The sequence below is a fragment of the Bacillus sp. USDA818B3_A genome (assembly GCF_009928415.1).
Lineage (GTDB): Bacteria > Bacillota > Bacilli > Bacillales > Cytobacillaceae > Neobacillus.
In genome coordinates this window covers 466,086-523,756 of record NZ_JAABNN010000001.1, presented here as the reverse complement: position 1 = coordinate 523,756, position 57,671 = coordinate 466,086, and the positions used below count along the sequence as shown (strand labels likewise).

Annotated in this window: 43 protein-coding genes (1 of these 43 only partly in view); 29 read left to right on the top strand and 14 right to left on the bottom strand. The window is 39.0% G+C overall.

Translation table 11 applies throughout. The features are described 5' to 3' along the window. On the top strand, nt 1-773 hold the 3' portion of the coding sequence (locus GXK58_RS02405; RefSeq protein ID WP_237389532.1) for an MFS transporter. It extends 598 nt beyond the left edge of the window; only the last 773 of its 1,371 coding nucleotides appear in the window; the start codon falls outside the window, past its left edge; the stop codon is at nt 771-773. Between the two features lie 596 nt (nt 774-1,369). Here GXK58_RS02405 and GXK58_RS02400 read toward each other — a convergent pair. Then, a complete protein-coding gene (locus GXK58_RS02400) occupies nt 1,370-1,516 on the bottom strand; it encodes a BH0509 family protein (RefSeq protein WP_160719488.1) in 147 nt (48 codons plus the stop codon). 275 nt (nt 1,517-1,791) lie between these two features. Continuing rightward, nucleotides 1,792-3,798, bottom strand: coding sequence for a catalase (locus GXK58_RS02395; protein ID WP_160719486.1), 2,007 nt, complete (start codon nt 3,796-3,798; stop codon nt 1,792-1,794). Between the two features lie 502 nt (nt 3,799-4,300). On the opposite strand from GXK58_RS02395, the gene GXK58_RS02390 reads away from it, so the two are divergent. From GXK58_RS02390 to GXK58_RS02375, 4 genes are all read left to right on the top strand, one after another. Further along, nucleotides 4,301-5,899: a xylulokinase gene (locus GXK58_RS02390; protein WP_160719484.1), complete on the top strand. Its 1,599-nt coding sequence runs from the start codon at nt 4,301-4,303 to the stop codon at nt 5,897-5,899. A 132-nt stretch (nt 5,900-6,031) separates the two neighbouring features. Continuing rightward, on the top strand, nt 6,032-7,132 hold the full coding sequence (locus tag GXK58_RS02385) for an AI-2E family transporter (protein WP_160719482.1): 1,101 nt from the start codon (nt 6,032-6,034) through the stop codon (nt 7,130-7,132). 160 nt (nt 7,133-7,292) lie between these two features. Further along, nucleotides 7,293-8,543: an SGNH/GDSL hydrolase family protein gene (locus GXK58_RS02380; RefSeq protein WP_337248156.1), complete on the top strand. Its 1,251-nt coding sequence runs from the start codon at nt 7,293-7,295 to the stop codon at nt 8,541-8,543. A gap of 443 nt (nt 8,544-8,986) precedes the next feature. Further along, nucleotides 8,987-11,242, top strand: a complete 2,256-nt coding sequence (locus GXK58_RS02375; protein WP_160719478.1) for a rhamnogalacturonan lyase family protein — start codon at nt 8,987-8,989, stop codon at nt 11,240-11,242. Between the two features lie 81 nt (nt 11,243-11,323). Here GXK58_RS02375 and GXK58_RS02370 read toward each other — a convergent pair whose 3' ends face one another. After that, entirely contained in the window at nt 11,324-12,163 is an 840-nt protein-coding gene (locus GXK58_RS02370) for an AraC family transcriptional regulator (RefSeq protein WP_160719476.1), read from the bottom strand. A gap of 137 nt (nt 12,164-12,300) precedes the next feature. Between GXK58_RS02370 and GXK58_RS02365 the strand changes: the two genes are divergently transcribed. Beyond that, nucleotides 12,301-14,319, top strand: a complete 2,019-nt coding sequence (locus tag GXK58_RS02365) for a beta-galactosidase (RefSeq protein WP_160719474.1) — start codon at nt 12,301-12,303, stop codon at nt 14,317-14,319. Nucleotides 14,320-14,451: 132 nt separating this feature from the next. Here the strand turns inward: GXK58_RS02365 and GXK58_RS02360 are convergent, their stop codons facing one another. Further along, complete coding sequence (locus tag GXK58_RS02360; RefSeq protein ID WP_160719472.1) at nt 14,452-14,787, bottom strand: replicative helicase loader/inhibitor; 336 nt, start codon at nt 14,785-14,787, stop codon at nt 14,452-14,454. A gap of 133 nt (nt 14,788-14,920) precedes the next feature. On the opposite strand from GXK58_RS02360, the gene GXK58_RS02355 reads away from it, so the two are divergent. Both GXK58_RS02355 and GXK58_RS02350 read left to right on the top strand, forming a co-directional pair. Next, complete coding sequence (locus GXK58_RS02355) at nt 14,921-15,451, top strand: TetR/AcrR family transcriptional regulator (protein ID WP_160719471.1); 531 nt, start codon at nt 14,921-14,923, stop codon at nt 15,449-15,451. A 180-nt stretch (nt 15,452-15,631) separates the two neighbouring features. Further along, nucleotides 15,632-18,715 carry an MMPL family transporter gene (locus tag GXK58_RS02350; RefSeq protein WP_160719469.1) on the top strand — a complete coding sequence of 1,028 codons (3,084 nt, stop codon included), beginning with the start codon at nt 15,632-15,634 and terminating at the stop codon, nt 18,713-18,715. A 176-nt stretch (nt 18,716-18,891) separates the two neighbouring features. Here GXK58_RS02350 and GXK58_RS02345 read toward each other — a convergent pair whose 3' ends face one another. The 3 genes from GXK58_RS02345 to GXK58_RS02335 are packed head-to-tail and all read right to left on the bottom strand — an operon-like array spanning nt 18,892 to nt 21,942. After that, nucleotides 18,892-19,983, bottom strand: coding sequence for a Gfo/Idh/MocA family protein (locus GXK58_RS02345; RefSeq protein ID WP_160719468.1), 1,092 nt, complete (start codon nt 19,981-19,983; stop codon nt 18,892-18,894). 35 nt (nt 19,984-20,018) lie between these two features. Next, entirely contained in the window at nt 20,019-20,756 is a 738-nt protein-coding gene (locus tag GXK58_RS02340; protein ID WP_160719467.1) for a ThuA domain-containing protein, read from the bottom strand. 25 nt (nt 20,757-20,781) lie between these two features. Beyond that, nucleotides 20,782-21,942, bottom strand: coding sequence for a Gfo/Idh/MocA family protein (locus GXK58_RS02335; protein ID WP_160719465.1), 1,161 nt, complete (start codon nt 21,940-21,942; stop codon nt 20,782-20,784). Between the two features lie 190 nt (nt 21,943-22,132). On the opposite strand from GXK58_RS02335, the gene GXK58_RS02330 reads away from it, so the two are divergent. The 3 genes from GXK58_RS02330 to GXK58_RS02320 all read left to right on the top strand — a co-directional run bounded on the left by GXK58_RS02330 (nt 22,133) and on the right by GXK58_RS02320 (nt 25,840). Next, nucleotides 22,133-22,969, top strand: a complete 837-nt coding sequence (locus GXK58_RS02330; RefSeq protein WP_160719464.1) for a helix-turn-helix domain-containing protein — start codon at nt 22,133-22,135, stop codon at nt 22,967-22,969. A 159-nt stretch (nt 22,970-23,128) separates the two neighbouring features. Continuing rightward, nucleotides 23,129-24,796, top strand: a complete 1,668-nt coding sequence (locus GXK58_RS02325; protein ID WP_160719462.1) for a glycerol-3-phosphate dehydrogenase/oxidase — start codon at nt 23,129-23,131, stop codon at nt 24,794-24,796. Between the two features lie 264 nt (nt 24,797-25,060). Beyond that, nucleotides 25,061-25,840: a Cof-type HAD-IIB family hydrolase gene (locus GXK58_RS02320; RefSeq protein WP_160719461.1), complete on the top strand. Its 780-nt coding sequence runs from the start codon at nt 25,061-25,063 to the stop codon at nt 25,838-25,840. Nucleotides 25,841-25,927: 87 nt separating this feature from the next. Here the strand turns inward: GXK58_RS02320 and GXK58_RS02315 are convergent, their stop codons facing one another. Beyond that, entirely contained in the window at nt 25,928-26,704 is a 777-nt protein-coding gene (locus tag GXK58_RS02315) for a M15 family metallopeptidase (protein ID WP_237389531.1), read from the bottom strand. A gap of 362 nt (nt 26,705-27,066) precedes the next feature. Between GXK58_RS02315 and GXK58_RS02310 the strand changes: the two genes are divergently transcribed. The 3 genes from GXK58_RS02310 to hprK all read left to right on the top strand — a co-directional run bounded on the left by GXK58_RS02310 (nt 27,067) and on the right by hprK (nt 30,126). Continuing rightward, on the top strand, nt 27,067-27,900 hold the full coding sequence (locus GXK58_RS02310) for a C39 family peptidase (RefSeq protein WP_160719459.1): 834 nt from the start codon (nt 27,067-27,069) through the stop codon (nt 27,898-27,900). A 333-nt stretch (nt 27,901-28,233) separates the two neighbouring features. Next, on the top strand, nt 28,234-29,031 hold the full coding sequence (locus GXK58_RS02305; RefSeq protein WP_160719457.1) for a fumarylacetoacetate hydrolase family protein: 798 nt from the start codon (nt 28,234-28,236) through the stop codon (nt 29,029-29,031). Nucleotides 29,032-29,202: 171 nt separating this feature from the next. Beyond that, nucleotides 29,203-30,126 (top strand): HPr(Ser) kinase/phosphatase, encoded by a 924-nt coding sequence (gene hprK, locus GXK58_RS02300; RefSeq protein ID WP_160719455.1) that lies wholly within the window; start codon nt 29,203-29,205, stop codon nt 30,124-30,126. A 147-nt stretch (nt 30,127-30,273) separates the two neighbouring features. Here hprK and GXK58_RS02295 read toward each other — a convergent pair whose 3' ends face one another. Together GXK58_RS02295 and GXK58_RS02290 are read right to left on the bottom strand one after the other, a co-directional pair. After that, complete coding sequence (locus tag GXK58_RS02295) at nt 30,274-31,428, bottom strand: MFS transporter (protein ID WP_160719454.1); 1,155 nt, start codon at nt 31,426-31,428, stop codon at nt 30,274-30,276. A 140-nt stretch (nt 31,429-31,568) separates the two neighbouring features. Beyond that, nucleotides 31,569-32,210, bottom strand: a complete 642-nt coding sequence (locus GXK58_RS02290; RefSeq protein WP_160719453.1) for a GntR family transcriptional regulator — start codon at nt 32,208-32,210, stop codon at nt 31,569-31,571. 333 nt (nt 32,211-32,543) lie between these two features. Between GXK58_RS02290 and GXK58_RS02285 the strand changes: the two genes are divergently transcribed. The 9 genes from GXK58_RS02285 (at nt 32,544) to GXK58_RS02245 (ending at nt 42,509) form a co-directional block, all read left to right on the top strand. Next, the gene (locus GXK58_RS02285) at nt 32,544-33,899 is read left to right on the top strand and encodes an MFS transporter (protein WP_160719452.1); all 1,356 of its coding nucleotides are present in this window, start codon (nt 32,544-32,546) and stop codon (nt 33,897-33,899) included. A gap of 106 nt (nt 33,900-34,005) precedes the next feature. Beyond that, nucleotides 34,006-34,971 (top strand): catechol 2,3-dioxygenase, encoded by a 966-nt coding sequence (locus tag GXK58_RS02280; RefSeq protein WP_160719451.1) that lies wholly within the window; start codon nt 34,006-34,008, stop codon nt 34,969-34,971. A gap of 185 nt (nt 34,972-35,156) precedes the next feature. After that, nucleotides 35,157-35,888: a PIG-L deacetylase family protein gene (locus GXK58_RS02275; RefSeq protein WP_202171266.1), complete on the top strand. Its 732-nt coding sequence runs from the start codon at nt 35,157-35,159 to the stop codon at nt 35,886-35,888. Next, the gene (locus GXK58_RS02270; RefSeq protein ID WP_160719450.1) at nt 35,888-36,604 is read left to right on the top strand and encodes a 4-carboxy-4-hydroxy-2-oxoadipate aldolase/oxaloacetate decarboxylase; all 717 of its coding nucleotides are present in this window, start codon (nt 35,888-35,890) and stop codon (nt 36,602-36,604) included. Before GXK58_RS02275 ends, GXK58_RS02270 begins: the two co-directional genes overlap by 1 nt. Before the next feature lie 19 nt (nt 36,605-36,623). Next, a complete protein-coding gene (locus GXK58_RS02265) occupies nt 36,624-37,004 on the top strand; it encodes a RidA family protein (protein WP_160719449.1) in 381 nt (126 codons plus the stop codon). 364 nt (nt 37,005-37,368) lie between these two features. Continuing rightward, a complete protein-coding gene (locus GXK58_RS02260; RefSeq protein WP_160719448.1) occupies nt 37,369-37,782 on the top strand; it encodes a DUF1641 domain-containing protein in 414 nt (137 codons plus the stop codon). Nucleotides 37,783-37,817: 35 nt separating this feature from the next. Then, nucleotides 37,818-38,996: an NAD(P)/FAD-dependent oxidoreductase gene (locus GXK58_RS02255; protein WP_160719447.1), complete on the top strand. Its 1,179-nt coding sequence runs from the start codon at nt 37,818-37,820 to the stop codon at nt 38,994-38,996. Nucleotides 38,997-39,462: 466 nt separating this feature from the next. Further along, nucleotides 39,463-40,677 (top strand): MFS transporter, encoded by a 1,215-nt coding sequence (locus GXK58_RS02250; RefSeq protein ID WP_160719446.1) that lies wholly within the window; start codon nt 39,463-39,465, stop codon nt 40,675-40,677. Between the two features lie 254 nt (nt 40,678-40,931). Then, on the top strand, nt 40,932-42,509 hold the full coding sequence (locus GXK58_RS02245) for a bifunctional metallophosphatase/5'-nucleotidase (RefSeq protein WP_160719445.1): 1,578 nt from the start codon (nt 40,932-40,934) through the stop codon (nt 42,507-42,509). Nucleotides 42,510-42,635: 126 nt separating this feature from the next. On the opposite strand, the gene GXK58_RS02240 is transcribed toward GXK58_RS02245, so the two are convergent. Beyond that, the gene (locus tag GXK58_RS02240) at nt 42,636-43,331 is read right to left on the bottom strand and encodes a response regulator transcription factor (RefSeq protein WP_160719444.1); all 696 of its coding nucleotides are present in this window, start codon (nt 43,329-43,331) and stop codon (nt 42,636-42,638) included. Between the two features lie 276 nt (nt 43,332-43,607). Here GXK58_RS02240 and GXK58_RS02235 point away from each other — a divergent pair, with 276 nt between their 5' ends. Next, nucleotides 43,608-45,254 carry a flavin-containing monooxygenase gene (locus GXK58_RS02235; RefSeq protein WP_160719443.1) on the top strand — a complete coding sequence of 549 codons (1,647 nt, stop codon included), beginning with the start codon at nt 43,608-43,610 and terminating at the stop codon, nt 45,252-45,254. 49 nt (nt 45,255-45,303) lie between these two features. Further along, nucleotides 45,304-46,248, top strand: coding sequence for an alpha/beta hydrolase (locus GXK58_RS02230; RefSeq protein ID WP_202171265.1), 945 nt, complete (start codon nt 45,304-45,306; stop codon nt 46,246-46,248). A gap of 42 nt (nt 46,249-46,290) precedes the next feature. Here GXK58_RS02230 and ndk read toward each other — a convergent pair whose 3' ends face one another. After that, entirely contained in the window at nt 46,291-46,752 is a 462-nt protein-coding gene (gene ndk / locus GXK58_RS02225) for a nucleoside-diphosphate kinase (protein ID WP_160719442.1), read from the bottom strand. Nucleotides 46,753-46,945: 193 nt separating this feature from the next. On the opposite strand from ndk, the gene GXK58_RS02220 reads away from it, so the two are divergent. Genes GXK58_RS02220 through GXK58_RS02210 form a run of 3 tightly spaced genes read left to right on the top strand, consistent with a single transcriptional unit; the run spans nt 46,946 to nt 50,825 of the window. Further along, entirely contained in the window at nt 46,946-48,514 is a 1,569-nt protein-coding gene (locus tag GXK58_RS02220) for a spore germination protein (protein WP_160719441.1), read from the top strand. Further along, on the top strand, nt 48,511-49,716 hold the full coding sequence (locus tag GXK58_RS02215; protein ID WP_160719440.1) for a Ger(x)C family spore germination protein: 1,206 nt from the start codon (nt 48,511-48,513) through the stop codon (nt 49,714-49,716). The genes GXK58_RS02220 and GXK58_RS02215 overlap by 4 nt, the downstream gene beginning before the upstream one ends. Then, complete coding sequence (locus GXK58_RS02210; protein ID WP_160719439.1) at nt 49,713-50,825, top strand: GerAB/ArcD/ProY family transporter; 1,113 nt, start codon at nt 49,713-49,715, stop codon at nt 50,823-50,825. Before GXK58_RS02215 ends, GXK58_RS02210 begins: the two co-directional genes overlap by 4 nt. Nucleotides 50,826-50,863: 38 nt before the next feature. Here GXK58_RS02210 and GXK58_RS02205 read toward each other — a convergent pair whose 3' ends face one another. After that, entirely contained in the window at nt 50,864-51,265 is a 402-nt protein-coding gene (locus GXK58_RS02205; protein WP_160719762.1) for a DoxX family protein, read from the bottom strand. A 232-nt stretch (nt 51,266-51,497) separates the two neighbouring features. Continuing rightward, nucleotides 51,498-55,925: a pullulanase X25 domain-containing protein gene (locus tag GXK58_RS02200; RefSeq protein ID WP_160719438.1), complete on the bottom strand. Its 4,428-nt coding sequence runs from the start codon at nt 55,923-55,925 to the stop codon at nt 51,498-51,500. 299 nt (nt 55,926-56,224) lie between these two features. Here GXK58_RS02200 and GXK58_RS02195 point away from each other — a divergent pair, with 299 nt between their 5' ends. After that, nucleotides 56,225-57,262 carry a LacI family DNA-binding transcriptional regulator gene (locus GXK58_RS02195; protein ID WP_160719437.1) on the top strand — a complete coding sequence of 346 codons (1,038 nt, stop codon included), beginning with the start codon at nt 56,225-56,227 and terminating at the stop codon, nt 57,260-57,262. The last annotated feature ends 409 nt before the right edge of the window (nt 57,263-57,671 follow it).

Sequence of the window (57,671 nt, the reverse complement as noted above, 5' to 3'; positions counted from 1 at the left end):
TTACTGTAGGCATCTACGCCGTGATTGCGGTTGCCTTACTGCTGTTTGCTTTTGCTGGAACTAGAGAAATCAATACAAAAAGTATAAAATCGATTCCTATTAAACAAAGCTTGGGTGCAGTGAAGGGGAATTGGCCTTGGATTACTTTGGTTCTTGCTTTTATCTTCTATTGGTTAGGTAATACAGCTAGAACTTCAACCGTTATTTATTATTCAGAATATAATCTTGGTAATAAAAACTTAGCATCCATCTTAAACGGGCTTGTCGTTTTTCAGATGGTATCGATCACGATTCTCCCATTTATTGTTAAAAGATTCTTGAAAACGCATACCCAAATCATCGGATTTGCGATTGCAGCAATTGGACAAATCATCATTGCTTTTGCCGGAAGCAGTGCTTCAATGGTTATCTTTGGATGGGCAGTAGCATCGATCGGAACAGGTATTGCAGTCACATTACCATTTGCCATGTTATCTGATACGGTTGATTATGGGGAATGGAAAACAGGTATTCGTGCAAGCGGATTCTTAACTGCCATAGGAAGTTCTTTTTGTATCAAGTTGGGTTCTGGATTAGGCAGTTTTATTCCTTCTATCATTATGGAGAAAGCAGGCTATGTAGCCAATGCAACTCAATCGGCTGCCTCATTATCTGCAATTAAATTTTGCTTTACGTGGTTACCAGCCATCTTCTTTATTGTAGGTGCGATCATCATGCTGAATTACACCAAATATGAAAAGAATGAAGCAAATGTACGTAGTCAATTATCATAGGGAACGGTTCTCTATTCTTTTTGGAGCAGGGGACGGTTCCCTGTTCTTTTTTCCAGGAAGTATCAATACTTATGGGTACTTTAATATTCTGAACGAATTAACTAGTATACATAACAACTAGGTCTAATCTTAACCAAATAAAAGAATTGTTTTTCTTAATCAATAAGAAGTCTCTGTTTTCTATGAGTTTTTCAAAGCAACAAACGACGGAATTTAAGAGAAATGAAATTCGTGTGGCATTTGGAGTTATTGAAGATTAGAAATGAAGATATAAGGGTAGTCAGCGGGGCTATTGACGACCGAAGATTAAGAAAAAAAGTATAAAAGTAGCCAATGGGGCTTATTGACGACCGAAGACCAAGAAAAAAAGATAGAAGAGTAGCCAATGGGGCTTATTGACGACCGAAGACCAAGAAAAAAAGGTAGAAGAGTAGTCAATGGGGCTTATTGACGACTGAAATCCAAGAAAAAGGATATTAGGGGAGTCAATCAAAAATATTTAAAAAGAATAAAAAGATATCTTCATAAAGCAAAAACCCCCGTCAAAGGTATGTAAACAATACTTCGACAGAGGGTAATTTTAGTTTAAAAAATTTTTACATATAATCATACACTGAATCTTCGAAGTAGAGCCAGTGATAATATTCAATCTGGGAATCTGTCATCACGGCAATTTCTCTTTCATTGAACTTTTGCTTTTCTAATAAATCCTTCACTTTGTAATTTCTTTCAACTTGGCTCATCTTAAATCCTCCTTATATATAGGAAGTAGCAAAGTGGCTACAGTTTGAAAACGTTTTCCTCGTTTGTTGCTTTTATTATATATCTAAATATTAGATGAAACCAATATATATTTTAGATTGATTTTTGGAGATTTATATAACACTTTTTTTACTAGTTGTGTCAATTAAAACAGGAGAACTATTTGTATTTCCTTATAACTCATATAGAGACCGTAAATTACCTACCTTATAAAATGTCAGAAAGCCCTGAACATGTTTTGTTCAGGGCTTGGTGTTCATAATGGACGTTTCCAGAAACGGCCCTGTGCGATTCCTTTTATAAATTGCGAAAGGTCAACTCTTGATAAATCAAACACACCAGGCGCATCTAACCGGACTCGACACCGGTCTAAGGTGCTGTTATCATTAATGGCCACTGCCAAAGGTTTGAAGTGTTTGAAGGTAGTTTCAATAAATTCTAATATAGAAGGCTCGATTTCTGTACTCGAACTAATTAAAAATGCTGCATCAAAAAGACTCGAGTCTGCTGTATCAAATGTATCTGTTACTTTTAGAACCGGATTAATCCTATAAATCTTTTTGGCAATAATACTATAATTGATATTATATTGTGCCAGCGTTTTTATCCACTCTGTTATTTTTTCATCATCCGGTTGGCCGTTTAACAAGATGGCTGCACTTTTGGTAGCTGGCTGGCTGATGGTGTGTGCCATACTAAGGGCAGGGGACTTTTTATTTGATTTTACTTCAAGATTCTCCTCTGGCAGTTCTGCACCAATAGTACCAGCCACTTCTTGTGCCACCTGCCGATCAATCCGATTTAAAAGCGCCACTGCATTATTTTTAACCATATCCGATTTACATTTCCCAAGTTCAAAGCTAAATGCATCTTTCAGGTGCTGTTGTTCAAAGGGGGCAAGACTGTTGTAGAATAACTTCGCTTGAGAATAGAAGTCTAGAAAACTCTCACTTCGGCCTCTAATTTTTTGTCCCTCGATTTTTTCCTGATAAGACTCGTAGCCTCCTAATTCAACCGGTGCAGGTTCAGGCTGATTGGCATTTAAACCGTTTCGATGATAGCTTGTTTGTCCTTGGTGAATCGCCATTTGATGCATTCCATCCCGCTGATTATTATGAAATGGACAGACAGGTTGATTGATTGGAATCTGATGAAAGTTGGGACCCCCAAGGCGGGAAAGCTGTGTATCGGTATATGAAAATAAACGTCCTTGTAAAAGTGGGTCATTTGAAAAATCAATGCCTGGCACGACATGACCGGGATGAAAGGCAACTTGTTCTGTTTCGGCGAAAAAGTTGTTAACATTACGGTTCAAGGTCATTTTACCAACGATCTTTACGGGTACTTCTTCTTCTGGCCAAATTTTTGTAGGATCTAAAATGTCAAAGTCAAAATTGAATTCATCTTTTTCAGGAATGATCTGCAGCCCAAGCTCCCATTCAGGAAAATCGCCTTTCTCGATCGCTTCATACAAATCTTGACGGTGGAAGTCAGGATTTTTACCTGAAATCCTCTGGGCTTCATCCCAGACGAGTGAATGAACCCCAAGACTAGGCTTCCAATGGAATTTGATAAAATGTGCTTCGCCATCTGCATTGATCAGGCGGAACGTGTGCACACCGAAGCCCTCCATCATTCGCAAGCTCCGTGGAATGGCTCGGTCACTCATTGCCCACATGACCATATGGGCGGATTCATGATTTTGGCCAATGAAATCCCAAAACGTATCGTGAGCGCTCGCCCCTTGTGGAATTTCCGTATTTGGTTCTGGTTTAAGGGCATGCACAAAGTCAGGGAACTTAATAGCATCCTGAATAAAGAATACAGGCATATTATTACCGACCAAATCAAAGTTTCCCTCATCCGTATAAAATTTGACCGCAAAACCTCTTACGTCACGAACGGTATCACTTGACCCTCTTGAGCCTTGGACTGTTGAGAAACGGACGAAAACGGGTGTGGTTTTGGAGGTGTCAGTAAGAAAGTCGGCTTTCGTGTATTCTGCCAAAGATTCATAGAGCTGAAAGATTCCATGAGCCCCGACACCGCGTGCATGAACCACCCGCTCAGGAATCCGTTCATGGTCAAAGTGGGTCATCTTTTCTCGAAAATGAAAATCCTCCATCAATGTCGGTCCTCTTAATCCAGCCTTTAATGAAAACTCGTCTTCGGACATCTTTAGCCCTTGGTTGGTAGTCAAGGGAGCGGTTTCTTCATTATTGATTGTAAAGTTTTTTAATTGAACAGCCTTTTTATTTTCCATTGTATCCTCCTCGTAGATATGTAATTGAATCAGAAAGAGAGCTGGTAAAGAATTACCCAATTCTTTCGTACCCTTTCTAAAGAAGGGTAAAACGCCGCAAAAAATTGCCTTGTATAAACTTATACGTACAACCAAGGTGAAAAATGAGTTGAAACAAGTTTTTATAGATATTTACTTGAATCACGATCATTGTAATAATAATTGGGAAAAAGATGAGTCAGATGTATTTATGGGTCTCGATACCGCAATTAAAAGGATTCTGGTAACAATTTAGTAAACTATTAATTTTATTATAAAAATGCATTGAAAAATATTTAATAGATGGTAAAATTTAAATTGAGCTTATACGTACAAGTAATGCGTTTAGCTGAGTTGTAGGGATAACTATATTTTTTAAAAAAATATTGGAAACGTATTCTTTATTTCCTTGGAGATAAAGAAAAAAGGAACTAACTAGAATTGAAATCGTTTTATTTTATATAAAGAATCGGAGGAAAATAAGATGAGTCTTGAAGTAAGAAGTGCCATTGAAAATGGCAGAACCGCACTTGGTATTGAACTTGGGTCAACCCGAATTAAAGCTGTTTTAATTGGAGAAAATCATGCGCCAATCGCTTCTGGCAGCCATGACTGGGAAAATAGCTATGTAAATAATATCTGGACCTATAGTGAAGAAGATATTTGGAAGGGTGTACAAGACAGCTATCAAAAGATGGCTAACGATGTGAAACAAAAATATGGTGTCACCTTACAAAAAGTAGGTTCAATCGGTTTTAGTGCAATGATGCATGGATATATGGCTTTCAACAAAGAGGGAGAACTGCTTGTCCCTTTCCGCACTTGGCGTAACAATATGACCGAGCAGGCTTCAAAAACTCTGACAGAATTGTTTAACTACCAGATCCCTCAAAGATGGAGCATTGCTCATCTGTATCAAGCCATTTTGAATCAGGAACATCATGTGGCAGACATTAGCTTTCAGACTACTCTAGCTGGTTATGTCCATTGGAAACTGACAGGACAAAAGGTTCTCGGAGTTGGTGAAGCATCCGGTGTATTCCCGATTGATTTGAATACAAAAACCTTTAATCAAACAATGATTAATCAATTCAATGAATTAATTGCACCTAATCATCTTCCATGGAAATTGGAAGACATTTTTCCTGAAGTTTTGGTTGCAGGTGAAAGCGCTGGTGTCCTTACGGAAGAAGGGGCAAAGCTGCTGGATGTAACTGGAGAGCTTCAAGCCGGTATTCCACTTTGTCCTCCGGAAGGTGATGCAGGAACTGGTATGGTCGCAACAAACAGCGTTGCGAAGCGTACAGGAAATGTTTCCGCCGGAACTTCCGTATTTGCCATGGTGGTGCTCGAAAAGGAACTGTCAAAAGTTTATTCCGAGATTGACCTTGTAACTACACCGACTGGTAACCTGGTAGCAATGGCTCATTCCAACAACTGTTCTTCAGACTTGAATGCATGGGTTGGATTGTTTGACGAGTTTTCTAAAGTAATGGGTATGGACGTTGACATGAATAAATTGTATGGAACGCTCTATAATTTGGCTCTTCAAGGAGATCCAGATTGCGGCGGCTTGCTTTCATATGGCTACCTGTCCGGTGAACACATTACCCACTTTGAAGAAGGCCGTCCATTATTTGTCCGCTCATCCGATAGCAATTTCAACCTAGCGAACTTTATGCGTGTGCATTTATTTACAGCGTTAGGTGCGTTGAAATTGGGTATGGATATTCTTCTTAAAAAGGAAGAAGTGAAATTGGATGAAATCCTGGGACATGGCGGTCTATTTAAAACCAAAGGCGTTGGACAAAGCATTATGGCTGCTGCATTAAATGTCCCTGTTTCCGTAATGGAAACCGCAGGGGAAGGTGGAGCATGGGGAATCGCGCTTCTTGCCTCTTATATGATAAACAAAGCAGAAAATGAAACATTAGAAGATTATTTAAGCCACAGCGTATTTGCTGAAGAAGCGGGTATGACAGTGTCCCCTGAACCTAAGGATGTCGCAGGTTTTGAGAAATTTATGGAACGTTACACTAAGGGGCTTGCCATCGAAAGAGCAGCAATCGAAAATTTCAGATAAATAGATAGATTTTTTTTACAAGACAGGGATTCATTCTCCTGTCTTATTTTTTGAATGTATAGGATAATGCTGTATAAATTCCCATTAATTTGTTATACTTTATGCAAATATCAGAGGGAAGAGGTACATCGAGTGTCAAAATCAAAGGTACAATTCTGGCTCATTCAAATTTTGCTTATCTTAACAATCATATTCGTTTCGACAAAAATCTCATTTATGTTTGAACCTATAGGGGTCTTTTTCTCAACGGTTTTCTTCCCAATCCTGATAACCGGATTCCTTTATTTCCTATTAAGTCCACTGGTGGATTTTCTGGACCGTAAAAAGCTGCCTAGGATTGCAGCAATCCTAATCATTTATGTTGCTTTTGCCGGTCTTCTAGTTTTGGCAATAGGAAACTTGGTTCCAACTGTGTCGAAACAGGCAACGGATCTGGCTAATAATCTGCCAGTTTTTGCCCATGAAACTACAGATTTCTTTAATGATGTAGTCAAGTCATCAGAGTTTAAAAACTTAATGGATGAGCAAGCGGAGATCATTGATACGGTACAGCAGCGGTTAATGGAATATGCAAACACCTTGCCAAACAAATTGACGAACGGACTTAAAGGGTTCTTTGGCGTCGTCACCAATATTGCAATTATCTTAGTTACGGTCCCATTTTTACTATTTTATATGTTAAAAGATGGACATAAATTTCCAAAAGCGGTCTCAAAATTTTTTCCTGCAGGCTACAGAGATGAAGGCCTGAAGATTTTGAAAGAAACAGGGGAGACACTTTCCGCTTACATCCAGGGGCAGGTGATGGTGGCCCTTGCAGTCGGAACCTTGGCTTTTATTGGTTTTTTAATCATTGACTTGCCCTATGCATTAACAATGGCAATCATCATTGCTTTTACCAATATTATCCCATATGTGGGTCCAATCATAGGCGGTGCGCCCGCCGTACTGGTCGCCTTCTTTGATTCCCCAACAAAAGCCCTATTAGTTATAGTCGTCATCTTGGTTGCACAGCAAGTAGAAGGGAATTTCCTATCTCCATTAATTTTAGGTAAAACCTTGGATACGCATCCGGCAACTATTATCATTATTTTATTAGCTGCTGGCAATCTTGCAGGTGTACTTGGAATGGTTTTAGCCGTTCCGACGTATGCTGTTTCAAAAGTCATTGTATTGAACTTAGTACGTTTTTTAAAAGCAAGAAAAGCGGCAAACACAATCGAAGGAACTTGAGTTAGGCGCAAGTTCCTTTTTTTTTACCCAAATAATCACAGACGAGTAAATTAGAAGTCCAGGTAAAAAACCTCTCTATGAATTTGTTAACTAGAAAGTATGTTGTGATGTTATGAGAACATACTCTATTTCGCACAATTGTTTAAAAGGAGAGAATGGAATGTCAGAGATTAACGGTTTAATACAAGATGAATATCGAAATGCAGATTTAGAAGTCGAATCCCCGGTTGTATTTGGCACGGATGGGTATCAAGCAATGATTAGAAAATCTCTTTTAAGTAAAGGCAATAATCACCGATTGAAAAACGCCATTGAAAAAGCAGAACGGGGGGAGGATGTTACGATTGCATATATAGGGGGCTCCATCACCCAAGGTGCGGGGGCGAAGCCAATCCATACGAACTGTTATGCCTACCAATCATATATGAAGTTCAAAGATATGTTTGGTAAAAATGGTGGAGAGAATGTCCATTTTGTGAAAGCTGGGGTAGGTGGTACGCCATCAGAGCTCGGCATGATCCGCTATGAACGGGACGTTCTAAGGAATGGTACAGTCGAACCGGACATCGTTATTGTTGAGTTTGCGGTAAATGATGCCGGAGACGAAACAAACGGAGTATGTTATGAGAGTCTATGCTTAAAAATACTTTCTTCTAAAAACAAACCTGCAGTTATTTTATTATTTAGCGTATTTATAGATGACTGGAATTTACAGGAAAGGTTAGCGCCGGTGGGTGAGCATTATAATCTCCCAATGGTAAGTGTAAAAGATGCAGTGGTAGAGCAGTTCAGGCTTGCTAAGGAAGAAGGAAAAATCATCACGAAAAAGCAATTTTTTTACGACATCTATCATCCAACCTATGACGGACATACAGTAATGGCAGATTGTTTGTCCTATTTGTTTTCGGAAACAAAAAGATCAATTCAAGATACAGAGGATATTACTACAGAGAAACTACCGGTTATTGGTAATAGATTTAAGGATGTCCAGTTACTTGACAGGAAAGATAACAGGATTGCAGCAAGAATCGAAAAGGGAGGGTTTGGGGAAACAGATACAGACCTGCAGTTGGTAGAAATGGATGCTAATACTTACCTGACTCCTCAATTTCCAAATAACTGGTTCCATACAGCAGCATCAGATCGAGAAAGCTTCAAAATGACAATAAACTCAAGAAGTCTCATCCTCGTTTTTAAAGATTCAGGAAGCAGTGAGTTTGGGACAGCCGATATTTTTGTGGATGGCCATCATATAAAAAGTCTGGACCCTCATGAAATAAACTGGACTCATTGTAATGCGGTCATCTTGTATCAGGAGGATGTGTGCCGGGAGCATCAGGTAGAAATTAAGATGGCTTCAGGACATGAAGACAAGTGCTTTACGATCCTGGGATTTGGCTATACGTTATAAAAAAGCCGTTTCCTTTTCATAAACCTCTATCCAAGAAGGGTAGAGGTTTATTTAGGTTGTCTTAAAATAAAAGCGTATCAAGGACATGTTTATGACAGAAAGCATGTCTTTTTTGTGTACCAGTATGGTTCAGGCTTTAGGGGGAAAGTCCCGAATAGTGAAGGCAGTTATAACATATGTTCCTTTTTTTTATATCTCTTTCCATTATCTTATATTTAATGCGGTTTTGTAATTGATTACAATTTAATATATAGAATACAATCGGCCCAATATATAGACTCACATAGAAAAAAAGACAATCAACTAGTGTTAAGACTTTTCATTAGGCAAATTGTATTCTATAGCGATAGAGACTATGATAGGGGGTGATTTTCATAAGGTTTGATTAAAAAAAATTAGACATCATGTTTCGGCAAAAATACTATTTTTGTCAGGAGGAAATCATGTTGAAAAAATCAAAAACCCTACTTGCTTCCATGTTATCCCTATCCATGTTAACTGAATTTGTTCCATTGCCAGTTACTGTATTTGCTGACACTACAGTACATACTGACCTAGCAGCCCCAAGTCAAATTGAAATCCCATCTGTCACACAGAACTCTATTTCATTGAAATGGAAGTCTGTGGACGGCGCAGCGAGTTATAATATTTATAGAACTAAATTGGGGTATAAGGATTTTAAACTAATTGGTAATACACAAACTACGGACTTTATTGATAATAATGTTGAAAACGATTCCACTTATTTATATAAGATTTCAGCTTTAAACGCCTCTGGCGAAGGAAATCAATCTGCAGAGGTGTTAGGTATGACACAATGGTCCTTCCCCAACTTGATAAGTAAAATTGATATCAGTGCAGCGGGTACCGGAAACAGAATGCGTATCGGTGATATGAATGGAGACGGCCGATATGATATTTTAATGGTCCAGCCCGCCTATGTAAAAGATGATGCCCGTAATCCTCGCTATGTAGCTCATTTAGCAGCCTATGATATTGAAGGAAATTTATTATGGGAGCAAGGAAAAGTTGACCCGCGAGTAACAACAAGTGGAGCAGATGAGCCGGTTCAAATTTATGATATTGATGCCGATGGTGAAAATGAAGTACTAACCGTTATGCAGATGGGAGAAGACTCAGAAAAGTACTTTTACATCTTTAACGGAAAAACGGGTGAGATGAAGAAAAAGTTTAAACTTCCAAGTCAAAGAGCCCATGATGCTATTTTTATCGCCAATTTCTCAGGTAACAAAACTCCACAAGATATCTTATTGAAGGATCGATATTCAGACATCTGGGCTTTGGACAAGGATGGTAACCAGCTATGGCATTATGATGGAAAAACTGGACATGGCTTGCTGCCGTATGACTTTGACGGCGATGGAAAAGATGAATTAGTGAACAACTACTCCTTAATCTCTCATGATGGCAAGGAGCTATGGAGGAAAGAGTTACCTGATCATGTCGATACCCACTGGGTAGCAGATATCAATGATGACGGAAAGCAAGAAATCATTCTTGGTGGTTCTGACACTTATGCCTTTGACGTTAATGGAAACCAAATATTCAGAAATGGGGATACAGTAGAACCGCAGCAGATTTTAGTAGGCGATTACCGTATCGATTCTCCTGGATTGGAGCTGGCAGGATTGGATAGGGTAAACAGAGGTAATCCAGGCCAGGATGGAATGTTCCTTTTCACTTCAAAAGGTGAAACATTATACCACGAACAGCGTGCGATGGGAGATTGGGGAAGTATTGTACGTCCGCTTGATAACTGGACAGGAAGCTATGCACCACTTATTACTGCCTACAGAAGAGGGAAAGATGCCGACAATCCAAATGGAATCGTCCCAAAGCTTTACGATGGATATTTTAATCCTATTGTGACTTTCAATGGACATACGGATGCAAAAGAGCAAGTAATGGTGGCAGACATGGCTGGTGATTCTAGAGATGAGCTGATCGTATACAATCTCACAGGAGACCTGTCAGCATATATTTACTCAAATGGGACAAGCAATTTAAAAGAACATATTACAGGTGTAACCCGTATGTCAGATTACAGAAACTACAATTTCACTAGATATGACTCCCGTAGATATGATTTAACCATTAAAAACCTTGTTCCTGCAGGGATTAAGGCAGCGGTAAACAATAGTGCGGATATTAATGTAAGCTGGATTCCTGTATTAGGAATAGTAAAATATAATATTTACCGTTCTTCCTCTCAAAATGGTGAATATAAAAAGATTGGAACTTCTACAATCCCTGAGTTTACCGACAGTACCGCACCTTTAGGTACCTCTTATTATAAAGTAACGGCAGTAAACAACGAGGGCGAATCAAATTTACCAATTGTAGCGGCCAACGAAACGATTAATAGCAGTGGAATTCTTGCATCTGTTAAAACGGATGAATCGACTGCTTACAAAGCAGGCAGTACCCTTCCAATTAAGTTTCAGTTGATGACTCAAACGGGTCAATACCTAACTGAGGCAAATGCAAAAATTTATGTGGAAGGCACTAATGGAGCATCCACAAGTTCAGCAGTAAAAGATAATCAGTTCCGCTATGATTCTACTGCTAATCAATATATTTTCAACCTCAGCACTAAGTCTATGTCTGCAGGTAAATACAAAATAAAGATAGATGTGGGTAACCGTACGATTTACTCGTTCAATATTATACTAAAATAGATGGCTGTCAATCACAGAGATTACCAAAGATTGTATAGGTACCGAAGGAGCTGCTCAAACTATGGGCAGCTTTTTTTGCTATTAAAATACACCGTTTAGATGTCGATATTTTTCAGGAGGAATTCCGACCATTCTCCTGAATGTAGCCACAAAGTGGCTGGGAGAACGAAAACCCACCTGCTGGGCAATATCCACGATAGTTACAGTATTGTTTTCTAAAAGGAGCTTTTTAGATTGCTGGATTCGTAAATTCACAAAATAGGCATAGGGAGTAATATGGAAGTTTTTTTGAAACAATGAATTCAAATGGCGCTTTGATGTATGGATAAAGAGAGCCATTTCATCCAGTCCGACATCTGGGTTGGAAAGCTGGGACTTCATCCAGTCAATGAGTGAGTATAACGTTACTAAGTTACTTGTTTCTTTCAAGCTGTTTTTATGGGTTTTTCCGTACTTTTTTAAAAGCAAGAGAAATTCATAGACGTTGGAGGAGGCACTAATACTAAAGCTGTCTGTTGTCTCGTCACTTACCTTTAACGCTCTATTAATGTACGTTGAAATCGGTGCTTCTCGTTCCCAGTGAAAGAAAGCAGATTGATAGAGTCCTAGTGAAATTAGAATCTCTTTTACCATCGTGCCTCTGAATGTTACATAGAGTGTTTTCCATGGAGTGGTATCACCTTGTTCATTCATATAAGAATGTGCCGTTTGCGGAAGGAGAAGGACACCGTTATTAGGCGGGAGATTTATTTTTTGATTTTGAAACACGATAGATCCGAGTCCACTGACTGTTTGAATCCAATGGTAATAAGGATAACCTTTTGGACGTGCAATAGATTCTTGTGCTGGATTGTAACCAATCGTCTCAGCAAAAAGCGGCAGTTTGCTTTCATTTAAAGGGATTAAGAAATGTTTTTTCATCGTTTTGCTCCTTGATTGAAAAAGTTTTCTAAAAAAGTTCCATTTTCTTATATCGCTTTCCATTATATTATATTTAAAGTCACTTTGTAATCGCATACAATGGAAATATAATGATATAAAGGAAAAGGTGATTACATATGATTAACGATAAGATTCCTAAAATTTGGTATGGCGGAGATTATAATCCAGAGCAGTGGGAAAAAGAGGACTGGGATGAAGATGTCCGTATGTTTAAACTTGCAGGAATTGATGTGGCCACGTTAAATGTCTTTTCCTGGGCGTTAAATCAGCCGGATGAAGAGACCTACAATTTTTCATGGCTGGATGAACAAATTGACCGTTTATATCAAAATGGGATTTATACCTGTCTGGCTACTAGCACAGCGGCACATCCGGCTTGGATGGCTAAAAAATATCCTGACGTGTTACGGGTAGATTATCAAGGACGAAAACGGCAGTTTGGCGGCAGACACAATTCCTGTCCGAACAGCCCAACCTATCGAAAGTATTCAGAACGGATCGCAGACCGGTTAGGAGAAAGATATAAGGATCATCCTGGCGTGTTGATTTGGCATGTGTCCAATGAATATGGTGGCTACTGTTATTGTGACAATTGTGCTGAGAGTTTTAGAAAATGGCTTCTGGAAAGATACGGCAGTCTAGATTCTTTAAATAAATCATGGAATACTCGATTTTGGGGGCATACGTTCTATGATTGGGAGGAAATTGTCCCTCCAAATGCTTTAAGTGAAGAGTGGGGCGGGAATTCAACCAGCTTTCAAGGGATCTCCTTAGATTATCGTATTTTTCAGTCTGATAGTCTGCTAGAATGTTTTAAGCTTGAGAGGGATGTCTTAAAAAAGCATAATCCCAATATTCCTGTCACAACCAATTTAATGGGGACGTATAACGAGCTCGATTATTTTAAATGGGGCAAGGAAATGGATGTGGTTTCTTGGGATAACTATCCTGCTTATAACACTCCTGTAAGCTTCACCGCCTTGAGGCATGACCTGATGAGGGGCTTAAAAAGCGGTCAGCCGTTTATGTTAATGGAGCAGACACCGAGTCAGCAAAATTGGCAGCCGTATAATTCGTTAAAACGGCCGGGTGTAATGCGCTTATGGAGCTATCAGGCTGTTGCCCGTGGTGCCGATACGGTGATGTTTTTCCAATTAAGGAGATCGGTTGGAGCCTGTGAAAAATATCATGGTGCGGTTATCGAACATGTTGGTCATGAAAACACGAGAGTCTTCCGGGAAACAGCTGCATTGGGTAAGGAACTGGCACAGCTTTCAGATACCTTGCTCGATTCTCGTGTCCAAGCTAAAATCGCGATTGTGTTTGACTGGGAAAACCGCTGGGCAGTCGAATTATCAAGCGGCCCATCAAAGGCATTAGATTATGTAAATGAAGTTCATAAATATTATGCGGCCCTTTTTGGAGAAAATATCGCAGTTGACGTGATTGGTGTTGAGGAAGATTTAAGTAAGTATGAAATCGTCTTTGCACCAGTGTTATATATGGTGAAATCAGGGTATGCGAATAAAGTAAAAGCGTTTGTTCAAAATGGAGGAACGTTTGTGACCACCTTCTTTAGCGGTATCGTAAATGAACATGACCTTGTCACTCTTGGCGGTTATCCAGGCGAACTGCGTGATCTTCTTGGTATTTGGGTGGAGGAAATCGATTCCTTGCCTCCAGAAGTAAACAACCAAATTGTCGTGAAAAAAGAAGCGGGCAGCCTAACCGGCAGTTATGAGTGCAGTCTATTATTCGATATTATCCATTCAGAGGGGGCAGAAGTATTAGCGGAATATGGTTCTGATTTTTATGCGGGAACACCGGTAATCACGTGCAACTCATTTGGAAAAGGAAAAGCATATTACGTAGGAACATGCCCAGATAAAGCGTTTCTAACAGATTTCGTGAAAGCGGTCTGTGAAGAAAAGGGAGTAAAACCATTACTGCATGTCCCAGAAGGGGTGGAAGTAACAGAGAGAAGTAAGGATGGCCGCTCGTACTTATTTGTCATGAATCACAATGAATCCCCAGTTGAATTTGAAATAAGTAAAGGTACCGATTTACTTTCAGACAAGGAACTGAACGGTACAACTAAATTAAATGGATATGGAGTTATGATAATAGAGCAATAAAAATAAGTAGGATGTGCTATATTGAAGTGTAAAAAGGGAAAAACCTAGGGGAGTTAACCTCTAGGTTTTTCTCTGCCAATTGGATTTGACCAATTCCTTGATGAAGGGCTGAGCAGGAATAATGAAATAGCTTCAAACCGTTTTTCTTGAGGTATACTCGGCTGACCAGTGAGAAGGAATTGGGCTTGAATGGCCGCGCTCGCCTTTGATGCTCTCATGTCCTTTAAATACCAATTCCTGTAAGGCAGCCCAAGTATCAGTTTCTTCTAATGAGAATACAGCTATGTCAGCAATCACCGGAGGATAGGGGCTCTTTCTTATGTGGGCTTTCAGCTTCTCCAACACCTTTTCATTATCCATTTCAGAACAAAGCTGGAACCAAAGTAGAACCATCTCATCCTTAACTAAGAAGTGGGGATAAACGGATTCAATTAATGTTAATAGTTTTACTGCCTCTGTTTTAGTCACAGCATCTCACCTATACCACAATTTTTATGCGTCATTCATCATCATTATTATCCGTACATGATATACTCTAAACTGTCTATAATTAATCAATTTTGCAAAAGGTAATAATAAATGAAATATAAGGATGTTTATGATGAACTATACAACAGAACGTACAAGACGCCTAATCATACAAAGCTTTATTCATGTTCTTCAAACCAAACGTTTTTCTTCCATCACGATTCAGGATATATGTGATAACGCCTTAATTCATCGGACAACGTTTTATCGTTATTATGTAGATAAATATAGCCTGCTTAAAGATTTTATTTATCATTTATCTGAAGAGATTATTAAATTGAATAAGCAATCAAACACAGACACTTTTAAGTTACTTGTTGATTATGTCGAGGAAAATTTCGTCCTATTTGAAAATACGTTATTAGGGTCAGACGGGCATATTTTATTCAAAAGCATGGTTAAGATTGCAAGTGATATCTTACGGGAGCATTCAAAAACCGAGGATGATCCCATTTCTAAGAAAATCAATCAGTCCAAGTATCCTGATGTTATTTGTGAGTTATATGCCACATCATTTATGACTATCTTACAGAATTGGATTAGTAAGGAATATAATTATCAGAAAGACGAGCTGTTCGAAATCTTTAATCAGGTAATGAATTAATAATACAAATTGCTTTAAATGTATTATTTTAACACGCTCGTACTTTTTTGCACTTTGAACCCATCCCTTCACCTTGCTATAGTGACTATTGTGAAAAAGAATTTTTTGATGTTTTATGTTTTCTGAGAGAAACCAGCAGGGATTTAAACATTGAAAAACAGCAATGGGAGGAGCCGTAAGGTGAAAACAATCATAAAAGGCCGTTGGGCTATTTTTGCAATATGGTTGATTGCAACAATATTGCTTACAGTCATTCAACCAGACATCAATGCCATTCTTCGCGAGAAAGGGCAGCAAGGAACGAGTAATAACAGTCCTTCAGTCATAGCAGATAATATCCTTAAAAAGATGGATACTACTAAGGGCACGAATAACCTCATCGTTTTTTATGATAAGAATAAAATTTCAAATGATGAAATGAAACAAATAGGTGAGGCCGTTAAATCGATTAGTGGTAACAGCAATGAGCTGGGTATTACCGATATGATCGATCCCTTCAGTATGCCCGAAGCAAAAAGCTCACTAGTTTCTAAAGATGGCACAACGGTTATGGTGAGCTTTAAGCTTGATAAAAAAGGAAGAGAAGTAGACGACCTGCAAAAAGAGTTTGATAGCAAACTAAAGTCAGTACCTGTCCAATACTATCTGAGCGGGGAGGACTTTATTAATAACGATTATCTGAAGGCGTCATTAACAGGAGTTGAAAAAAGTGCTGCATTGACCGTTATCTTTATTTTAGTCGTACTGATCATTGCCTTTAGGTCAGTAGTTACGCCTTTAGTATCCTTAGTGACAGTGGCCTTTTCTTATCTAGTTTCCATGGGAATTGCTGCTCAATTAATAGATAAAGCCGGATTTCCAATCACAAGTCTTACTCAAATGCTTTTGGTACTAATCCTTTTTGGTATCGGTACTGACTACAACATCCTATTGTTTAATCGATTTAGGGAAGAACTTTCTCATGGTCACTCGATAGATGACGCAATCGTAAATACCTATAAAACGGCAGGAAAGACAATTGCTTATAGCATACTAACTGTATTTATTGCATTCCTAGCACTTGTTTTTGCTGAATCTCCAATATATAAATCGGGTGTGGTTGTGGCGATTGGTGTAACCATTCTGTTACTTGAAATGGTAACCTTAACACCTTTTATGATGAAAGTTTTAGGTAAAAAACTTTTCTGGCCTTCTAAGAATGCCGGTGGTCATAAGGAAAACAAGTTTTGGGGGGTGTCTTCATCCTTTGCAACCAAGCGTCCGATTATCTCAACAGTCATTATTCTTTTGGCATTAGTTCCAATGGTGTACTTTCATCAGGAAAAGCTGAACTTTGATACCATCGGGGAACTTGGTAATAAATATCCTTCTACCAAAGGATTTAATATAATAGCGGACCATTTTGGCAAAGGGCAAGCAATGCCTGCCACTGTTGTTATTGAAAATAGTGAAGCACTAAATACAAATGAATCACTGACAGTAATTGATGATTTAACAGAAAGTTTAAAAGCTATTGACGGAGTAAAGCAAGTTTCTTCGGTTACACAGCCACAGGGAAAACAAATTGAAGGGTTTTACGTTGACAGTCAAATGGAGTCTGTTACAGATGGAATTTCAAAAACACAAAGTGGTGTCGACCAAATAAATGAGGGATTAAAGCAGGCACAAGAAAAGCTTGCCTCGGCAGACTTCTCACAGGTTAGCCAAATGGTTGACGGGACTGCCGAGCTTCAAAATGGTATGGCAGCCTTAACCGATGGATTAAAGCAAATCCAAGCTGGTATTGATGGCGGGTCGAGTAATTCACAAACAATTAGTAACGGAATGGCTGTCATTCAAACGAATCTCACAAAGATGAGCGGCGGGGTAGCCGTATTAGCTGATAATTATGGAAAGATGCAGTCCGGTTATTCTGAGATGGGAACTCACTACCAAGCGGCAGCGCAGGCACTTCTGGGTGTAAAATCTGCACTCTCTCAAATGCAATTAATGGTGGCAGCTTTAGGCGACAGTTATTCAGATTCGAATAGCGATCCTAATTACCAAGGATTAAAGCAAACAATCAATCAGCTATCATCATCATTAAGTCAAATAACACCAGAAGGCATAAGCACGTTGAATAAAAATTATAATACGGTAACTGCCGGCTTTGCTGAAGCAAATAAAAATCTAGGAAGCATTAGCAGTGGTTTATCACAAATGGCGGATGGGCTGAAAAAACTTGAAGCTGGACTTGGAAAAGCCTCTTCCGGAATAGGTACAATCGTAACTAATATGAACCGAGTAACCGATGGGCTTGGTCAAATGAAAGCTGGTCAGCAGCAGCTGGCAGATGGTTTAAATGGTTTCAGTGTCTTTGGAGAAAAGCTTTCTGAGGTAAATGGCGGGTTAGAACAAATTTCTGATGGAATAGGACAGACCAATGGTTTCTTATCGCAATATAAAACGAATAAAACTTTCTTTATTCCTAAGGAAGCATTGACGGACAAGGACTTTAAAAAATCATTAGACACGTTTATGTCCGATGACAGAAAGATTACTAAGATGCTGATTGTTTTGGAAGATGATCCTTATTCGAAAGAGGCATTAAGTACAATCAATAAAATTAATGCGACTGCTTCTAGTGTCCTTAAAGGCACTGATCTTTCAGATGCGAAATCTGGTACATCAGGTCCAAGTGCAACTACAAATGATACAAATAAAATATTAAGCCGGGATTTGAACAGAACGACTACTATCGTTATTATCGGAGTATTGCTGGTACTGTTCTTTGTTATAAGATCTTTCTGGACACCAGTTGTCATAACGGCGTCCCTTGTTGGGGCATACTATGCAGCCATGTTCATTATCAATTATATTTTCATAGATATACAGGGGCTTGAAGGTATTTCTTCCTTCGTTCCATTCTTCTCTTTCATCATTATTGTAGCTCTGGGAGTGGACTATAGTATATTCCTAATGATGCGTTTTAAAGAATACGGCCATATGGCACCGCAAGATGCGATTGTGCTCGCTTCAAGGCATATAGGCGGGGTAATTATTTCAGCAGTCATTATACTTGGAGGCACGTTTGCCACGCTAATGCCTTCTGGACTAGTGCTTTTATCTGAATTAGCAATCGCTGTTATTGCAGGACTAATCTTGCTTTGCTTTGTTCTTCTGCCTATCTTTTTACCAGCTATGATTGCTTTGCCAGATGCGCTTGCCAATTTATCTTCTAAAAAAAGAAAAGATGAAATAGATTATGGGGAAAAAGCAATATAAGAACGAAGCAAGCTCAAATTAGATTTTTGAAACAAACTATTAAAAAAGCCGATTAACTTTCTATTTCGAAAGGCAATATCGGCTTTTTTGTTTGTACATTTGAGAATTGCTTATTCTATCTAATTAATACTAAAAAAGGCTCCCCAAAAATGAGGCAGCCTAGTAACAATCATAACTTATTTCTGCAATTCAAATGTAACCGATTCAGGGCGTTTACAGGTACTTTCCATTGTATAGTGAATACCACTATCAGAGGAATCATGGAATCCATGCATCGCTTCTAAAACATGGTACGCTAATTCGCCATTAGCTCGATAGTCCCCGCCTTCGAGAATCGCTTTGGCCATATCAGCCACACCAAGTCCTCTACTGTTTTGCGCGTGGCCGTATGCTAGAGGAACCTCTTTAAATTCATTTTCATCACGTTTCCTGATCTTAACAGGGCCGCCGAACGTATTTGGATCAGGAACAAGTAAGGTTCCTTCACTTCCATAAATTTCAATCGGAGGAAGGGATGTACCGCCAAACGCATCAAAGCTGGTCGTAATGTTTCCAATAACCCCTGATGCAAAATCAATTACACCTGAGATGTGGGTAGGGATGGACACATCAATTTTCGTCCCCGCTTTTGGCTGGCTAAGTATGGTTCTCTCAGGATAACTTATACGGGTCAAACCAGCAATTCGCTTAATTGGTCCTAATAGAGCCACTAATGCTGTTAAGTAATAAGGACCCATATCAAACATTGGCCCGCCGCCAAAATCATAATAGAAGGCAGGGTCTGGATGCCAATGTTCGTGTCCGCGGCAAATCATGAATGCAGATGCTCCGATAGGTACACCAATTTCACCTTGCTCTATCAAGTGAATAGCCGTTTGTACACCAGCACCTAAGAAAGTGTCAGGTGCACTGCCGACAAGAAGATTATGTTTCTTCGCCGTTTCTAAGATTTGTCTACCTTCCTCACGTGTTACAGCAAGTGGTTTTTCTGTATACACATGCTTGCCTGCTTCCAGTGCCTGAATGCAGACATCAGCGTGTGCTTTTGGAATGGTTAAATTGATCACAAGTTGGATCTCTGGGTCAGATAAAAGCTCCTCTACAGAGCAAGCTTTTGGAATATCGAACTTTTCAGCCTGAGATTGGGCCCGCTTTAAATCTAGATCAGCACAGGCAACAAGCTCAAGGTGGGGGAACTTCGGACAGTTTTCCATATAAATCGAACTAATATTTCCACAACCAATGATACCAATTTTAAGTTTTTTCATAAGTGCTCCTCCTAGTATAGAAATTAGTGACTTTCTTATTGGCTGTCTCCCATTCCAGTATAAGTACGAACATTACCATAAATAGAATCTGCATCGAATTTTTCGGCTCGTTTCTTTCCTTCAGCAGCCCACAAGAATCCACGCCGCATCATAAGAGATACTTCAGGCATGGCAACAATGTTCGCCTGATGGCCTAAAGAGTTATAGAACACATTTCCAAGACCCCAGCGTTTGGTCCAGACAACAGGCATATCGACTGCTTTGTTGGCAGAATGCGGACCATGGAACACTGGAAACCGAGTTGTAGCTAACACTTCAACAGCTGGATCAAAGTGAAGATAATATTGCTCGCTAGAAACTTTAAAATCAGAAATTCCTTCTAATAGGGGACTGGAGGACTGCTTGATGTTTACCGTGTATTCCACCCCATCATTACCAGGATGGGCAACCCAATTTCCACCCGTGATAAATTGCCAGTCTACATTGTTACGGAAAGAGTCACACATTCCACCATGGCATCCGGCTAAACCAACTCCTGCAGCAATTGCTTCAGAGATATTCAAAACATACTTTCTTTCAATTTCTCCCATCGTCCAATGTGGGATGATTAAATCCAAGGATTTCAACTTTTCTTTATCATCATATGAATCTAGTGAATTGGATACTTCTACTTGGAAGTTTTCTTCTTCAAGGATTCCTTTAAAAATGTCTGCTACCTGCTCGGGCTGATGTCCATCCCAGCCGCCCCAAACGATCAATGCGCTTTTTTTCATGTTAAAGCACTCCTTTATTTATAGATTAGACGTCAGAAATTCGAATCCATTGGCGTTTCTCAATCGATAAATCAACCGCTTCCAAAACCTCTTGACACTTTACGCCATCACGGAAGTTTGGAACAGGCTGACGATCTTCACGGAAAGACTCCATAAGTTCAACTACTTCGTGAATAAACGTGTGCTCGTAGCCGATCGTATGTCCAGGCGGCCACCAGTTTTCTGCGAAAGCGTGAGCTGGGTCAGTTGCTAAGACACGGCGGAAGCCTTGTACATCTTCTCTGTCATCAGTAAAATAAACTTGTAGTTCATTTAACCTCTCAAAGTCGAAGATGACACTTCCTTTACTGCCATTAATCTCAAAAGAATTCGTACAGCGATGGCCTGCAGCAAAACGTGTGGCTTCAAAGCTTCCTAAGGCTCCGTTTGCAAAACGAGCTAAGAAAAGGGTAGCGTCATCCACGGTTACTGGGCCTTTTTCACCGCTATCGCTGCCTTTTGCCGATAAACCAGTCATCTCGGAAGGAATTGGCCGTTCTTTAATAAATGTTTCGCTCATACCGATGACCTCTGTCATATCGCCAATTAGGTAGTGGGCCAAATCAATCAAATGGGCCCCAAGGTCGCCGTGAGAACCCGAACCTGCCACTTCTTTTTGAAGTCTCCATGCAAGCGGGAAGTTTGGATCTACGAGCCAGTCTTGTAAAAACCAGGCCCTGAAATGATAGATTTCACCTAATTTGCCTTCATCCAATAATTTTTTCGCCAGCATAACAGCAGGGGCAAAGCGATAGTTAAAACCAACCATATGTTTAACTCCAGCAGCCTCAACAACTTCAAGCATTTCTCTAGAGTCTTTTAATGTAAGCGCTAACGGTTTTTCGCAAAAAACATGCTTGCCTGCCTGTGCAGCAGCAATCGTTATTTCCTTATGTGCATCACTAGGAGCATTGATATCGATTAAATCAATGTCTGATCTTTCTAAGAGACTCTTCCAGTCGGTTGCATACTCGTCCCAGCCGAATTGCTTGGCGGCTTGAGCGACACCGTTTTCATCACGGCCGCAAATGACTTTCATTTCAGGATGAACAGTCTTCGGGAAAAATAGGGGAAGATCTTTGTAAGCATGACTGTGTGCCTTGCCCATAAATTTATAGCCAACCATGCCAATTCTAAGTTTATCCATCGTTATCTCCTTTTTTATTTAGTAGTTTTAAGGACAGGATCAATATAGAATAAGAAACAATACCTCTGTACTGCCAAATGGAAATCTTTGTTTCTATTATTGCAAATGTATCATTTCTCTGATTGACACTACAAGATAAAACTTATATAATCCTAGACAAAATTTATCTTTTTTGAGAGGGATATCTAAAATGTTATTATATGAACCCCACCATTTTGATTTAATATCAAATTTTGAAGTTATTAATTTGAATTTTCCAAGCCATCTCCACCGTTGCTTTGAATTAATATATATCGTTGATGGGGAAATGGAGATCGTGATAGAACAGCGAAGTTTTTATTTACATACTGGACAATACTTATTAATATTACCGAATGAGGTTCATTCGATTGTTACAAAATCACAATCTAGAGCAAAAATATGTATTTTTTCACCTGATTATGTGCCAACCTATCAAAGGATGATAGAAAATAGAACTCTAGAAAATCCCATTTTTGGCCTGTCTATGGAAGCTGAAATCCTTATTTCTAAAACACTCTTTAAAAATGATCTTAATCTATTAGAACAAAAAGCCAGTCTTTATTTATTATTATCTGAGCTAATGGCACAAACCATTCTCATTAAAACAGAGAAAAAAGACTCAGAATTGCTCCACACCTTGCTGACCTACATACAGGAACACTTTACTGAAGCGATCACTCTAAACAGTATCGCTGTTACGTTAGGATATAGTTATAATTATCTGTCCAAATATTTTAATGCGAGTGTGAAAACGTCTTTTACAGATTTTTTGAATGGAACTCGAATCAGTTATGCTTGTAATCTCCTAAGAACAACAGAAAAAAGCATTACGGAGATTGCGTATCTTTGTGGTTATGAAAACATACGTTCATTTAATCGGAATTTTATTAAGAAAACATTATGTACACCCAAAGAATACCGAGAAAAGATACCTTTAATGTATCTAGATCTCCATCCAGTCCATAGAATGACTACTTCCAATCATTCAAATTTTTCAATACGATAAGTTAAGTAATAAACTTTGGGTATTGAATATATATGTAATATAAATGAACTTCTAATGTAACGAGGTCAAAACAAAGTTGTAGCTCTTGCTATAATGCAGTTTTGACCTCTTTTTCTTCTCAAACACGAATTATGTACCTCACTATAGGAGGAAGCACAAATGGCAGAATTATTTTCAAGCTTAACAAGAGAAGACCGGCTGAAAATCATGTCAGAGGAAGAATATGATCTACTTGTTATTGGAGGGGGAATCACCGGGTCCGGAATTTCGTTGGATGCCTCCTTGCGTGGAATGAAAGTCGCTCTGGTGGAAATGCAGGACTTTGCAGCCGGTACCTCTAGTCGTTCAACAAAGCTTGTACATGGAGGGTTACGTTATTTAAAGCAATTTCAAGTTGGCCTGGTTGCAGAAGTAGGGAAAGAGCGGGCCATTGTCTATGAAAATGGCCCCCATGTCACCACACCAGAATGGATGCTCCTCCCACTCTATAAAGGAGGAACATTCGGTCCCTTGAGTACATCCATCGGTTTACGAGTTTATGATTTTTTGGCAGGGGTGAAAAAATCTGAACGTCGCAGCATGCTGTCTCGAACAGAAACAATCCAAAAAGAACCGCTTATTAAACAAGAGGGACTTATGGGCGGAGGGTATTATGTAGAATACCGCACGGATGATGCCCGCTTAACGATGGAAGTTCTTAAAGCAGCCTTTCAAAATAAAGCAAACCTTCTCAATTATGTAAAAGCAGAGGAGTTTATTTATGAAAATAATGTGATTATCGGGGTCAAAGCACGGGATGTCTTTACAAACCAAGTCATAACCATTCGGGCTAAAAAAGTGGTAAATGCAGGCGGACCCTGGGTAGATCACATTCGGAAAAAAGATTATGTTAGGAACAATAAACAGTTACGTTTAACAAAAGGTGTCCACTTAGTGATAGACCAGTCTGTTTTTCCGCTGCGGCAAGCTGTATATTTTGATACACCAGACGGCCGGATGGTTTTCGCGATCCCGCGTGATGGGAAAACCTATGTGGGAACAACGGATACGTTTTATGAGAGTGATCCATCACAACCTAAAATGCTGGCAGAAGACCGTGAATATATCTTAAACGCAATCCATTTCATGTTTCCTGAGGTAAGGGTTAAAAACGAAGACATTGAGTCGAGCTGGGCAGGGGTCCGTCCCTTAATATATGAAGAAGGGAAGGATGCCTCAGAAATATCCCGAAGAGATGAAATTTGGGAAGCGGAAAGCGGTCTAATCACCATTGCGGGTGGAAAGCTAACTGGGTATCGCCAGATGGCAGAATCGGCCATGGATCGGATTGTTAAGCGCCTTAGGGAGCAGGGAATCATATTTAAAAAGTCAGAAACCAAAAACTATCCTATTTCAGGTGGAAATGTTGGAGGTTCTAAGGGGTTTAAGCAGTATATGACTCTAAAAGAACAGGAAGCAACTGAATATGGTTTCACGAAAGAGGAAGGGTGTCAGTTAGTCCAAAGATATGGTTCGAATGTAGATAAGGTTTTCCTTTACGCAGAAACTTATAATGCAATGGAAAAGGTAAACTTATCACGGATGGTTTATGTACAACTAATGTACTCCATTGAACATGAAATGGCTGTCACTCCTTTAGATTTTTTTATCCGCCGTACTGGAGCTCTATTTTTCAATATTGAATGGGTCCATACTTGGAAGGAGGAGGTAATTACGTTCATGGGGGATCAATTTGGTTGGAGTAAAACCATAAGGGCTCAATATAAAGCGGAATTGGAAAAAGAGTTAAAAGATGCGGTCATTCCTGTGGATTTACAACATAACTAGGTCATCAAATAGATTCTAATACAAACTGAAAAGCTTACTAGATTGATTCTAATGTTTGATATGAAATCACACAAAAATTAGGTTGACTTGGATAGTTCGTTTGAAACGACTAATAGAGTCAGCCTCTTTTTCATCAAATATAATAATGAGAAAACCTGAATCATTCTCCCAAACATCAGTGAGAAATATTTGATTTGTCAGATGCCTCAAGATATAGTTTAAAGTACTGAACAAAAAAACATAGAAAGTTGGGATGGAACTCAAATGATTGATAAAAGCATTATATTTTTTGATATTGATGGAACCTTGCTAAACCATGATAAAAAATTGCCTCTTTCTACAAAAGAATCGATTTTTAAATTAAAGGAACTTGGACATGAAGTAGCGATTGCGACTGGACGAGCCCCTTTTATGTTTGAGGATTTGCGAGAAGAATTAGACATTCATACATATGTTAGTTATAACGGGCAATATGTGGTGCTAAAAGGGGAAGAATTATACCGAAATCCATTAAAAATCTCTTCTCTTGAAAAGCTAACAGAAACTGCACTGCAAAACAATCATCCAGTCGTCTTTATGGACCATGAGGATATGAGGGCGAATGTGCCAGAACATAGTTATATTAAAGAAAGTATTAGTACATTAAAAATAGGCCGTTTTCCAATTCATGATCCACATTATTATAAAGGGCGGGAGCTATTTCAAACGCTCCTGTTTTGTCCAGAAGGAGAAGAAAAACAATACGAACAGGAATTCAATGATTTTGATTTTGTCAGATGGCATCCTGTTTCTGTCGATGTACTTCCAAAGGGCGGATCTAAGGCTCAAGGAATTAAAAAAGTTGTGGAAAGCTTAGGGATACCTGAGGATCGCCAATACGCTTTTGGTGATGGGCTCAATGATATGGAAATGCTCACAGCAATCAGAAATAGTGTAGCAATGGGAAATGCCGAAGAAATAGTAAAGTCAGCCGCCAAATATGTAACAAAATCAGTTGAGGATGATGGAATTTTCCATGGTCTTCAGATGGTGGGGCTGTTATAATTTGATCCACATTTACTTAAAAACCGAAAGGATAGAGTTTTTTTAACTTTATTCTTTCGGTTTTTTTATTGAAAAAAATGATTCTCTTTAGTTAGTGATAGGAATGGCATTGTAGTACTCTTCCAGCGTTATTCCCTGACCCATAATTGTTTTGGCAAGGGAGGTACCTACGTAGCGGAGATGCCATGGTTCGTATTTGTAACCGGTTATCGGCTTTTTGTTGTCAGGATAGCGGATAATAAATCCATAGTCAGCGGCATGATCTTGGATCCATTTTGCCTCTTTTGTACCTGCAAAGCAATCTTCTGCCGCGCATTTCCCGCTGCCGCCAGTCACATCAATCGCTAGGCCCGTTTCATGTTCACTGGTACCAGGCAAAGCTGAATAGTTTAATGCATTTTGATAACCATCCTGGTTTTCGTAGTATTTAAATAATTCAGCTTGAGATTGGTAGGAACGATAAGCTGAAACCCCGAGAAGCGAAATTCCTTGTTCGCTTGCCCCTGTAAATAACTTTTCTATGGCGCTCGAGGCTTCACTCCTCATTTTTCGTTTTTCTATTTGGTTATCAATAAATGATATATTGGGCGTGACCAAATCACTTGGTTCATATCCGTCCGGCAATTTATTTTGCTTATTAATAAGTACAGTGATACTTTCCGGATTCTGAACGACCTCAACATCGTCAGAATCATTCGAGTAAGTAATCTTTGGAGTCGAACTAGCAGCTACCTGCGAAACAGAGACAGCCGTTTTATTGGTGGAATTCGTATTTTCTTCAACTGCCTGCTTATTTTGAAGGCAGCCAGTTATTGTAAATAAAATAGATACATTGCATATCAGGAAGAAGCTTTTTTTTATCACAGCTAATTACTACCTCTTTTCCAATATCCTTCCTTGAACTCTCGAAGAAAGAATTTTTCTAAAATAATTTAAAGGTTTGAATGTTCCTTTTGTTTAATGCTCGGAGTCTTCTATTAACCTAGGTCATTCTATGAAACCCTTCTTAATTTCTTCTTAATAATTAATCTTGTGGAAATAATCAGTATTCCAATATAGTTATAGTTTTTGTTCGGTTATAAACCTTGTAATGTTTTCAGACTTAAATATGTGTATACCCATAATTTTGAAAGGTAACTAAAAATTTTTAAGTTTAGATTAAGGTTGGGATGATAGGATTCTAGTTGTTGTAGTTTCCGCTTCAGAGTAAGAGAGGGGTAAATTCATTGAGGTTAAAAATTATTGCTGTTTTATATGCATTAGGGATACTTATTAGTGTTGGGTATGTGAAAGCAAAAAATATAGATTCTGCCACTACCAATACGACAACCGAAAATAGTAGTGAAACGACAGAAAGCAATCAAGCAGAACAAAAGGATACTAGTGAATCTGAGTCAACTTCTGATTCAACTCAGGAAAATAAGGATCAGAATGAAACAGAAACCCAAACAGAAATCCAGGCTCAGAATGGTAAAATTGTCATCAATAGTGTGCCGCTTATCCAACAGATGCCAGAATTACCGCGCGGATGTGAAGTGACTAGTTTAGCTATGCTTCTTAAGTCAGCAGGTGTTTCAGTTGATAAAATGACACTGGCTAGTGAAATAAATACCATTCCTTTTCGTGATGAAAATGGCATGAATGGAAATCCTAATGTAGGGTTTGTGGGTGATATCTATTCGTTCGATAATCCGGGATACGGGGTATATCATGGTCCGATTGCAGACTTAGCTGAGAGCTATTTGCCAGGAAGAATAATAGATTTAACCGGTCAAAGTATTGACTCTGTCTATAATATGATTAAACAAGGATCCCCTGTGTGGGTTATCACTAATTCAAGATTTGCATCACTTCCCGAAAGTGAATTTTCCGTTTGGAATACAGCGACCGGGAGTGTTCAAATTACTTATCGAGAACATAGTGTTTTAGTAGTTGGCTATGACGATAATTACGTCTATCTCAACGATCCTTTAGCGGACCAAGCATATAAGGCTGTTTCAAGAGATAGTTTTGAAGAATCATGGGTTCAAATGGGAAGTCAAGCGATAAGTTATCAATAAAATGCAAGCATCTTTATTAAGCCAGTAAACAAATTGAAAAAAAGACTATTAGGATTCTATCTTGATAGTCTTTTGGTTGTTCTCCAAACATTTGAAACTAATTTTTCTATGCCTATCTTTTTCTTTTTGGTTCATAATACATTGACATAAATGGAAACGTATTCTATAATATAATTGTTAAACAATAATGGTTAACAATTTGTTAATTTAGCAAGTAACATAGTTTGTGAGACAGGATTCCGATTAATAACCAATGCTCTTTTATGGATGGTACATCTTTTTTTTGAAGCGTCATAGCTGCGATAGTAATAGTTAAACGGGGGATTGTTTCTTATGGAAATAAAACTACTACAAAAAAAACAAACGATAGTTCGCTATGAAAATGGTAAGGTATTTTACGGAATTGTTGAGGATGACGAGATTCTTCAATTGACCAATAATTTTTCTGATATTGTAAACAATGAACTTACATTTGACGGTGCAAGAGTTAAATTGAGTGATGTGAAAATTTTAGAACCTGTAACACCCTCAAAAGTAATTAATTTTGGATGGACCTATGCAGGACACGCAAAAGAGACTGGAGGGATGGCTAATCTGAAGGAGCCGTTTTTATTTTTAAAACCTGCATCATCCCTTATTCCAAATAAGGGGGAAATCATCCTTCCTTCCAGCCATTTAACAAAGCAGGTCGAGATGGAAGGGGAAGTAGCACTCATCATAGGGAAGCGGGGCAAAAATATAAAAGAAGAAGACGCATTAGATTATATTTTTGGCTGTACCATATTTAATGATGTAACAGCAAGAGATCTCACAAAAGTCGACCCCCAATTTACACGCGGAAAAGGGTTTGACACTTTCGGGCCATTGGGTCCGTGGATTGTTAAAGGTTTGGACCCAACTAATTTACGCATAGTGACAACGTTAAACGGCAAAGTCGTCCAAGATGGAAATACGAAACAGATGTCTCTATCCATTCCCTACCTTATCAGTTGGGTATCACAAGTTATGACACTTGAACCGGGAGATGTTTTAGCCACTGGTTCACCTTCTGGCAGTTGTCCAATGAGTTCGGGTGACGTTGTATCAGTGGAAGTGGAGAAAATAGGAAAGCTATGTAATTACGTCGTATAGTAAGGGGATTTTTCTACAAATAAATGTCCATTCACTTTAAGGTTAATCACATTTCTGGTTGACCTTTTTTAGTGTTTAACTGCTGATTTTTTAAAAGACCTATATTTTCCTTTCGAAAGGATGATAAAATCATGTATAAGAAAGTGATTTAGGATGGAGTGTAGCATAACCGTGAAGATATTAACAATTGAAAATTTAGTCCGTAAATTTTCATTGAAAGTTTTGGCAGGAGAAAATCAATTACAACAAACCATTACACAATCCCGTTCGCATCGTCCGGGTTTAGAATTCGTAGGTCACTTTGATTTCTTTCCAACAGAACGTGTTCAAATTCTAGGTCGAAAAGAAATTACCTATTTGCATAAGTTGAGCATTGAGGAGCGGCAGATAAGAATCGGTAATATCGTTAAATACCATCCTCCTTGTTTTATTGTGACAGCAGGGCAGGAAGGTTTAACTTATTTAACTCAGTATTGTGTTGAAGAGGGGATCCCGTTGTTATGTACAAATGAGCCTCAATCAACTTCTGAATTTATTATGAAACTTGATGCGTATATGGTAAAAACATTAGCTCCAGAAATCGCTGTACACGGAGTTTGTATCAATGTGTATGGGATGGGCATTTTACTACGAGGAAAGTCAGGCATCGGAAAAAGTGAAATTGCTCATACCATGATTGGCAGAGGCCATAGATTAGTAGCTGATGATATCGTGGTGTTAAAAAAACTTAGTCCCCGAACCATTCTTGCCACGCATGACGGGAAAACGAGGGAATTTCTTGCTTTAAGAAGTGTAGGACTTTTGAATGTAGTCCGCTTATATGGAAGAAAAGCTTTTCAGGATGAAACGAGGATTGCCCTCGATATTGAACTGACTAAATGGGAAAAAAATTCCCTTCATAATGAATTGGATCACGAATCAAAATTCACGAAATATATGGATGTACGAATTCCTCATATTGAGATTCAACTCCAACCCGGACGGGATGTTGCGGGGTTAATTGAAGCTGCGGCAAATAACTGGCTTCTGAAGCAGGAAGGATATAGTGCTGCAGAAGAGTTTATGAGACGACTTGATTCTGAATTCAACAGTTAATACATTGCTGTGTTTAGCAAAAAGTAAAGTGACTGTTCCTTCCAAGAGTCAAACGCAAAGGGATAGACATTTTTATTACTAGAAAAGAAGGCTGAAAACGGGGTTGATTTTTCCTTTTTCAGCCTTGCTTTGTGCTCTCTGCTTTTCTTATAAATGGGTTGTCGCTGAATTGGTTTTCTTCTCATAAAGTGAATATCCGCTAACCAATAACAAGACAGCATTCGACCAGAATACAGGGAAAAAACCTAGAAGCGAGCCAACAGAACCAAATAAAATAGGAACAAGAAACTGAACCGTTTTGTTGACGGTCAAACGAATACCCAATACCTCTCCTGTACGTCCTTGAGGAGATCGATTATAAGCCATCACGATGGATAATGGCTGGCAGCAGCCCATTCCAAGACCCATAACGAATGAGATTACCATAAGGATCACTGCATGATCGAATATAGGGATGAAAAAGAAAGCAACGGCCGAGATGGTTAGGCAGCCCCCAAGAACAGTCTCTTCCTTAAATTTACGTAACATCCATTGCATTAGTAAGCGTGAAAGAATATAGGCAATTGCGTTACAGCTTACAATGACTCCTATGGTGGAAGCAGATAACCCAAGAGTTTTTCCGTAAATTGGGAAGTAGAATTCGTACAGTCCTACACCTGTTAAAATAATTCCACTGGTAATAAAGGTCTTGCGTAAAGATCGCTTTAGAAGCAGTTCAACAAAACTATTTTTCTGGTTTATTTCTTTTTTGATGGTCGTTGGAAAAGGAATGACCTTATGACAAAAGAATATTCCTGGAATGATGGAAATGATCCCTAATAACACGTATGTCACGGAGTATTGAAAATGGTCGATGGAGAATCCAGTAATTAAAGGGCCTAAAAAATTTGAGATGGAAACTCCAAGAGTGTATGCAGCAAAATATTTTGACCGGGTTTCTTCCGTACTTAGTGCTCCAATTAAATTTTGTAAGGTCACAATAGTGAATATTTGGCTTAACCCAAATAAAGATTGTGAGATGAGTAGAACAAATAATTGATTTTTAAAAAGATAAGGCAAGAAAAGTGCAACTCCTGTGCCAAACATGCCCAATATTATAGGCAAACGGAGACCGATTCGATCTGATAACCTTCCCGCATATGCAGCAAAAAGCATCGGAAACAAGGAACTCGATGAGACAATGAGGCCCAAGTAGGTCGAATCTGCGTGGAGGTTCATGGCATATAATGTTACTAAAATAGTATTCCCGCGTACACTTGTTTGATAGATAATTGACAATAAAACAACAATATATAGAATCATTCTCTCACGTCCAATTTACATGCTGTTAACTTCGAAAACTATATTGTTAAACAATTATGTCTCACAAATTAGTGTACTTCACTCTAAATTTTCTGTCAATAATGACTCCACAAAAAAAAGAGGGTCATTGCCCCCAATTGTTATACTAAAAAAGAGTAATTATCTACAATTGTTTTTCTTACGTTAGATACGTGAAACTTGACTGCATCTTCCGCCCATTTTCCATCTTTTGCTTTCATGGCGTTAAGTATTTTTTGATGTTCTTTGTAAGATTCTTGTGTCCTGCCTGGAACCAAGATAGTTTTGATCCGCAATCTTTGTAATTGTGTTTTTATTTTATTTACCATCTCTACAGCTTGCTTGTTTGTTGAAGCTTCGTAAATAATATTGTGGAAAAGAAGATTGCATTTAGAATATTCATCAAACCGATTGCTGTCTAAGTGTTCCTTCATGCTTTCAACTGTTTCTTCTAATTGCGTTATTTTTGTATCGCTAATATTTATGGCTGCTGTCTTCGCAATTAATCCTTCTAGTACTTCGCGAATCTCAAGGTAATTAATGATCTCATCCAGTGTAAATGACTTAATCGTTGCCCCCTTATTTTCTTCTAAAGTAACTAAATTCTCTTGCTCTAATTTCAATAAAGCCTTTTTGATCGTATTTCTACTAACACCAATTAATTCAGAGAGTTCACTTTCAACCAGTTTTTGTGAGGGCAAGAAAATTCCCTCCATTATTTTTTGTCTTATGAATTGATATGCAACTTCAGTTGGTCTGCTCATTCGATAACCTCATCTTTTATAAGAATTATTAAACAATATTTTTTGAGAAATTGTTCTTCTATTTATCTGTAATATACAGTTGAGACATTAATGGTGTCAATAAACAGAATTAATCTAGAGCCAAATACTGCAAACAAAAAGCTTTTTAATATTTATAGTTTTCAAAAAAATAAAATTGACACTACAAAACTGATAATTTATAATCAAGATTGTTAAACAAAATAGCTTAAAAAGATTTTATTAGGTTTAAATGAAGAATGAAGGGATGTTGTCATTTGTTAATTATCTAGCTCCAAAAAACGAACTAACTTTATTTTGAAAGGGGATTCAAAAATGTCAAGTAATTCTATTAAACATATTTTGGATGAAAGTAAATTTAACCGCTTTCATTTAGGTCTGCTGCTGTGGTGTCTATTTTTTGTATCATTTGAAGGCTACGATTTAGTTGTTTATGGCTCTGTTGTCCCATTCCTTACAAAAGAATGGGAGTTGTCACCTATACAAGCAGGTGTGATTGGAAGTTATGGCCTTTTCGGAATGATGTTTGGTTCTATTATTCTTAGTCTATTAGCCGATCGCTTTGGAAGAAAAAGCATCATTATTGTATCTGTTACTTTTTTTAGCATTTTTACTAGCATTTCTGGTTTTGCAACTGATGAGCAATTATTTTCTTGGTGCCGATTTTTAGCAGGAGTCGGATTCGGGGGTACGCTGCCAACCGTCATCTCTCTATTAACGGAATATATTCCTAAGTCTAGTAAAAACAAAGCAATCACCATTGCCTTGTGTGGAAATCAAGTGGGAGGTATCCTAGCACCATTAATTGGTGTGGCAGTATTTTCTTCGTTAGGCTGGCGTCCTGCGCTGTGGTTTTCAGTGATTCCGATTTTATTGCTTCCCTTAATCATTAAATACTTGCCGGAATCACCTCAATTTCTTATTCGTAAAGGAAAATTCGATTCTATAAAAGCAACGTTAGAGAAAATTGATCCGAACTATCAAGATCGTATGAAAGTTGAACAAACCACTATACTTGAGCCACCTGTTGAGCGCACTCCAATTATTGGTTTGTTTAAAAATAAGATGGGGTTAAGTACGGTACTATTCTGTATTGTTTATTTTATGGGATTATTAATGATTTATGGATTAAATACTTGGCTTCCTAAATTGATGCAAAGTGCAGGGTATCCATTAATCTCAAGTTTAGGCTTTGCCATTTTTCTAAATGGAGGAGCTTTAATTGGAACGATAATTATAGGAGTAATTGCAGACAAAAAGGGGTCAAAAAAGTTAATTACAGGATTATATGTAGTCGGTGCCATTTGTCTAGCTCTGCTAGGAATTAAGAGTAATATCTTCCTCCTTTACATGTTAATCGCGATTGCAGGGGTATGTACTATGGGGAATCAAAGCTTATTAAACGCTTTTGTTTCGCAATATTATCCAAATAATGTCCGCTCAACAGGTGTAGGACTAGCAAATGGAGTAGGAAGATTAGGCGGAATGTTAGGACCTACACTTGGAGGAGTCCTTTTATCTTTAAATGTACCAATTGGGTTATGCTTCTTAGTTTTTGCTTTGCCAGGGGTTTTCGCAGCAGTTTCTTTATTCTTAGTAAGAAAAAGCGGTCCACAGGTCGAGCCCGTCTCTTCAAAAAGCACGAAATTAAGTTCAACAAACCTTGGTTAATGGAAAGTCTAAAAGTCTATTAAATATTGACAGCACTTACAATATTCAAATATAATAGAAAATAATAAATTGTTAAACAATATTGATGAATATGAGAGGCGTTATTATGACCAATTATGACAAAGAACCAATTCGGGACATTGCCCATCTTGGGCATGTGGAGTTGTTGACTCCTAAGCTTGAAGACAGTCTTACATTTTTTAAAGATGTTCTTGGAATGCAAGAAGTAGCGCGAAAAGATCATTCTGTTTATTTACGTTGTTGGGGGGATTACGAACAATACTCCGTTAAATTAACAGAATCCGAGCAGCCTGGAGTGGGTCACACAGCGCTCCGAACGGTGAGCCCGCAAGCATTAGAAAGAAGAGCAGCTGAAATTGAAGCAATGGGTTTAGGGATTGGCTGGATTGAAGGCGATATTGGACATGGGAAAGCCTATCAATATCGAGGACTAGATGGCCACTTAATGGAACTTTATTATGACTCTTATGAATATCAGCCACCAGACCATCTGAGGCCAGCTCTCAAGAATCAGCCGCAAAGATTTACTGGTCATGGTGTAGCAGTAAAGCATTTAGACCATATTAATTTCTTGTCAGCGAATCCTGAAGGTGATGGTGATTTCGCGGAGAACGTTTTAGGAATGAGATTGACCGAACAGATTCTCCTAAACGATGGACGCCGTCCAGGTGTGTGGTACAGCCCAAATAGTAAATCCTATGAAATGGTTTATACGTTAGATGCGACAGGAACAAGCGGGCGTTTTCATCACATGGCTTTTTCAGTCGATACAAACGAAGGAATTTGGAGAGCAGCGGATATTTTCTTAGAACATGGTGTTTTTATTGAATTCGCTCCAAGCAAACACGCAATCAATCAAACTTATTTTGTATACGTTTACGAACCAGGCGGCAATCGGATTGAAATCTGTTCTGGCGGATATCATGTCTTTAGGCCTGATTGGAAACCGATTACATGGACAGAGGAAGAGCGGGCAAAAGGACAAGCATGGGGAAATAAGACGGTTGCTAGTTTTCATACTTATGGAACACCTATTGTTGATCCTAAATAAAATTTGCTTAAAGGTGAGGGAAACCTCACTTTTTTTTATAAAAATTATTCCTTTTTTCTGAATTCATTAAATTTGTTGACACATTTACAAAACAAAGTCTATAATAAAAATATAAACAATATTGTTGAACAATATTGACAGATGAAAAATCGAGTCATATAAAATAATAAATAGGAGGAAGTAATATGATCGATAATAATACAAATCTATTAGTTGTAAGCGCACACGCTGCAGATTTTGTTTGGAGAGGCGGCGGCACGATTGCAAAGTATGCAAAACATGGAGCTAATGTATCGCTTGTCATTTTAAGCTATGGTGCAAGAGGGGAATCAAACGACCTCTGGAATATTGAAGGACAAACGTTGGAAAATGTAAAAGCCCACCGCCAAGGGGAAATTGAAGCGGCTGCAAAGTGCCTTGGAATTGAGAATATCGAAATTTGGAATTATCAGGATTACCATATGCAAATCAATGAGGACAGAATGGACCGCTTGGTTCGCAAGATTAGAGAAGTAAGGCCGCATCATATCCTCACACACGGACCGAGAGATGCTTTTAACCCAGACCATGAAACAGTCTCCAAATTTGTTTTTGATGCAAGCGTTTTATCCACTTCTAATGGAGTAAGACTAGAAGGAACAAAAACAGCTAAACAAGCAAGTATCTTTGGTTTTGAGCCACATCAATCCGAAATTAGTGATTTCAAGCCGGAAGTCATTATTGATATCACTGAAACATATGAACAAAAACAAGCTGCGATGAATTGTTTCAAGGCGCAAAAACATTTAATAGATTACTATGGAGCGAAAGCGCAGCTTCGCGGCAACCATGCACGCAGATGTTCCGGAAACAATGAATATAAATATGCGGAAGCATTTAGCCGGTTCTTCCCATATGTTGGTGGTGAATTCATCTAATGGAAAAGTATGTGATTAAAAACATAACAAGACCTGACGAGCAGCTGATTGAAGAATTTAAGCAGCTAGATGTATCAACCGTTTATGAGGCTCAAGGGAAAATTGGGCTTATGAACTATAATTTGAAGCCAATCTTGGATAATACATTAATCTGTGGACCAGCCATAACAGCTGTTTGTCATGCAGGAGATAACTTAATGATTCACGCTGCCATTGAAGTATGTAAACCAGGTGATGTACTTGTCATTACAACCATCGGTGAGGGTGTCGCAGGGATGATAGGGGAATTGATTGTTACTGCACTAATCAAACGTGGTGTTCAAGGCGTCATCATTGACTCTGGTATAAGAGATGTAGCTCAGATCCGTGAATTAGGATTCCCGGTTTGGACCAAGGCTGTATTCTCACAGGGAACCACCAAGACAAAAGGTGGCTGGGTAAACGCACTAACAGTTTGTGGAGGTGAATCTGTCAATCCAGGTGACTTGATTATGGCCGATGATGATGGTGTAGTTGTAGTGAAAAAAGGGGATCTTCAGTTTGCATTGGAATCATCTAAGCAACGTCTTAAAAAAGAAGAAGGGACCAAAGAGAAGATTGCTAGAGGGGAAATCAGCTTAGATTTTTACAACCTAAGACCAACATTAGATAAAGAACAGGTTGTTTATTATGAAGACGAAGCGGAGTTTAATAAAAAAACGCCTAGATTTAATTAGAAAGGGAGTGGACAAAAGTATGGCAAAACGTGAAGTTTTACATGTGAAGGGATCTAACCACCAGAATCCAATCCCAACGGCAGTAAAGATCGGAAATATGGTATACACCTCTGCAATCATAGGATCGGATCCTGAAACTGGTGAAATGCCAGAAAAAGTGGAAGACGAGGTGGCTAATCTTTTTCATTATATGAGAGAGATCATGGAGCTTGCGGGAGGAAACGCAGATGACATCGCTCATTTAAGTGTTTCAGTAAACGACCGGGCGTATAAAAAAATTGTAAATGTAGAATGGCTAAAAATGTTTCCAAATGAAAATGATCGCCCTGCTAGACATACAAGTGTTAAAGATTTAAGGGAAGGTCTTAGAGTACAAATTGAAATGACAGCTGTTTTATAAAAATAAAGAGAAAACAACCGGTATCTTTTAAATACCGGTTGTTTTTTATAAAAAAGAGACTATCGAGATTTTATCGCTATTAATATATTAGTTTTTTCTTTCTAGGACATAGATTTTGTTTTAGGAATAATTATTAAAATTTAATGAAAGCAGCAATAAAGATTTGAAAAAAATGATGATTTGTTTTATCATTTTATTTTGTTAATAATCTTTTTATAGTGTTTATGTTGTTTAGAAACATTAGCTCCAGGAATTCTATATTTTAATAAAATGACCTGAAAACAAGGATACATAATAGGCCATTCTACTAAAAAGATATTACTGAGCACTATTTTTTAATAGCCGATCGAAAGGGGAATTAGATATGTTAGATGTTATGGACAAACCAAAGTCAGAGCAAACAAAAGCTGATGTGCTTGATCAGTTGTTAAAGCCGGAGGTTCAGGAATCTTTAACCACTTTAGTGGAACAGCTTCCAAAATTGACTGAACTTGTGAATATATTAACAAAGTCGTATGACTTTGCCCAGTCAGTCGCGACTGATGAAGTGTTAAAAAGTGATACAATCGGAGCCGTTACTGAGATTGTAGAGCCTGTAATAGAAACTGCGAAAAGCATTGCTGCTACAGTAATAGAAGCAAAAGACCGCGCTGAGGATAGTAAAGAAGTGATTGGTCTTTTTGGGATTTTAAAAATGCTTAAAGACCCTCAAGCACAGAAGCTTTTCCGCTTCATCAACGCTTACCTGGAAGTTTCAGAAGAACGTTCAGCTAAATAAATTTTACAGAACATTCATAAGGACGGAGAGATACTATGTCAAAAAAAGTTGTCATTTTAGGTGCGGGTTATGGCGGACTTTTAGCTGCTATTAATATCCGAAAATATTTAAATAAAGATCAAGCACAAGTGACTGTGGTGAATCAGTACCCTACACACCAAATTATCACAGAACTTCATCGTTTGGCAGCAGGAAGCGTGGCTGAACAAGCAGTTGCCATGCCATTAGCGAAGATTTTCAAGGGAAAAGATATTGATCTTAAAATCGCAAAAGTGGATTCATTCTCAGTAGATCAAAAAGAAGTTAAACTATCTGATGGCTCTACTTTAACCTATGATGCGCTTGTCGTAGCGTTAGGCAGTAAAACAGCTTACTTCGGTATTCCAGGGCTAGAAGAAAACAGCATGGTCTTAAAATCTGCTGAAGATGCTAAAAATATTCATCAACATATTGAAGAACGAATTGCCGAATACGCAAAAACAAAAAATGCAGCAGACGCCACTATTCTTATCGGCGGCGGTGGTTTAACCGGCGTTGAATTAGTTGGAGAAATTGCTGATATTATGCCTAAACTTGCTAGAAGTTATGGTGTGGATCCAAAAGAAGTAAAACTGCTCCTAGTAGAAGCAGGTCCTAAAATCCTTCCTGTTTTACCTCAACCATTGATTGAACGTGCAACTGCAAGTCTTGAAGCACGAGGTGTTCAATTCTTAACAGGCCTTCCTGTAACCAACGTCGAAGGGAATGTCATTGATTTAAAAGATGGCCAAAAAATTACTGCTAATACATTTGTATGGACTGGCGGTGTACAAGGAAATCCTCTTGTTGGTCAATCAGGACTTGATGTCGATCGTGGACGTGCAACAGTTAATGAGTATCTGCAATCGACTTCTCATAAAGAGGTATTTGTGGTGGGTGACAGTGCAGTTGTCTTTGGTCCAGATGGAAGACCTTTCCCACCTACAGCCCAAATTGCATGGCAAATGGGAGAGCAAACAGGTTACAATGTGTTTGCTTACTTGGAAAACAAATCATTTAAAGAGTTTACTCAAGTTAACTCTGGAACACTTGCTAGCTTGGGACGTAAAGATGCGGTAGCTACTATTGGTGCTAATTCTATCCCACTCAAAGGACTTCCAGCTTCATTAATGAAAGAAGCAAGTAATGTTCGATACCTATCTCACATTAAAGCATTATTTAGTTTAGCTTACTAATGATTCGGGTTAAAGTTATATTAATAAAGTAATTTTCTTGAAATCTGTTTTAAATAATTTTACTATAATACATTTGAGAATGGGCTTTCTTGAAGTTTAACCACAGTGTCTCGTAACACTGTGGTTTTTATATTATTAAAAATCCTTAGAAAATTTTGGGAGACAAATAGGATTAATATTCTATTAAAACGCAAGACCAACACAGTAAATGAATAGGTTTTCAAAATAATCTCTAAATTAAGTTTTATTAAAATAGTAAAATATATTGTCGAAAACATCATATCATGTTAATATTAGTTGAAATTAATTCCTTTAATTTGGTCCAGAGAGGCCAAAAAGGCAAAAGTAAAACTATACATATCATTTCTATGTATAAATTACCCTTTTGTCCTGTGGATAAAAGGGTTTTATTTTGCCGACATCTTTTAATCTAAGTCCTGTGAGGCTTGAAAGGAGAACGACAAAAATGGATTATCGTAAAAAAACAGTAGTAGCATCAGTCGCAGGTTTAACATTAGAGGGTATGGATATCATGTTTATATCCTTCGCTATGTCTATGATTATTGCACAGTTTCATATTGACATGGTTTCTGGGGGTCTCATTTCTTCTATTACAAACATAGGAATGCTTGTAGGGGGAACCATTTTTGGTATCTTAGCAGATAAATATGGGAGAGTTAAAATATTCACCTATACGATTCTATTATTCGCGATTGGAACAGCATTAACGGGATTAGCTACAAATATTGAGCAAGTTTATGTATTTCGGTTTATCGCAGGGTTAGGTGCAGGGGGAGAATACGGAATTGGTATGGCACTTGTAGCTGAAGCATGGCCAAAAAATAAACAAGGTCGAGCTTCATCGTATGTCAGTATCGGTGCGCAATATGGAGTCATTCTCGCAGCCCTTCTTAGTGCGATGATTCTACCGACTTGGGGATGGAGAGGTTTGTTCTTCATAGGATTGGCTCCCGTTATCTTTGCCTTTATCGTTCGTAAGAATTTAGGTGAATCACCTGTATGGGTCAAGTCTCAAAAAGGAAAACAACTCGTACCAAATCAAGGGAAACTACAACAATTATTTGCTACTCCAAGAACATCATTTACAACAATAGCTTTGGCGATCATGGCTACAGTGCAAATAGCTGGTTATAATGGTTTAATGATTTGGCTTCCATCCATGCTGCAACAAACCCAAGGATTATCTGTTTCAAACTCGGCACTTTGGACGATTAGTACGGCAGTGGGAATGATTGCAGGGATGTTAACATTTGGCCAATTTATCGATCGTTTTGGAATGAAACTCTCCTATGGGATTTTCTTAGCCGCATCAGCTGTGGCAGTCTTTTTATATGCCTATGCTTCAGGAAGTACCGCGGTTTTACTAGGCGGTGCGGTGGTTGGATTCTTTTCTAATGGTATGTTTGCCGGGTACGGCGCATTAATCAGTAATTATTATCCAGTAGAGATCCGCAGCACAGCAACCAATACCATTTTCAACTTTGGTAGAGCATTGGGCGGATTGTCTCCTATTTTTGTAGGCTATATCCTGCAGCATACAAATGTTACTGTCGCTATGGGGTATCTAGCAGTACTTTACTGTATTTCCTTTCTAGCGATGATCAGTTTGAAAAAAGGTGAAGGTAATCAAGGAAAATTCAAGATACTATCAAAAGTTTAATCCTATTAAAAAATTTGAAAAGATTCAACTGTATCTTAAAAAGTAGACATTCTAATAATTTATCGATCAGCAGTTAGTAAATGACTCCGGCATTGTGCCGGAGTCATTTTATTTATGCGCGATAAGGGTAACTGTGTTTATTGAAACTCATTTAAACCCTAACAATAAATGTAACAAAAACTTTACGTGCAGTTTAGACAGAAATAAAATTCTAGAGTTATTCTTAAGGTACATCATGAAGGAGGGATCGGAAGTTGTTAAAATTTCAGGTCATGTCTTCTTTGCTCATCATAGGCCTTATTTTGTTGGGAAGCAATATTTTCTCCGTATCTTCACACAAACAATCCACAACGACACATTCCACATCCAACCACTACGTTCAAGTACAATTGTTAGGTATTAATGATTTTCATGGTCAGCTAAACAAATATCGAAAGGTTTCAGGGGCTATAGCGGGAGGGGCTGAATACTTGGCAGCCTATTTAAAAAAATATAAAAATGAGAACCCGAATACCCTGCTTGTTCATGCTGGCGATATGGTTGGAGGAAGTCCTCCTATTTCTTCCCAATTTCAAGACGAACCTACAATTGATTTTTTAAACCTTCTGCATATTGATGTCGGTACACCTGGAAATCATGAATTGGACGAAGGAGTTCAAGAGATGAAACGTCTCATTAACGGAGGATATCATGAAAAAACAGGTTACTTTAAAGGTGCCAATCCCTCATACATTTCTGCTAATATCATCGATAAAGAAACGGGAACTCCCTTATTACCACCATATATCATTAAGAAAATCGACGGTATCAAAATCGGCTTTATTGGTGTGGTTACAACTGAAACCAACCTGTATGTATCCCGTGAAAATCGAAAAGAAGTAGAAATAACGGATGAAGTTTCAGCAATCAATCGGACAGTAAATCAGTTAAAGGAAAAAGGGATTAAAGCAATTGTTGTACTGGCGCATGTTTCAGCAAAATCGGATCAGTCTGGAACAAATCCGGAAGAAGCTTTAGTGGAAATGGTCCCAAAAATTGATGACGAAGTCGATGTCATTTTTGCTGGTCACAGCCATCATTATGCCAAAACCATTGTAAACGATAAACTGATTGTTCAAGCATATTCGTATGGGGAAGCCTTTTCTCAAGTAAACATTCAAATTGACCGCAATACCCAAGATATTATTGAGAAAGAAGCAAAGATTGTGGTAACTTCTCATGATCATATTGAACCAGACCAAGAAACCGTTACCTTTTTAAAGAATCTTAAGGAAAAAATGGGTAACCAATTTAATCAAATTATCGGTGTCATACCTGAAGAAATCAGCCGAAAGCAAGATGCGAACGGTGAATCTCCTTTTGCGAAAATGATTGCAGAGTCTGAACGGAAAGCCATGGGGACAGAAATTGCCTTTGTCCATCAAGGAGAAATGCGTGGAGGTTTAAAGCGAGGAAATATTACTTTAGAAGAACTTTATACACAAATGCCATTTGGCCATAGTGTCAGTAAATTAATCTTAACTGGTAACCAAATTAAACTTGCTTTAGAGCAGCAATGGAGCAAAGATCAGGAGAATAATATGTTACAAACTGTTGGTTTAACTTATAGGTGGGATCCTAATGCGCCCATTGGGAGCCGAATCGTCACGCTAAAGGACAGTAAGGGTCAAAACCTTCAACCTGAAAGGGAATATGAAGTAGCTGTTAGTAATTATTTAGCTTCGGGCGGTGATAATTTCTCTGCATTTGAGCAAGGTAGAATGGTAGAAAACGGCCCACAAGTTGTGACTGCTTTTTTGCACTATATCCAGCAAAAGTATCCCATGAAATAATTGTAAGGTCATCAATGGTGACAGGAAAGTCGAATAAAGATCCATTCGAATGGTTCCTGTCACCCAAACTTTTCTATCTCAAGGTGTACCACTGCTCTTAAGTTCACATGTGCATGAATAGGTAAATTAAGAAAGAATTCCCTTTCGAAATAACTCCGCAACCGCCTGTACCCGATTTTGTACACCTAATTTCTTAATGGCTGATTTTACATACTGATTGATGGTCACTTCACTGAGATCCATGGTATCAGCCATTTCCTTCGTGCTCTCTCCCCAAGAGATCCTTTTCATAACTTCAAGCTCTCGTCTGCTGAGTAATTGTGTATTTTCGGGTCCGTTAGTTTTTTCCATGATTCTGCCGACCTGTCGGCCAAATTGCGTAAATGATGTAAGGGTGTGTTCGTTTATAATGGCGTCATTTTTAAATTCATTGGTGCAGATGTATCCGATAGATACAGAGCCAAAACAGATGGGGACCACTAAGAAGGAGTTTACATTTGATGAGGTTATGTACTTGCTGTTTACTTGCCGCAGGTATTCGATGCCACTACAATACTTTGCTTTTCTTTCATAGAGTGCTGAATAAATGATTGGCAATGATCGAATGTCATCACGGATATCCCGGATGTGGACTAAACCATTCGGGTTGATTGAGATGATCCCTTCGCCAATAAAGCCAAAATGGGAGTATCTGAACAAGAAGGAGTTTTTAACCGGAAAAAGGTTCATATAGATTTCTAGTATTTTATAAAGTTTATCTTCATGTGATTGAGTTTCTTCTAAGTCCTGAATACTACTTAAAATGGTATAATTCAATGTCACATTATCACCTTCTTTTTGGGGATTAAATACATAGAAAATTAGGAATATTCAAATTATACTAAAGATAGTAAGCTTTAGATATACTTTCCTAGAGTATTTCTAGCAGAAAATTAAGATTAATAGAAATGGGAGTGATTTATATTAATTGTATTTTTTAAAAATGAAACCGTTTACAACTAACGATTATTTTAACTCGTAACGAATGAGTTAACATGTGCTAAAATACCTATGCCGAATGTAATCATTAAAGGATAAGAAAAAGAGGAGGTAGAGAGAATGTCATTAACTCAAAAATCAAATTCTTTCAAAGAACTGGATGCAGTGATTGTCGGGGCTGGATTTTCGGGATTGTATATGCTTTATCGCCTGAGGGAGGCTGGTTTCTCAACCTGTGTATTTGAAACAGGTGACAATGTCGGTGGTACATGGTATTGGAATCGCTATCCAGGGGCCCGCTGCGATGTTGAGAGCATTTATTACAATTATACTTTCTCTGATGAACTCCTCAAGGAATGGACTTGGTCCTCTAAATATGCTGAGCAGCCGGAAATCTTAAGTTATATTAATTTTGTTGCTGATAAGTTGGATTTGCGCCGGGATATCCAATTCAACACGCGTGTAGAATCTGCTCACTTTGATGAAGAAAAGAATAGGTGGGAAATCCACTTAAATAATGGTCAGGCGGTGTCGGCTCGTTACTTTATAACGGCAGTAGGCTGCTTATCGGCTTCAAATGTACCGAAATTTAAAGGGCTCGAGAACTTTAAGGGTGAATGGTATCATACCGGACGCTGGCCTCATGAAAAAGTGGAATTCGAAGGCAAACGGGTTGGGGTTATCGGAACAGGATCGAGCGGAATCCAATCCATCCCAGTTATTGCTAAAGAGGCCAAACACCTTACTGTTTTTCAGCGCACTCCTCAGTACAGTACACCAGCTAGAAATCAACCAAATGACCCAGAGTTTATCAAACAAGTGAGAGAAAATTACAGTGAAATCCGGAAGCAAATGCGCTCATCCCTTACAGGTATTCCAATGGTGCCAAGGGACCGTTCGACTTTTGACGATACTTCAGAAGAACGGCGGCGGACCTTTGAAGCAGCCTGGGAAAAAGGTGGACTTCTTACCATTTCTTATTCTTATAATGATTTAAGCATTACACCTGAGGCAAACGAGACCGTTGCGAGTTTTATTCGTTCTAAAATACGTGAAGTGGTAAAGGACCAAGAAGTAGCTGAGAAACTGCAGCCAAGCTTTTACTACGGCACGAAACGTCCGATCATCGATACGGACTACTTCGAAACGTATAACCGGGAAAATGTCAAACTTGTGGATGTCAAAAAGGCTCCAATTGAGGGAATTACATCTGCTGGTGTACGGACTTCAGATGCTGAATATGAGCTAGATATGATTGTCTTTGCCACTGGCTTTGATGCCATGACAGGTCCATTGTTTAAAATGGATATCCGAGGACGGGACGGGGTATCTCTAAAGGAAAAATGGGCAGGAGGATCTCAAACTAGGACATACCTCGGAATTGGGACCTCAGGTTTCCCTAATATGTTCATGCTTACGGGTCCTGAAAGTCCATCCGTATTAAGTAATATGATGGTTTCCATTGAACAGCATGTTGAATGGGTTTCCGATTGTATCAACTATCTGCGGGACAACAATAAGGGAGTCATTGAGGTGGATGTGGAAGCTGAAAATGCTTGGACAAAGCATTGTAGAGAGGTTGCCGAACCAACTCTTTATGTGAAGACCGACTCATGGTATATGGGGGCAAATATTGAAGGAAAGGCACGGGGATTCCAGATCTATCTAGGCGGAGTTGGGCCATACCGGCAAATTTGTGATGAAGTGGCTGAAAAAGGCTACGAAGGTTTCACATTAAAAGCTGCTGAAGAAACGATCGTGAACTAATCAACGTGTAAAATCAAATATTAAATAATCCTAAGGGGGAAATATACTGATGGCACTAGATCCGCAAGCAAAGTTCTTATTGGAACAAATGGAAGCGCTTGGAGCGCCGGCGATGCATACATTAACACCTGAAGAGGCAAGGCTGACGACAGATTTTAGTGCTTTGGCTGGAGAGCCTGAAGAGGTAGGGAAGGTGGAGGACAGAAAGATACCTGGCCCTGAAGGAGAAATTCCGGTCCGTATTTATACACCTAAAGGAGAAGGTCCTTTCCCTGCATTGGTTTATTACCATGGCGGCGGCTGGGTCATTGGCAATCTGGAAACAGTAGAGGTTCCATGCCGAATGCTTGCTAATCGAGCAAACTGTGTGGTAGTGTCAGTAGACTACAGGCTGGCTCCAGAACATAAATTCCCTGCAGCGGCTGATGATTCCTATGCAGCAGCCAAATGGGTCGTGGAGAATGCGGCCTCTATCAAGGTTAATCCACAACAAATTGCCGTTGGGGGTGACAGTGCAGGTGGAAATCTTGCGGCAGTTGTAGCGCTTATGGCAAGGGAGAAAAAAGAAATCTCGTTAGCTTACCAAATGCTGATTTATCCGGTTACCAACCATTCATATGCAACCGAATCTTATACCGAAAATGCTGATGGTTATTTATTAACCAAAGACAGTATGATCTGGTTCTGGAATCATTATTTACGAACTGAAGAGGACGGAAAGAATTCATATGCTTCCCCGCTGCAGGCAAAGGATCTTAGTGGATTGCCACCCGCATTAGTTCTAACAGGGGAGTTTGACCCGCTCCGTGATGAAGGTGAAGCCTATGCCCAGAGGCTAAAAGAGGCTGGGGTTCAAGTGGAAGCTGCACGTTATGACGGCATGATTCACGGCTACTTCTGGATGCCGGGAGCGCTTGAGCAAGGAAAAAAAGCAATTGAGCAGGCAGCGAATGCATTGTTGCAAGCTTTTCAAGGCAGTGTAGCCGCTAAATAATCAAAAAGGACACCTCCGTGGATGGAGGTGTCCTTCAATTGTTTACACGGTTTTCCGATCTTCGAAAGGAAAATCATCTTTAGAGATTCGTTTTTTCAAAAGCCCAAAGAAATTTTCAATTTCACGTTCTGCACTTAATAGGGAATCAGACCCATGTATGACATTCTCTTCTTTTGTAAATGCCAAATCTCCACGAATGGTACCCGGAGCGGCTTCCAATGGACTTGTCTTACCAATCATGAGACGAGAAACTTCTATTATATTTTCTCCTTCCCAAACCATGGCGAAGACTGGGCCGGAAGTGATAAAATCTACTAGCTCACCGAAAAAAGGCTTCTCTTTATGTTCCATATAATGATATTCAGCTTGGGAGCGGTCAACCGTCATTAGCTCAGCATTTAATAAAGTGAACCCTTTTTGCTCAAAGCGTCTGATGATTTCTCCAATTAAGCCTCTTTTTACTCCATCTGGTTTTACCATGATAAACGTACGCTGTAGCGTCACTACAATCACCTCTTGAAAAATAAATAGTTTAATGAGAACAACCGAAGTTTTCTATGTCTGGCTGCTTCTGCACATTATCCATTATGGAGTTTTATTACAAAGTTCAAACGTGATAAGAAAGGCAAAATATAAATATGTTCGGTATATTTCACCATTTTAGGAGGAAAATAGTTCTAAATGGGGGATATCGAAAATGAGATTTTTTCGAAAGTCAATTAAGGAAAAGTTAGATAAGTTTAATCCAACATCTTCCAAGGGAAACCTTCTAAACGCTAATGTTTCGACTAATGAACAAATGTTAAGAGATCAATTCGCTTTATGCAATGATGTTGAATTCCGTTCTATTCCTATTGATGAATATTCAAAAATTCTCTTAGTTTATATTGATGGCTTTTGTGATACAAAAGCGTTAGATGAATCTGTTTTAAAACCACTAATCTTTGAGGGGATTACCCGAAAGTTAGAACAAATAAAAACAATTAGTGAATTAATTAGATTACAGCTGCTTCCAGTTGCGAAAGTAAAGTTAGTTACAACCGTTTCAGAAGTGGTAGATGAAGTATTAATGGGAAACGTAGCCTTTCTAATTGATGGAGAAAGTATTGCCTTAATTGCCGAACTTCAAAGCCTTGAAAAAAGGGGGATCGAAGAGCCCTTATCTGAAACAGTTATCCGAGGACCAAGAGATGGCTTTACTGAAACATTAAGGGTAAACACGAGCTTAATTAGGCGGAGAATAAGATCACCAAAGCTTAAAATTGAATCGTTATCGATAGGTGAGTACACAAAAACTTCTGTGGAAATTTTATTTATTGAGGGCATAGCGAAGGACTCGATTGTTGAGGAAGTAAAGAAAAGAATTGGACAGATTAAAATTGATAGTGTATTAGGATCCGGTTATCTTGAGGACTTCATTGAAGACGTCCCGTTCTCTCCGTTTCCGCAAATCCAAAATACGGAGCGGCCGGATGTTGTTTGTGCCAGTTTATTAGAAGGGAAAGTAGCCATTGTGGTCGATAATACTCCTTTTGTTTTGATTGTACCGATGACTTTCTGGTCGGGATTGCAAGCGGCAGAGGATTATTATGAACGTTCTGTGTACATGACATTTATCCGCTGGATCCGTTTTACTTTATTAAATATAGCATTATTATTTCCATCCTTCTATGTAGCAATAACTACGTTCCATCAGCAGTTGATTCCTACTAATTTATTAATTAGTGTAGCAGCTGCTCGGGAGGGGGTCCCTTTCCCAGGCGTAATTGAAGCGTTAATGATGGAATTTATGTTTGAGGGCTTACGTGAAGCGGGGATACGGCTGCCCAAACCCATTGGTTCAGCGGTTAGTATTGTCGGGGCCCTAGTTATCGGTCAAGCAGCAGTGCAGGCAGGGATTATTTCAGCCCCAATGGTTATTGTCGTTGCCACAACTGGAATCGCCTCCTTTGGAATTCCGCGATATAATTTAGGATTTGCTTATAGATTACTTCGGTTCCCCATTCTTGTGCTAGCGGGTATGCTGGGGTTTTATGGCATTGTTATAGGAGTAGTGTCCATTCTTATTCACCTTATTAATTTGCGCTCTTTTGGAGTCCCTTATTTAAGCCCAGTTGCTCCATTAAGTAAAGGGGGCTTTAAAGATATTTTCATCCGTGCACCAAGATGGAGCATGAATGAAAGGCCAGGAATGGTCCAACAAAATAAACAAAGAATTCCAGAAGGTCAAATGCCAAGTGTAAATAGAGGTAGTGAAAAGAAATGAGGAATTCAACAAGAGTTATTTTTCTATTACTTTTAAGCACTCTTATTACCACAGGATGCTGGGATCGGCGCGAATTAAATGACTTGGCCATTGTATTAGGATGGGGGATGGACCTGAATAAGGATGGCACTTATTTAAGCAGTGCACAAATTGTGGTTCCTGCAAAACTTGGCAATTCAGGTGGAGGGGGAAAAGGAAGCGCTTCTGCAGGTGAGGGCTTTTACATTGAGTCGGCAACGGGCAAAACGGCAACTGATACTTCGCAAAATATGCAGACAAAGCTTTCACGAAAAATATTTGCCAGTCACAGAAGGGTTATTGTTATTGGCGAGGATTTAGCAAGAAGCGGAATCGGAAAAATTATGGATGAATTCAGCCGAAACCCAGAAGTCAGAATGAGGACTGATTTATTTGTCGTTAGGGGGTCAACAGCCCAAGAATTTTTATCGATTCCCTACCAATTAGAAAGTATTCCCGCATTAGCCCCATTAAAAATTCAGGAAAGAATTAGTGGCAGAGCCAGCTCCACCTTTAAGCAATTTTTAGTAGAAGCAAATGCGGAGGGCAGTAATCCAACATTGCCGACGGTTCAGATCGTCAGGACTTCAGAAAAAGGGGATACGGAACAAGTGTCATCAAAGACATTAAGAGTCAGAGGAAGAGCGATTTTTAATAACAAACTTCAAATGATTGGATTTATATCGCCAGCTGATGTAAGAAACCGTTACTGGATTAGGGGAGAATTAAAGGAGAACACATTAACCGTTTATGTACCTGAGGGAAAGGGGACGATCAGTTTTGTCGGAAGGAAATATAAAAGTAAGATAAAGCCCATATTACAAGGGGATCAAATAAAATTTACCATTCGTCTTTCTGGGAAAGGGGTTATTAGAGAAAATAATACGAATTTAGATTTAAAAAATCCCAGTCATCTAAAGGCAGTTGAACGAGCATTAAATAAGGAAATACCAAAAAAGGTATTACAAACAATCACACATGTGCAGAAAGATTATGAGGCAGATATTTTTGGATTAGGAGAGGTGTTTCATAGGAAATATCCAGGTAAATGGAAAGAAATGAAAGCTAATTGGCAAAAGGAGTTTTCAAGAGCAGATGTTGTTGTCATAGCAGATCTGAATGTCGATCAAGTGGGCTTAACAGGACCTTCATTACACTTAATGGAAAGTGAGATAAAAGAATGAAGATTTCTCCAAAGCAATTATTTTGGATTATAGCCATCCTGAATATAGGAATGACTCTTTTATTGACGCAAACACCAGCAATTACTGCAGCAAAGCAAGATGCATGGATATGCTTTGTTATAGCTGGGGGGGCGGGGGTAGGATTAGTCTTTATTGCTGGTAAATTGAGTCTGTTGTACCCCGATCAAACATTTATTGAGTACAGTCAAACCATTCTAGGAAAATGGCTGGGGAGAATCATTGTCATCCCATATTTCATCCAGCTAATACCAACAATGGGGATTATCTTACGTGAATCTTCTGACTTTATCCAAATGACTTTGTTTAGAAATACTCCCTTACTGGTCTTAATTGTACTGATGCTGTACCTGATGGTTTACGTGACTTATAAAGGCGGAATAGAAGGAATTGCCCGTTGCAGTGAGATGATCGGTCCCGTAATTATGGTTATCATAATCTTAACCATGTTACTTAATTTAAATAATATTGAATGGAAACAAATATTACCTTTATATGCCGATTCTGGATGGCGTAAAATTGCAGAAGGCAGCCTCTCGCCCATTGCTTTTTTAGGAGAAGCTAATATTATCATGATGCTCACTTATTTTACGAAACATCCAAAAAAAAGTGTGTCTATAACCATTAAAGGTGTTGCCATGGTTTCTTTTATTATTATGTTAAATACCCTAGAGGTAATCATGGTGTTTGGGAGTGGATTAGCGGCCCATATTTGGTATCCATATTTTGAGATGGTACGCTACATTTCAGTTTTGGAGTTTATTCAAAATATTGAAATTATTCCAACGGTTATTTGGATGTTAAGTATATTTATTAAGCTCTCTACATTTCTGTTTGTTACTAGTCATGGAATCGGTCAATTATTTCACTTAAAAGATTGGAGAAAGGTAATTTGGTTTATTGCAATCCTCTTGATTCCTCTTTCCATCATGTATCGCAATATAGATGTTTCTTCTATTAATTATCCAAACAAATTCTTTATTCCGTTTGTTGTTCCAATCAATATGGTTGCAATTCCCTTATTCCTTTTGGTAGTAGGAACAATTCGAAAAACAAGAAAAGAAAAACACGTTTCTTTGACAAATGGCTGACCTTGAACCATAAAAAATAAGCTGACAAAAGAGTCAGCTTATTTTAGTGCAAAAAACAAAACATAATCACCCGGGCCAATTAAAGCTACACCTAATGCTGCTGCAATTAAAACAAGGTTATATTCAAATCCGTTGTTGGTCATCCAGTAGCCATACTTTCCGTGTACGGTAGCTATCGCATCAATCATTACGATGACAATCATGATCGCTCCAACCCAAGTAAGAAATCCTGCGGCGAAAAGTAATCCGCCTATCAATTCAAAAAGTCCTGCAAGAACAGCCCATGTCTTAGCTCCTTTTTGAAGACCGAGATTTTCAAGCCAGTTTCCCATACCTTCAATTCCAGGACCACCGAACCATCCGAATAACTTTTGTGCACCATGTCCAAAAAAGGTTAACCCAATAACCAGACGGATTAGTAACAGTCCAGTATTAACCAGCACCATATTTTCAGTCATATTCTACCTTCTTCCGCTATGTAAGTTCAAGGAAAACAACATTATAAAGGAATGGATAACTTATTTTGGGTAAATCATCCAATTCTTATTCCAGTCTATTTGTAAGATTACTACCTAATCAGCTGGAAGACTAGAGCAAAAAGACCTCATCTTTTACCAAATACATACAAGGCAAGAGGTCTGCCGGAACCGGCAGACCTTCTTGAATGCATAACTAATTTTTTATTTCTGTCATCGTTTTTGTTGCCGCATCAATTGAATAGTTCTTCGTGTTTTTATTAATTGATCCACCGTCACCTTTAAAAATCGTCGACTTTGCTTCGTTAGATGGTTCTATATGAACAGGTACAGAAGTTTGCCCAGTTTGTAGTGTAAATGAATGTGTAAATTGCATATCATTGCCAACGGCGACTTTTTCCCCATTAATGGTGAAATCTGCGCCTTTAATGGCATTTCCTATAACGGTCATAGTCGACCCGCTCACACTAATTTGACTCACTACTAATGGCAGATCAATCCAGCGCAGGATGGTATCCTGGATGAGCATTTTGTTATTCCCTTGATTGGTGACAACAATTTTCATATCTGTTCCCTGTGCACCATAGCCATAGTAACTAATATCGTCGTCTGATGGATCATTAGGTGTATGGTCAGTTAAACCTTCTTGATCCCAAGAATTGTTTTTTACATATTTATAGGTAAGCTCGGTTCCCTCTTCTAACTCCATTGTATATTCCCAATCAGCGGTTACCGCACCATTTCGGCTCATAGACCATGCCCCGGTATTCCATCCATTCAGGCTGCCAGGAATATTGACTTGAGCGGACAATGGTGTGTAATCTGGTGCATGCACTTTAAAGGTGACCTGAACCATGACAATTTCCGGTGTCACGCTGACTGTGTTTGAATCTACATAGTTTCCTGCCTGATCAAAGATGCGGATCCGGTACTTATAAGCAGTGCCATTTGCCACTTGATAATCTTTCAAGGAGGTCACATCTCCGTTTAATGTGGTAAGGATCTGGCCGTCACGGTAAATGACTGTTTTATAAGGCTGATCTGGATCTGAAAGTTTCCAAGATAGGTTGACCTGGCCCGACTCTTTAACCGGTGTATCCAATACAACCTCTTTAGCAGGCGGGGTGGTATCCGATGTACTATGAGTATAGGTTACTTCTCCAGTTTCCGAGTAAACCCAGTTCTTCGCTAAATCAGGTGTAAAGGCCAAACGGTATTCATAAGTGCCAGCTTCATAGGCCGTAAAGCTTCCTTGAAACTCATTTGCCTGACCATCCTGTGTCTGACCATTATACAGGGCAGGGGAGGATTGCCAATCTGTTTGGCCTTTTAGCCTCACTTGAAGTTCAGCTGTGACTCCTTCTGCCGCACCGGTTTCTGTCGCACCAGACAAATAGAAGGCTGCTTTTACATTCGAGGCTTGGGCCAGATTCAGTTCTCCGTTCTCTAATTTTGTCAGATCTTTAATGCCTGCCTTTGTCAAATCGTAATGTGGAACTAATCCGGATGTGAAAGAAGACACAGATTCATTCCCATTTTTATCTACAGCTGTAACCGAAAAATAATAGGTACGGCCATTATTTAAATCTGCTAAATTTACAGTTGTATCTGTTGTTTCTTTCACTTTTGTCCATAATCCACCAGAAACAGTAGATTGATAAACATTGTATTTGGCAGCATTTCCTGTCCAGCTTAACGTAACCTGTTTAGAACCCGCTGTGCCTGTTACATCTTTAACTGGTACTGGCAGTTTTACTTCATTAACGGTTAGTAACATTCTGCCCGATTCTGCTGGTACGGTTAATGACAGTCTGCCATCCTTTGTGACAGCTTCATATTTCTTATCTAATTGATCTACAAATTGAAGACCGTTCGCAAGCAGCTCTTTTGTATCGATTTCAACTGTCTGTGCGTTTTTCCCTCTGTTGATAATCACAAGTCCAGATTTTGTTCCCTTTGTCCGGACATAGGCCAATACGTCACCTTTCGCATAAATGTGGTGTAAATCCCCATAAGCAAATAAGTCTGCATTATCTTTGCGGATTTGCCCAATTTTTTGATAATGGGCAATGAGTGATTTATCTTCCTTGCCCCAAGGATAGGTCCGGCGGTCATCTGGATCCTTTGATCCTGTTTGACCTGCTTCATCACCATAATAGATGGTTGGTGCTCCTGGATAACCCATCTGAAGAATGGAGGCCAGCTTTAATCGCTTGACGCCTTCATTATAATTGTAATTCGGATCTTGTTCTGCTCTGTAGTACGTATCCGTGCCATTGCCTAATAGGAAGATGGCACGAGCTGTATCGTGAGAGCCCATTAGGTTCATAAGGGCATAAAAAGCCTCCTTAGGATAGTCCTCTTGTACAGCAAGAAGGGTGTTCTCTGCATTAGCGGCATTTCCATTCTTTAAATAGTCCAGGATTGCCCCGCGGAAACGATAGTTCATGACAGAGTCATATTGATCACCTAAGAAATATTTTGATGCATCATCCCATATTTCACCTAGAATTAGGGGCTCTTCACCTTTTTGAAGTGTCTTTCCAGATCCAATCAAAGTTTTGGACTTCATTTGTTTGCGGAATTCCTGCCAGAAGGAACTATCCACTTCATTCGCTACATCCAGCCGCCACCCGGATGATCCTTGATCAATCCATGATTTAGCTACAGAATCTTTATTATAAAAAATATAATTGGACAATTGTGTGTTGTTAAGCTCGCTTGGATGGTCAACCTTGGTTCCGTCCACAGATTTAAACACAGGCAGACTATCATATCCCCACCAGTCATCATACTTATAGTGCTGGCCTTTCGAAACACCATTGACTTTTTCATTGTCTACTTTTTCATTTTGAATATCGAACCAGTTTTCAAAACCATACGGACTAAACGTTTGACCTTCGGCAATGAATTGCTTTCTTGCTTTCTCTTTAGCAGCTGTTTCTGTTAGTTTTTCTTGGTTCATTAAGTCGTAAATCCGAGACCAATATTCATAAGCACCGACGGTTTTATATTTGTTATAGCGGTCGAAATAGATAGAATCATCCGAAACATGGTTAAAAACTCCATCCAGGATGAGATGCATATGGCGTTTGGATAATTCCTTGGCAAAATCCTCAAATTCTTTTTGTGATCCAAACATTGGATCAACCTGTTTATAATCGGTTGCATCATATTTATGATTGGATGGTGCAAGCGAGATTGGGTTTAAATAGAGTGTATTAACACCTAATGATTGAAGATAATCTAGCTTTGCCTTGATCCCGGCAAGATCACCGCCGAAAAAGTCATTGGTAAATTCTCCATCCCCTTTATAGGAACCAGTGTCTTGTTCATATGGATTATCAGGCAATGAGACCCAAGTTTCGGGATGTTCAATTGGCTGGCTGCCACGTGCACCAATCTGATCCTTCGCAGTATCGTTTGCTTTGTTTCCGTTATAAAAACGATCCGGAAAGATTTGATAGACAACAGCTTCTTTCATCCAATCAGGTGTTTTGTAGGACGGATCGTAAACTGTTAATTGGAATAAGCCTGCATTTTTATCCTCCGCTTTTCCTGTGTGCCCTTCCTGAGTGTCTTCACCGTACTCAGCTGTTGCATCTTGATCCCCAACGATGAATTTATAGCCGTAGATTCCTTTATCCGCAGGGGTGAACGTAGCTTCCCAGTATTCAAGAGGGCCTTTGTCACTTGAATCAGCCCAGCCGGAATTCTTCATCGAAATGACATTTGAAGTGCCTGTATTATAGTTTTTCACATACAGTCTCGATCTTGTCAGGTCTCCTTTCTTAGCCGACACACGTAACGTTACTGGCTCATTAGCAGGAATGGCTCCGAATGGGGTCCGATAGACCTTATCCCATGAATCATGATAAAGTGCAGACTTATCTATTAAACCATCCGATCCGGTTGGCTTGTAATCTGTATAAACTTCCTTTGTTTGGTGGTTATAGAAAAATGTAATAGTCGTATCAGATAGTACGTTTAGTTTTACATTTGAAGAAGGGTAGGACTCTGTCCAGTCCTTGCCAAGGACAATCTTATATTCGTAGCTGCCCCTTGGCACTTTTGCGCTGAAGGAGTAGACATTATTAAGATGTTCATCTGTTAGCAAGGCGGTTGATTCTGCAGGGCTCCATTCTGGACCTGCCTGGATGGCTGGCTGAATGGTTCCGGCGATGCGGGGCTGCCTGTCCCCAGTTAATGGAGTGTAGTGAGTGCTGTCGGCAATGGAGTGTGTATTATCATTATAGTAAAAGGTGACATCTTTTTGTTCGCTCAGAGTTAGTTTTATATTGTTCCCGCCAGGAGTTCCACCTTCCCCGTAGTTTTCATCCCAGCTTCCGCCGATGGCAATTTTGTACTCATATGTACCCTCCGACAATGTTCCAGTAAAGGTATATAATCCATTTCCTTGATCTGCCATTTTGGTTACGGTCGAAGATGGATCCCAGTCTCCTGAATTTCCTAACGCCGTTTGCAGGTTTCCAACAAGTACAACCTGTTTGGATGCAGTTTCTGCGGCTTTTACGGTTGTTCCGCTTGAGAAACTTGTTAACAGTTGAAGAATTAATCCTGTAATGGTGACAAGCGACAGCAGTGTTCGCTGTGTCTTTTTCATAGAAAAACCCCTTTCCCTTGTTCTTTTGTTTTGTGAAATCGTTTGCGCAAAAAATGATATAATAACCTCCTATGCTAGTTTAGGAGGTTATTTACAAAATGATGTGCAACCGTTTTCACAATCAAATAATACTATTTTTTAAAGACTAATTCAATAGAAAGTTAGATTCCAAGTCTAAATTTTCTGTAAAAAAGGTAATAGCATCTTTATTGAAAGAACACTTCCTTTTTATAATGCTTCCAAAGTACTATTTCTGTTATGATAAGATAAAAATCCCTATATGAAGAAGGGTGGAAAAAATGTCTGTTACGATTAAAGAGGTGGCAAAGCTTGCAAATGTTGCACCATCTACTGTTTCAAGGGTAATCGCAAATAATCCGAGGATTAGTGAAGCAACGAAACGAAAAGTAAAAAAAGTGATGGAGGAGCTTGGATACCATCCCAACTTGAATGCCAGAAGTCTTTCGAGTAAGGCGACACAAACCATTGGGCTTGTCATGCCAAGCTCTGGGGATGTTGTTTTCCAAAATCCTTTTTTTCCAACTGTCCTTCAGGGGATTAGTGAAGGAGTCCACGAAAAGAAATATGCCTTGCAAATGACCACAGGAAGGTCTGAACAGGATATTTTTGAGGCCGTCATCCAAATGGTTCAAGGAAAACGGGTAGATGGGATGATTCTTCTAAATTCAAAATTGGATGATCAGGTCATAGAATACTTAAGAGAAATGGATTTTCCTTTTGTGGTCATTGGAAAACCGTCTAAATATACCGAGGAAATCACCCACGTTGATACTGATAATGTTCTTTCAATGAAGGAAGCGACAGAATATTTGATTCAATTAGGGCACAGTCAAATTGCTTTTATTGGCGGGAACCCTGACCTAATGGTTACAGTGGACCGTTTAAATGGTTATAAACAGGCTTTATCGGCTGCAAACATTCCTCATCAAGAAGAATATATCAAACATGAGGAATTCTTAAGGGAAGGGGGGCAAGTAGCTGTTAAAGAGTTAATGGCCCTTCCACAAAGGCCTACTGCGCTATTAGTCGTTGATGATTTTATGGCATTGGGAGTCCTTAATACGCTGGACGAGTTAGGAATCAAGGTTCCAGAAGAGCTCTCTGTTGTTAGTTTTAATAATATCCTGCTCTCAGAAATGTCAAAGCCGCCATTGACTTCGATGGATATTAATATTTTAAAACTGGGATTTGAGGCATCAAGGAGCTTGATTGAAAAAGTTGAGAATAGTGCTGAGCCAACCAAACGGATTATTATTGCACATCAAATGGTTGAACGATCATCGTGCAGTCGGATGGATAAAGTAAAAGAGGTATAACCGCAACAAGATTGCCGACTTAAAAAAAATTGATTCAATAGAATTGCCAGCAGAGCTTATTGACGACCGAACACCCAAAAATCGAAGGAGCAGGGTAGCCAATAGAGCTTATTGACGACCGAGCACCCAAAAATCAATTGAGTAGGGTAGCCAATAGACCTTATAGACGACCGTAAACCGAAAAATCGATTGAGCATGGTAGCCAACAGACCTTATAGACGACCGTAAACCGAAAAATCGATTGAGCATGGTAGCCAACAGACCTTATAGACGACCGTAAACCGGAAAATCGAAGGAGCATGGTAGCCAATAGACCTTATAGACGACCGTACACCGAAAAATCGATTGAGCAGGGTAGCCAATAGACCTTATAGACGACCGTACACCGAAAAATCGATTGAGCAGGGTA

What these genes read in the sequence shown, in the direction of transcription:
- GXK58_RS02215 (WP_160719440.1), top strand. Translation starts at nt 48,511, where the DNA reads ATGAGGAATTCAACAAGAGTTATTTTTCTATTACTTTTAAGCACTCTT.
- GXK58_RS02295 (WP_160719454.1), bottom strand. Translation starts at nt 31,428, where the DNA reads ATGATTCTATATATTGTTGTTTTATTGTCAATTATCTATCAAACAAGT.
- GXK58_RS02275 (WP_202171266.1), top strand. Translation starts at nt 35,157, where the DNA reads ATGATCGATAATAATACAAATCTATTAGTTGTAAGCGCACACGCTGCA.
- GXK58_RS02230 (WP_202171265.1), top strand. Translation starts at nt 45,304, where the DNA reads ATGGCACTAGATCCGCAAGCAAAGTTCTTATTGGAACAAATGGAAGCG.
- GXK58_RS02290 (WP_160719453.1), bottom strand. Translation starts at nt 32,210, where the DNA reads ATGAGCAGACCAACTGAAGTTGCATATCAATTCATAAGACAAAAAATA.
- GXK58_RS02340 (WP_160719467.1), bottom strand. Translation starts at nt 20,756, where the DNA reads ATGAAAAAAAGCGCATTGATCGTTTGGGGCGGCTGGGATGGACATCAG.
- GXK58_RS02370 (WP_160719476.1), bottom strand. Translation starts at nt 12,163, where the DNA reads ATGAAAAAACATTTCTTAATCCCTTTAAATGAAAGCAAACTGCCGCTT.
- GXK58_RS02335 (WP_160719465.1), bottom strand. Translation starts at nt 21,942, where the DNA reads ATGGATAAACTTAGAATTGGCATGGTTGGCTATAAATTTATGGGCAAG.
- GXK58_RS02375 (WP_160719478.1), top strand. Translation starts at nt 8,987, where the DNA reads ATGTTGAAAAAATCAAAAACCCTACTTGCTTCCATGTTATCCCTATCC.
- GXK58_RS02265 (WP_160719449.1), top strand. Translation starts at nt 36,624, where the DNA reads ATGGCAAAACGTGAAGTTTTACATGTGAAGGGATCTAACCACCAGAAT.
- GXK58_RS02200 (WP_160719438.1), bottom strand. Translation starts at nt 55,925, where the DNA reads ATGAAAAAGACACAGCGAACACTGCTGTCGCTTGTCACCATTACAGGA.
- GXK58_RS02400 (WP_160719488.1), bottom strand. Translation starts at nt 1,516, where the DNA reads ATGAGCCAAGTTGAAAGAAATTACAAAGTGAAGGATTTATTAGAAAAG.
- GXK58_RS02320 (WP_160719461.1), top strand. Translation starts at nt 25,061, where the DNA reads ATGATTGATAAAAGCATTATATTTTTTGATATTGATGGAACCTTGCTA.
- GXK58_RS02285 (WP_160719452.1), top strand. Translation starts at nt 32,544, where the DNA reads ATGTCAAGTAATTCTATTAAACATATTTTGGATGAAAGTAAATTTAAC.
- GXK58_RS02260 (WP_160719448.1), top strand. Translation starts at nt 37,369, where the DNA reads ATGTTAGATGTTATGGACAAACCAAAGTCAGAGCAAACAAAAGCTGAT.
- GXK58_RS02345 (WP_160719468.1), bottom strand. Translation starts at nt 19,983, where the DNA reads ATGAAAAAACTTAAAATTGGTATCATTGGTTGTGGAAATATTAGTTCG.
- GXK58_RS02220 (WP_160719441.1), top strand. Translation starts at nt 46,946, where the DNA reads ATGAGATTTTTTCGAAAGTCAATTAAGGAAAAGTTAGATAAGTTTAAT.
- GXK58_RS02305 (WP_160719457.1), top strand. Translation starts at nt 28,234, where the DNA reads ATGGAAATAAAACTACTACAAAAAAAACAAACGATAGTTCGCTATGAA.
- GXK58_RS02250 (WP_160719446.1), top strand. Translation starts at nt 39,463, where the DNA reads ATGGATTATCGTAAAAAAACAGTAGTAGCATCAGTCGCAGGTTTAACA.
- GXK58_RS02380 (WP_337248156.1), top strand. Translation starts at nt 7,293, where the DNA reads ATGTCAGAGATTAACGGTTTAATACAAGATGAATATCGAAATGCAGAT.
- GXK58_RS02325 (WP_160719462.1), top strand. Translation starts at nt 23,129, where the DNA reads ATGGCAGAATTATTTTCAAGCTTAACAAGAGAAGACCGGCTGAAAATC.
- GXK58_RS02395 (WP_160719486.1), bottom strand. Translation starts at nt 3,798, where the DNA reads ATGGAAAATAAAAAGGCTGTTCAATTAAAAAACTTTACAATCAATAAT.
- GXK58_RS02210 (WP_160719439.1), top strand. Translation starts at nt 49,713, where the DNA reads ATGAAGATTTCTCCAAAGCAATTATTTTGGATTATAGCCATCCTGAAT.
- GXK58_RS02280 (WP_160719451.1), top strand. Translation starts at nt 34,006, where the DNA reads ATGACCAATTATGACAAAGAACCAATTCGGGACATTGCCCATCTTGGG.
- GXK58_RS02270 (WP_160719450.1), top strand. Translation starts at nt 35,888, where the DNA reads ATGGAAAAGTATGTGATTAAAAACATAACAAGACCTGACGAGCAGCTG.
- GXK58_RS02355 (WP_160719471.1), top strand. Translation starts at nt 14,921, where the DNA reads ATGAACTATACAACAGAACGTACAAGACGCCTAATCATACAAAGCTTT.
- GXK58_RS02235 (WP_160719443.1), top strand. Translation starts at nt 43,608, where the DNA reads ATGTCATTAACTCAAAAATCAAATTCTTTCAAAGAACTGGATGCAGTG.
- GXK58_RS02330 (WP_160719464.1), top strand. Translation starts at nt 22,133, where the DNA reads ATGTTATTATATGAACCCCACCATTTTGATTTAATATCAAATTTTGAA.
- GXK58_RS02255 (WP_160719447.1), top strand. Translation starts at nt 37,818, where the DNA reads ATGTCAAAAAAAGTTGTCATTTTAGGTGCGGGTTATGGCGGACTTTTA.
- GXK58_RS02195 (WP_160719437.1), top strand. Translation starts at nt 56,225, where the DNA reads ATGTCTGTTACGATTAAAGAGGTGGCAAAGCTTGCAAATGTTGCACCA.
- GXK58_RS02365 (WP_160719474.1), top strand. Translation starts at nt 12,301, where the DNA reads ATGATTAACGATAAGATTCCTAAAATTTGGTATGGCGGAGATTATAAT.
- GXK58_RS02390 (WP_160719484.1), top strand. Translation starts at nt 4,301, where the DNA reads ATGAGTCTTGAAGTAAGAAGTGCCATTGAAAATGGCAGAACCGCACTT.